Genomic DNA, 57671 nt, shown 5'->3' on the forward strand with positions numbered 1-57671 from the left:
AGTTCTGACCCCTGACGGTACAGAACATGTTTACCATCAGGCTCGTTGGGACAGTGTCAGCAACCAATGGGTAACCACAAAAATAGCTGACGCAGGTGATGGTCTGCATACTGCTGCCTATTCTGCAAACCAATCGCGGTTTCCTTCACATTCTTTTTCTTCAGGAGGTCTTAACTTTGCTGCCAACGACTTATCAACAGTTTATTTATCTAAAAGAAGTGAGCAAGGTGTTTTCGAGATCTACAAATATACCACCTCAGATTCAGGAAGCACGTGGCAAGAGGCAGAAACTTTAACTTCAGGAACAAGTTCCAGCCAAGTGAACATACGTCCAAGGCGAGTAAAAAATCTGCCTGAAAACGCTCCTTTAGATATCGTCTGGATGCAGGGCGAGTACTCAAGTCCCGTAGATTTTGACACCAAAATAATGGCAATAGGCAATGCAGTAACTCCAACGGCAATAGCCTTCGAAAATGAAGAGTACAATCTTGTGATAAATGATATTGAAACTTTAAACGTTTACTTCTCTCCAATTTTTGTAGCCAATAAAGAATTTACGTTGGAATCTAGTGATGGGTCTATCGTAGAAATTACTTCAGACAATAAAATTAAAGGTCTCGCTCTAGGTACCGTGACTATAACGGCCATAGCCATAGATGACCCATCGATTACAGCAACTTGTCAAGTAACGGTCTTGGACAGGTTGGTATTTGACCTGTTTAAAGAGCGTATTGTTGCAGACCTCATACAAGAGAAATCAAAAGATGTTAGTCAAAGAGATGCAGATGTTGCTTCTTACTTGGCTCAATTGCAATCAGATGGTGCATTCCCGGATGTCGATTATTCATCAACCGCCAGAACAGACTGGCCTCCACTAGTGCATTTAGACCGTTTAATGGATATGGGGCTGGCCTACACTGATGAGGGAAGCATCTACTATGGAGATACTTCCCTAAAAGCAAAGATGGATACAATGCTTCAATATTGGCAAACCGAGCAACCAAGCTCAAACAATTGGTATTATAACCAAATTGGAGAACCAAAACTAATGGGGCAGTATCTTATCCTAATGGATTATCTAGGGAGTGAAAGAATCCCGCAAGTCTTATTGAACACAGCTATTGCACGCCTAAGCAATAATGGAGGAAACCCTTCGTCTCAAACTGGTGCCAACCGCATTGATGTGGCTTTGCACCATATGTATAGAGCTTGTCTTACCAAAGATTCCGATTTACTGAACGAGGCAATGACCTATATCTATTCGCCTATTGAGCTAACAACAGGAAGTGAAGGGATACAATATGATAATTCTTACACACAACACGGACGCCAGTTGTATACTGGTTCCTATGGAAACGTTTTTCTAACAGGAATTACCAAGGCAAGCATGTATGCTGTAGACACAGAATATGCCATTCCATCTGATAGATTGCAAATTCTAAGTAATTTGGTAAAGGATTCCTATGCAACTATATTTAGAGGTGAATATATGCTTTTCAACCCTTTAGGACGGGCTTCTACCCGACCTAACGCCACAAAAAAGACAGGGGATACAAGTATCTTTGAACGAATGAAAAGTCTTGATCCTGCAAATGCGGCAATTTACGATAATGTAATTTCTCGATTAACAGGAGCCGAAGATCCAAACTATGGCATCACACCTTCGAGCGTTCATTATTACCATTCCGATTATACATTACACAACAAACCAGCCTATACAGTAGATTTACGCATGGTTTCCAATAGAACGGTTCGCAATGAATACCTAAGCGATAACGGAGAGGGCATCAAACAATACTTTTTGTCCGATGGTGCTACTGGAATTTTTGTTGATGGCGATGAGTATTATAATATTTTTCCAGTGTGGGACTGGTCTAAAATCCCTGGTGTTACTTCTCCAGAATACACTTCTATTCCCCAAGCATCAAGTTATCTTCAAAAAGGAACATCAGACTTTGTTGGTGGAGTAACCGATAATTTAAATACCGTTTCAGCTTATCAATATAACGACACTTACAGTGGAATCAATACTTCTGCGAATAAAGCATGGTTCTTTTTTGATAATGAAATTGTTTGTTTAGGAAACAGCATTCAATCCACTTCAGGTCTAAAAGTAAATACAACCGTCAATCAGAACCTTCTTGAGGGGAATATCACCGTGTCTTCCGGTGGTACAAAATCTTCCATAACCTCAGGCGATTATGATTACAGCAACTTAGATTGGGTATATCACGATAAAGTAGCCTATTACTTTCCAGAGCATGGCAACATCAATCTATCGGCGCAGCAAAAAACTGGTTTATGGTCAAGTATAAACACCAATTATGCAAATGAGCCTACGGTTGTAAAAGACGTTTTCACATTAGCCTTTGACCATGGTGTCGATCCTACGGAAGACACCTACGCTTACGTAATTGTTCCAGGAGTTTCAGAGGCAGAAGCAGATTTTTATACGATTTCAGATATTGAAATCTTGGTGAATTCTGATTCTTTACAAGCCGTTTACCATAAAGCACAAAAAAGTTACGGCTTGGTGTTTCATAAAGCCTCGAAATTCGTTCATAATGACTTTGCGATAGAAGCTGATGCAGGTTGTGTAGTGCTGGCCAAAGATGTAGATCAAGCCGAAGCGATCATCTATGTTGCAGATCCACAAAATGGAACAATTCCGATTAATTTGGGTGTAGTAACCTCTGAAGTCAAAGAGCCAAGGTTAATCACTTATAGCGCTTCCAACCCTCATTTAGGGCAGTCCCTAAGATTTAATATTAACCAAGACTCACCGCTTTACCCAGGCAAAGAAACTTTGTTGGATAAGTCAGGCTGGATCATTAAAACTTCAATAGAAGGACCTACGGATACGGTTGTGGGAGGTTCAGAGCCAGAGTATATTATAGATGACAATACACAAACTGCCTTTTTGTTTGTAAAGCCAGGAAGGACTTTTGGAGGAATTACGGCTGATTCGGATTATGAGCCATCCTTTACCATCGACATGCAAACTGAGCAAGATATTAGTTTCTTTGTCTATAGACACCGAACGGACAATAGCCTTAGCATTTTAAGAGCCTCTTCAGTGTCTTTCTATGGTAGTGATTCAGAAGATGGGCCATTCGATCCAATCGTTGAAGATGTGGCAATTGCAACTGATGTTCCTGAGGTTAAAGTGTCATTTCCTGAGGTGAATTACCGTTATATCAAATTAGTAATTACCGGATGGGATGTTAACTCAGGGAGCACCATTCAAGTCTCAGAGTTCAATGTAGGAAACTTGGACAATACCACTCTCGGAATGGAAGATCTTCCAGTTAATTCCAATCCATCAGAGTTCTCGGTATTTGTCTATCCAAACCCTGTGAATTCAGGTGATCATCTAAATTTCAAGATGTCAAGATTTTCGGATGATGTCGTTTTTGAAGTATACGATATTTTAGGAACCTGTCACCAAAAAGCAAAAGGAACAGTAATAAATACTGCAGGATTGTCATCTGGATTGTACTTTTTGAAAGTGTTTGAAAAAATGACAGGCCAAATTGCAACCGTTAAATTTCTTGTGAAATAGTTTGAATTAATAGCAACCACAATTAGGCTTACTCGAAATTTCGGGTAAGCCTTTTTATTTTAAGTCTATTTAGTCTCCTTTCTTAAAAGGCCATATTATGCTGGGAAGAATCTCGTTCTACAAGACTCGCCTGAATAACAATTTTCTCATTGATGAAGTTTTTATTAGAATTAGTGATCTGAGAAATTAAAAGTTCAGCAGCCCGTTTTCCAATATCAAACCCAGGCTGATTGATAGTCGTCAACGACGGCTCAATCACGGCAGATATAGCTTCATTACTAAAACCTACAATGGCAATATCCTCAGGTATTTTATATCCATTTCTTTTGAGCTGTTGCAAGGCACTAATGGCGGCAACATCATTTGCTGAAAAGATACCATCTACCTTATAAGGTAACTCTATAATTTTATTGACATTGTCCACACCGTCTTGTTCCATTAGGCGGGAACTAAAAATCAGTTCTTCACTAAACTCCATATCATGTTTTAGAAGTGCTGCTTTATAGCCTTCACAACGGTTTTTATAGATTTCCAAATGCATGGGCCCAGAAAAATGGGCAATTTTTTCACATCCTTTTATTATAAGATGCTCTGTAGCATCAAAACCAGCTTGGAAATCATCAATAAGGACACTGCTCGTATCGGGTATATCAAGATGCCTGTCAAAAAAAACAAATGGGATCTTTCGCTTTCTTAGGCCTTCAAAATGCTCGTAGTTTTTCGTCTCCATAGATATGGATACCAAAACACCATCTACCCTATTCGCCACTAAGGTATTGATATTATTATGCTCGCGTTCCAATTGTTCCAAGGATTGACAAATAATAACATTATACCCAAGATTATAAGACGTCTCTTCAATTCCCGCAATGGCAGAAGAAAAGAAATGCCTTGAAATACGAGGCACAATAACACCCAGGGTATTGGTTTTATTTTTGCGCAAGTTTGAGGCCAAATCATTCCGCTGATACCCCAATTCATGGGCCTTGGCAATAATTCTGTTTTTAGTTTTTTCAGTTACCCTGGGACTGTCGTTAAGTGCCCGTGAAACGGTAGAACTATCAACATTTAGAATCCGAGCAATATCGTGTATGGTTATTTTATCGGGGCTCATAGCGTAAATGGAACAAAATTTAAGGTAATATAGTGTGTTTTGAAAAATTCTAAATTAATCAAAATTCAACTTATATGATCGCTTTCAATGTCAGAAGCTTCTTTTACTAAAGATAAAACTCCTATAGCAAAGATAAGTATAAAAATACAATCGATTGTATTTTTATTTTGTTACATTTACAATTCTAATTCTTAGAACAACTAAAATTTTATTAATAAATAATACTGAAGTTATGAAAACGACCTATGAAGTAAGATATGCGGCGTCTCCGAATGATGTAAAATCCTACGACACCCAGAAATTACGTGATGAATTCTTGATCGACTCACTAATGAAGCCAGATACAATCCATTTTGTTTATACACATTATGATAGGTACATGGCAGGTAGTGCAGTACCAACAAGCACACCCTTAAAGTTAGAGACTGTTGATGCTCTAAAATCCGAGTTCTTCTTGGAACGAAGAGAATTAGGTATTATCAATGTTGGCGAGCAAGGTACGGTATCGGTTGATGGCACAGACTATGTGTTGAACCATAAAGAAGCCCTCTATATAGGACAAGGCAACAAGGATGTCACTTTTTCAAGTACATCTGCCAATAAACCTGCTAAGTTCTATTTGAACTCCACTCCTGCCCATAAAGCATTCCCTACCAAAAAAATAGGTACTGATGATGTTGAAGTTATTGAATTGGGAGCACCAGAAACTGCCAACGCAAGAACACTAAGAAAGTACATAGTCAATACTGTGGTAGACGTGTGCCAATTACAAATGGGAATGACTACACTAAAACCAGGTAGTTCATGGAACACGATGCCTGCCCACGTACATGACCGACGCATGGAAGTCTATTTCTACTTTGAAGTTCCGGAAGATCAAGCAGTCTGTCATTTTATGGGTCAACCACACGAAACAAGGCATATTTGGATGGCCAATGACCAAGCGGTCATCTCCCCTCCTTGGTCAATTCACTCTGGCTCCGGAACGAGCAGCTATACCTTTATATGGGGGATGGCAGGAGAAAACTTAGACTATGGCGACATGGACCATTGCAAAATAAACGAATTAAGATAAACTCATAAAATACTATATTATGTCAACTAAATTATTTGATTTAACAGGAAAAGTAGCATTGGTAACAGGTGCTGTTCACGGTCTTGGCATGGCTATGGCCAAAGGCCTCGGAAATGCAGGCGCCACCATTGTAGTGAACAACCATTCTGGAGATTCTTTGGAAGCTGCGGTTAAGGAATATAAGAATTCAGGCTTAAACGCTCATGGTTACGTCTTTGACGTGACGGATACGGAAGCGGTCGAAGCCGCCATCACGAAAATTGAAACCGAAGTTGGACCAATTGACATTTTGGTCAACAATGCCGGGATTATCAAAAGAACACCAATTATAGAAATGGAAACTGTCGATTTTGAAGAAGTCATAAAAGTGGATCTTGTGGGCCCATTTATCGTTTCAAAATTCGTTGCCAAAAGTATGATCAACAGAGGTGGAGGAAAAATCATAAACATTTGCTCAATGATGAGTGAGTTGGGCAGAGATTCTGTAAGTGCCTATGCCGCTGCAAAAGGTGGCTTAAAAATGCTGACCAAAAGTATGGCTACAGAATGGGCGCGCTATAATATCCAAACCAACGGCATCGGTCCTGGATATTTTGCGACAAGCCAAACCGCACCAATTCGCGTTGATGGACATCCTTTTAATGATTTCATCATTGGGAGAACTCCTGCCGGGCGTTGGGGAAATCCCGAAGACCTACAAGGAACTGCTATATTCTTAGCCTCCCAAGCCAGTGATTTTGTCAATGGCCATGTCGTTTATGTAGATGGCGGAATTTTGGCGACCATCGGAAAACCTTCTAACGAAAAATAAAAAATGATGTTGCACCTTCGTAAATACGCCTTGTTTATTACTTTATTCGCATTGATGGCTTCATGTGCTGATCAAGAAAAAGCGAAAACATTTACTGTAAAAAACAGTTTGGACATGGATCGCTCTTTCGAAACGGTTGAATTAACCAAAGACTTTTTAAAAGTGGATGATCTTTCTAATGTGGGTATCAAAAATATCGATACCCAGACATTGTTGGTTACACAGACCATTGACACTGATGGAGATGGGATTTTAGACCTCATCATCTTTCAACCGGAAATCAAAGCCAATAGTGAACAATCTTTTGAAATTGTGACTGTTACCGAGGCAGAGCGCCCTGAAGCACCGGAATTGTGCTACTCGCGCTTTGTACCGGAACGTACCGATGATTATGCGTGGGAAAATGACAAAGTCGCTTTTAGGGTCTATGGCCCTGTGGCACAACAAATGATTGAGCAGAATATTCCCGGTGGCACTCTATCCAGCGGTGTTGATGCTTGGTTAAAACGAGTCGAGTATCCAATTATCAACAAGTGGTACCAAAAAGCTACAGACGGTACAGGAAGCTATCATGAAGATACGGGTGAAGGCCTTGACAACTTTCATGTCGGGCCTAGCCGTGGCGTTGGTGGCATTGCCGTAAAAGTGGATACAGCATACTATATTTCAAAAAACTTTACCCAATGGCGTACCATTACTACTGGTCCACTCAGAACAAGTTTTTATTTGGAATACGCTAATTGGGATGCTGCGGGAAATGAAATCACCGAATCCAAAGTAATTAGTTTGGACCTGGGTCAAAATCTCTCAAAGTATGACACCAGTATTAAAGGTGTGGACAAAATTTCGGCTGGATTGACCCTGCACGAAAAAGACGGTGTGGTCAGTGGCGATAAAGATCAGGGATGGGTAAGCTATTGGCAACCTATTGCGGATACTGAAATAGGAACTGCCATTGTTGCACCTAAAAAGTACTTTATCGATTACGAAACGTATGACACCGAAGTTACCGATTTAAGCAATGCTTATGCCCATCTTGAGGTTTTAGATGAAAGAGTCATCTATTATGCCGGTTTTGCTTGGAAAAAATCAGGGCAGTATCCAACAAAGGAATTATGGGAAGCCTATTTGGACCGCTTTTCAAAACAAATAAAAAGTCCAATGACTGTTACTTTAGATTAGTGCTCTTAACTGTCCAATAACCTTAAAGACCCGCACCCAAGAAAAGTTATGGATAGAAACAAGAAAAGAGTAAGACTTTATATCAAGTTCTAATTAAACAATATTCAATAAATGCAAAAAGTAGTCACCTTTGGAGAAATCATGTTACGCCTATCTACGGAGCATCATTTAAGATTTTCCCAAGCCAATTCTTTCATGGCCAATTATGGGGGCGGCGAGTTTAACGTCGCTGTCTCCCTGTCCAACTATGGTGTTCCCACTGAATTCGTAACCAGACTTCCTTATAACGATATTGGGCAATCAGCATTGATGGAAATACGCAAACAAAATGTATCTTCAGAAAACATTGTGTACGGTGGCGAACGTTTGGGAATTTACTTTTTAGAAACTGGTGCAGGAACACGTGGCAGTAAAGTGGTCTACGATCGGAATCATTCGGCTATTTCTAATATTGAGGTTGGTATGATCGATTGGAAAAAGGTCTTTCAAGATACAAGTGTCTTCCATTGGAGCGGCATTACACCGGCTATATCCCAAAATGCAGCTGATGTGTGTTTGGAAGCGGTTAAAGTTGCCAAAGATATGGGAGTTCTAATTACCACTGACTTAAATTATAGATCAAAGCTTTGGCAATACGGTAAGGCACCGAAAGACATTATGCCAGAGCTTTTAAATTATAGCCATGTCATCTTGGGTGATCTTGACACGGCATTTATGATGACCGGAAAGGATAAGCTCAACCTTGATTATAAAAATACAGACAGTTTGCCTCAGTATTATAATTTGTTTTTTGAGCAGTATCCCGATTTGAAATATATGGCTACTAGCATGCGCTATTCCATAAGTGCGTCCCATCAACAGATAGGCGGTGTTTTTTATGATAGAGCGAAAGTGTATACCGCTGCCGTTAGAGAGGTCACTCCGGTAGTTGATCGTGTTGGAAGTGGTGATGCCTTCATGGGAGGCCTTATTTATGGATTGTTGCAAACCCCTTTTGATCCTCAATACACAATCAATTTTGCAGTTGCAGCCTGTTGCCTGAAACATACCATTTCGGGCGATTTTAATTTGGTCACAAAAGAAGAAGTAGAAACGATAGCGAAAGGAGATGCCTCAGGAATCGTTTCTCGATAATTTATATAAAACAGGGTAAAAAATAAATATAATTTATGGCACAGTTTTCAAGAATAGAGGTCGCAAATATCATGAAAGAAACAGGATTGGTGCCCTTATTTTTCAGTCAGGATTTAGAGTTGAGCAAGCAAATTCTTAAAGCCTGCTTCGATGGTGGTGCACGCTTGATGGAGTTTACGGCACGCGGGGATTTTGCCCATGAGATCTTTGGCCAACTGACCAAATATGCCATTAGTGAATTACCAGGAATGGTCATGGGTGTTGGTTCCATAACAGATGCGGCATCTGCCTCTTTATTCATGGCATTGGGCGCCAACTTTATCGTAACGCCCGTATTTCGTAAAGACATTGCTATTGTTTGCAATAGACGTAAAGTCTTATGGTCTCCTGGATGTTGTTCGTTAACAGAAATTGCACAGGCCGAAGAGATGGGCTGTGAAATTGTCAAGCTTTTCCCTGGCGATAGTTTTGGTGCAAAATTCATAAAGAACATCAAAGGTCCGCAACCATGGACCAACATCATGCCTACTGGAGGTGTATCGCCAAATAAAGAAAATCTTAAGGAATGGTTTGATGCCGGAGCGACATGTGTGGGCATGGGTTCTCAACTGATTACTAAGGACATAGTGGATCAACAGGATTTTAAAAAGCTGGAAGAACAAGTCCGTTGGACAATAGAGACCATCAAATCCCTAAGACATTAATTACTATTTGAATATGAAGGAATATATATATACGTTTTTTGCGATTGCTCTGTTTTTTGGACTCGTGTCCTGCCAATCGGTTGAAGAAACCAAAACAATCAAGTTGGCTCACGGTCTGGATGAAACACATCCTGTACACAGAGCTATGGTATTTATGGGCCAGGAACTGGAAAAGAAATCTGAAGGTACTTTAAAAATCGACGTGTATCCAAATCAACAATTAGGTTCAGAGCGTCAATGTCTGGAACTTCTGCAAATTGGAAGTTTGGGAATGACCAAGGTATCCGCCGCCGTTATGGAAAACTTTTCACCAAATATGAAAGTGTTTGGATTACCATATTTGTTCAAGAATCGTGCACAAACCTTTAGGGTTCTAGATGGCCCGATTGGAAAAGAGCTTTTGGATGGTGGTGAAAAATATTGGTTAAAAGGTTTGGGCTATTATGATGCTGGGAGCAGAAGTTTTTATACCGTGAAGTCACCTATTGAGAAACCGGATGATCTGAAAGGATTGAAAATTCGAGTCATGGAAAGTGTCACCGCCATGAATATGATCAAGAGCATGGGAGGCGCGCCAACTCCAATTTCTTCTGGAGAATTATATACGGCGTTACAGCAAGGCGTTGTGGATGGTGCTGAAAACAATCCCCCTACATTTTACTTGACCAGGGAATATGAAGTTTGTAAGTATTTCTCGTTAGATGAACACACCACCATTCCTGACGTCCTTATTATGAGTACGCATCTTTGGAATTCACTTAATGAAGAAGAGCAAGGTTGGGTGCAAGAGGCGGCTGATGCTTCAGTTCAATATCAAAGAAAACTTTGGGCTAATGCTGAAGAGGAAGCTCTTGCGGCAGTGGAAAAAGCTGGTGTCACCATTTCAAGACCTGACAAGACGCCATTTATGGAAAAAGTAACCTCGGTCTATGATTCTTATAGGGACAATACTGAAATATACAGTCTCATTAAGAGAATTCAAGAGACCAATTAGAACAATTTTCAACCCTATAATATAACACAGTAATCATTTTAATAATCGATAATCAAACAATATGGAAATTCGAAGAAAAATAGACCTGTATTTAGGTTATGTTCTTGCCCTTATTATGGGTATTATGGTTATAAACGTTCTTTGGCAGGTGTTTACAAGATTTGTTATGGGATCTCCAAGTTCGTTTACTGATGAGCTTGCCCGATACCTCATGATTTGGGTTGGGGTCCTGGGCGCCGCCTACATTTCCGGAAAAAGAATGCACGTTGCCATAGATATATTACCTAACCGTTTGAGTAAGGAAAAACAAGTGCAGCTCAAGAAGTTTGTGAACTTTATCATCATACTTTTTTGCTTTGGGGCTTTGGTAGTCGGCGGTTTAAGATTGGTCTATATTACCTATATTCTTGACCAGCATTCGCCAGCACTACAAATTCCTTTAGCTCTGGTATATTTAATTATACCTATCAGTGGCATCCTTATTATCTACTATAAAATATCGGACATTTATCTTAAACAATTCTAATGGAGTATCTACCTATCTACGTTCTAATATTTAGTTTTATCGGATTATTGCTCATTGGCGTTCCAGTGGCATGGAGCATTGCCATCTCGTCTTTATTGACCATGATGACCAGTATTTCAATGCTTCCGGCATTGACCACTGTATCCCAGCGCATCGCTACCGGATTGGATAGTTTTGCATTATTGGCCATTCCGTTTTTTGTGCTTTCGGGACAATTAATGAACAGAGGCGGCATTGCGCATCGCCTCATCGATTTTGCGAAAACCCTGGTTGGTGCCTTGCCAGGTGGATTGGCACTTATTAACGTAGTGGCTGCCATGCTGATGGGCGCCATTGCCGGATCAGCGATGGCATCAGCTTCCGCTATGGGCAGTATTTTAGGCCCAGAAATGGAAAAAGAAGGCTATTCCAAAGAATTTGGTGCGGCAGTAAATGTGACTTCATCAACCCTCGGTTTGATTATTCCCCCAAGTAATGTGCTTATTGTTTATTCATTGGCCAGTGGCGGTGTCTCTATTGCCGCTTTATTTTTGGCAGGTTATATTCCTGGAATCTTAACAGGTCTTTTTTTAATGATTGTGGCATCGTTATATGCAAAAAAGAAGAAATATAAATTAGGTGAAAGAAGTTCCTTGAAAGCAGTCGCCAAAACATTTGTAAGAGCTTTTCCAAGTTTGATGCTCTTGGTTGTGGTTATTGGGGGCATTGTGGCTGGTATATTCACAGCAACTGAAGCTTCTGCGATCGCAGTACTCTATACGCTCATTTTAGGGTATTACTACAAAGAGATCAAAACCAAAAAATTACCACAAATTCTTTTGGAGTCTGTTGGTACAACAGCCATCGTCATGTTGTTGATTGGTGCCTCTATGAGCATGTCCTGGGTTATGTCTTATGAGAATATCCCTCAAGACATGAGCAACTTGTTGCTAGGATTGAGTGATAACCCAATTGTGATTTTACTTATCATCAATATCCTATTGTTACTGGTCGGTATATTTATGGACATGACCCCCGCAGTATTGATATTTACCCCCATTTTCTTGCCTATTATCATGAAATTAGGAATGGATCCTGTGCATTTTGGTATTGTGATGATCTTGAATTTATGTATCGGGCTATGTACACCACCCGTTGGTTCCGTACTTTTTGTGGGCGTTGGAATTGCAAATACCACCATCGAAAAAGTATTCAGGCCCCTGCTGCCTCTTTTCCTAGCGATGATTATTGCATTATTATTGGTCACCTATATTCCTGAATTAAGCTTGTGGTTACCAGGTTTATTTGATCTCTAATATTATAAAAACATACAAATTTACTGAGATTGATGCCAATCCTATGGTCAACCATGGCAAAGCAAATCATCTCGTATGGGCAAAATAGATCCTACAAAACAAAATTAACCTTATCAACGCGGGCTATTAATCAATCCCTTTTCTCTTTCTGTTTATCATTCAGCACCCTCTGCAAATCAATCATATCCTTACTTAGTTTCTCCTCCAATACACGCGCATAAACTTGGGTTGTGGTCACTTTGGTATGGCCAAGCAATTTAGAAACCGTCTCAATAGGAACACCGTTGCTCAAGGTAACGGTTGTGGCAAAGGTATGGCGAGCCATATGAAAGGTGAGATTTTTTATAATCCCCACTTCAGAGGCAATTTCCTTAAGATACAGATTCATTTTCTCATTGCTAATTACGGGAAACAAGGTTTGGGTGTTGGCGGCCATAGGATGGTCGTGGTATTTCTCCAAGAGGTATTTCGCCTTGTCAAGCAAAGGCACTTTTATTTTGGTTTTCGTCTTTTGGCGATGCGTGACAATCCAATTATTACCATCCATACCTTCTAAGACATGTTTTGGCTTAAGCGTTCTGATATCTGCATAACTGATCCCGGTGTAACAGCTGAAAAGAAAAATATCCCTTACTCTTTCAAGGCGACCAACTGGAAACTCGTAGGTTTCAAGATTCGAAAGTTCATTTGCCGACAAAAAATCACGTTCCTTCTTTTCATAACTCATTTTCCAGCGTCTGAACGGATCGTTGTCCAACCATTCCAGATGATAGGCAAGGGTAACCATCTTACGGAGTCTTTGGATGTGCTTCATGACCGTATTATGTCCCATTTCCCTATCGTGGCCCTTTGGGTAATAAGCGCGTAGAAAACGCTCGAAATCACAAATAAACTTATAGTTGAGTTGCTTTAAGAAAATATCTGTGGTTTTTCGATCCTTTTTAAGAAATTTTTTAATGTACCCCACAGTAACCGCATAATTCCTGATCGATCCAGCGGCGTGCGTGTTTTCTATTTTCCTTGAATGGTAGTCAATAAGTTCAAGTAACGTGTGGGAGTTCTCATCTTCGCCAAGAAATATGGTCTTGATTTTCTTTGCTGTTATCAGCTCACCTTGAAATTTTAGGTCCTGATATATCTGAAAGAGCAGTACCCGTGTTTCCTCAAGGTAATGATTGATCTGTTTGGCTTCGGAAGAATGGCCCAAAACCTTCTTGTTCTTACCGTCCCACAAATCGAGGGGGACCTTTCTCTTTAAACTGATTTCTACTCTTTTCTGATTGACCGTTACCCGGGCATAAAGTAATGCACTGTTGTTTTTCGCTTTCTTGGGGTTCGCCCAGAAGCGGATGCTAAATGTTTTTGAAGTACGCATAGTTGTCGTCTTTAAATGAAACAATCCTTTAAGACGAAAGTCAAATCAACTATACCAAGTAAATTTAGTTATTTTTCTTTAAAAGAGACCCGAGGTCTCTTTTAAAAAAAAGGTCCCCTTTTAGCCACCATTTTAATTCGAACCATATAAATTCAAATGAACCCATAAAAACCTAAAAACCAAGCAATTCCTAAAACTTGCTTGGTTTTGACATCCTTTGAAGATGCTAAAAGTGACCTCGACAGGATTCAAACCTGTAACCTCTTGAGCCGTAATCAAGTGCGCTATTCAGTTGCGCCACGAGGCCTTTGCTTACTTTAATCTACGGCCGTGCTAATCATCTTTTTGAAATTGCTTCAGATTACCGCAAGGCCTTATAAAGTGGGTGCAAATATAACACTTTTATTAAATTAGTACCAAACAATTTATTTCAAATTTAAAAATGTTTACTTTCTAATTATTATAGACGAATAATTTTCATTCAGTTCCTCCTTCAATTTGACCAAACAATCTCCAAAACCTTCTTTCAGGAAACGATTAAAGACATTTTAAAAAATGGAATTTTGATGGATGTTGATTTAGCCAGGAGATATCTAATATTTTTTGAGGTACAATCCTTACAAATCTGAAGAAGTACACTTACATTTGCAAAAAAATTAATTTAATGGAATATATATTACAACCTTGGCCTTGGTATGTTTCAGGCCCACTACTTGCCATCATCATGTTTACACTTGTTTATTTCGGCAAGACTTTTGGCATGTCCTCTAATTTGAGGACACTTTGCGCAATTGCTGGGGCTGGGAAAAAATCTGACTTTTTTGACTTCGATTGGAAGTCTCAAAAATGGAATCTGGTTGTCGTTTTAGGGGCAGTCATTGGCGGTGTTATAGCCCATTTTTTATTGTCCAACCCAGTCGATATCGATTTAAATCCCGTAACTGTTGAAAGCCTAACGGAATTAGGTTTCGAAAACGCAGGGAAAAGCTTGCTCCCTGCTGAATTGTTTAATTGGGAAGCTGCTTTCAGCCCAAAGGGGCTGTCCATCTTAATTATTGGGGGTCTCTTGATAGGTTTTGGTACCCGCTATGCTGGTGGATGTACCTCCGGACATGCCATTACCGGATTAAGTAGCTTACAACTGCCCTCCTTAATTGCTGTGGTTGGTTTCTTTCTTGGTGGATTGATTATGATCCATTTATTATTCCCTATAATTTTTAGCTAATTAGAGGTGTCATTTAACAATTCTTAAATTTTTTGAAAAGGATAATTTAGGAACTGCACCTGACTTTCAATAAAAATAAATTTATACAGATGAAATTTTTAAAATTTTTAATCGTCGGAATTATCTTCGGAATCATTTTAGTGAAATCAGAAGCGGTATCATGGTATCGCATTTACGAAATGTTCCGATTTGAATCGTTCCACATGTATGGCATTATCGGTAGTGCAATTGCCACAGGGGTTATCTTACTTCTGGTCAGCAAAAAGTTAAGGCTCAAAAATATTGAAGGCGACTTAATGAGCGTCCCTGATAAAGAGAAGGGTTTTACACGCTATATTTTAGGCGGTACGCTATTTGGTTTGGGATGGGCGCTCTCTGGAGCTTGTCCAGGACCAATGTACATCTTGGTGGGTACTGGAGTGTTTACCATGCTGATTCCAATTTTAGCAGCCATTTTTGGCACATATCTTTATGGCGTTGTGAAAGACAAACTTCCACATTAATTGGTGGAAGGCAATTAAAGATTTCCTTTAATCTGCAATCAAAATTTTGGCTGCCTAATTATTGTTTCAGTTAGTGGGATTTGGATTATATAAAATTCGAAATGGGAAAATATCTCAAATTAGTATTGAATGGCCCATTGAATTTATATTTTTTTGGAACAAATGCCTATCCAAAAAATGCGATAGTATTGATGTAAAAAACACAATAGGGTTCTATTTAGGCATCATAGCTAACAGATTACTTCAGATTCGGAAATATTTCGGCATGGCGCAGAAGCGCAAAGAGAAAGTTATAAGGTGTTTTGATTATACTATTTCTGCACTTAAACCTGCCTCCAAAAGCATGGTGCAACGTGGTTTAAGATCCTCATAAGATCCTGTTTTGACAGTACATTTTCCTTTATAATGCACTAATATGGAACATTGTTCAGCTTGTTCGGGAGTATGGTCACACGCATAAATAAGAGTATCAATGACGTGATCAAAAGTATTGACATCATCATTATACAATACGATCTCGTTCAGATTCTGCTCAAGCGTATCAACGAGAAGGTCTTCTTGAATTTTCTCTTTAGTACTCATTTTATTAGTCTTCAGTTTGCAGCACTCAGTCTGCGCAATTTAATATTTTCATTAGTTATCCTCTCTCTATCCTCTATCCTCTATCCTCTATCCTCTATCCTCTATCCTCTATCCTCTATCCTCTATCCTCTATCCTCTATCCTCTATCCTCTAACAAATTTACAAATTTTAAAGCAACCCAATTATTTCTTTCCAAACTTTCAACGAAAGTCAATCCCTGTTTATTGCATTCTTCCTGAATAGCTGGAATATCGTGATTGTAAAACCCGCTCAAAAAGATGGTTCCATTTGGCTTTAGGCAATTCACATAAGAAGACATATCATTCAATAATATATTTCGGTTGATGTTGGCAATGATGGTATCATATTTTTGATTTTGCAACAAACTGGCATCACCTTCCAAAACTGTAATGTGCTTACAATTATTACGTTCCACATTTTCCAAACTGTTTAAATAACACCAATTATCATAATCAATGGCATCAACAGGCTTTGCACCTTTCATCTCTGCAAGAATAGCCAATACACCTGTCCCACAACCCATATCCAACACCGCTTTATCCTTGAAATCGTTTTTTAATATATGCTGAATCATCATGTGAGTGGTTTCATGATGCCCAGTACCAAAACTCATTTTCGGCTCAATAACAATGTCGTATTTGGTGTCTGGTTTTTCATGAAATGGTGCACGAACGGAACACAAATCATCCACAACAATAGGATTGAAATTCTTTTCCCATTCTTCGTTCCAATTGACCTGTTCTATTTCCTCAAATGTAAAAGAAAACGCGAATTCATCTGATTTCAAGATCTGGATATCCTTCAAGATATCTTCATTCCATTCATCTTTTTGAATGTATGCCGTAACGCCTTCATCAGTTTCCACAAAACTTTCAAAACCGGCATACCCCAATTCAGCAATGAGGATTTCTGTTCCCGGCTGCAATGGTTCTACTTTAAATTGATAACCTATATAAATGGTATTGGACATGTTCGATTTCTAATTACTGTATTACAACTTGGAACTCAAAAATGGGTTCTATATAATTAAAATGAATTTACGATGGCAAAAAAATCGTCGGCATTAAGCGCAGCACCTCCTATCAATCCACCATCAACGTCTGGTTTAGAGAAAATTTCTTTGGCGTTTGATGGTTTACAACTTCCACCATAAAGAATCGATACACTATTAGCCAAGTCCTTACTGTATTTGCTCGCCAATGTTTGTCTAATAAAAGCGTGCATATCTTGGGCTTGCTCCGGACTCGCAGTTTCTCCAGTTCCAATGGCCCATACAGGCTCATAAGCCAATACAATATTTTTAAAAGCTGACGCTTCTAAATGAAATAAAGCATTTTTGATCTGATTTTCAACAATGTGCTCATGATTTCCAGATTTTCTATCCTTGAGCTCCTCTCCAAAGCAGAAAATAACACGCATTTCATTTTTTAAGGCAGCATCCACCTTTTTAGCCAATAACTCATCGGTTTCATTAAAATAAGCGCGACGCTCACTATGTCCTAAAATAACAGTTTTAACACCAAGACTTTTTATCATTGTTGCACTGACCTCACCTGTGTAAGCACCAGATTCTGCGAAATGCATATTTTGTGCAATCACCTCAATGGTACTGTCTTTTAATGAGTTGAAGGCCTGCCAGAGATTTGTGAATGATGGGGCAATCATAACCTCGGCATCGCTTATCTTGTTTTGCTGTTTAAGTTCTCTAATCAATGTTTCCGTTTCCGATAAATCATTGTTCATTTTCCAATTTCCTGCTACTATATTTTTTCTCATATTCGATCTTAAATCCTTTCAAAAAAGAACTTGCATTTTTAGTTAATAATTAGTTTTATAATTTTAAATCCTCGATATCGTTCCAATGTTTCTTTTGCATGACGGTTCCTTTGTTTAAAATAACCACGCCTGGATTTGAACGCACTATGGTTTTCAATACTTTTTCGTCACATAAATAAAATTCAAAATCGAGATTGTAAACAGACTTGATATTTTGCTTGGTGGCTTCATCAGAGGTGGTCATCCCAATAACGGTGTATCCCTTTTTGAGTGCTTCATCAGACAGGGATTTCAACTTAGCCATACCATCCTTTTCTGCCGATTTTAAGTCATAAGCCACAATCATCAACAATTTATCCTTTTCCAAGAAATAAGAAGTCAAATCCTCATCCTCTGATTCTATTGAAAAATCCTGTATTTTAGGAAGATCAGCTGCTTGAATTTCTCTGGTTTCTACACCTATGATCTCATCGTACTCCGCCGGTCCCTGCCCGCGGTCAGTCAATGTTTTTTCTTCACCATTAATTGTATAGGTCCATTCATAATCTATAATGGCTCTTTTGGCATCGGGGGCAAGCATCATGTTTTCCTGTAGATTATCCCCTATTTTATACGCTCTAAAATCGATGAGCGGCAAATGCATAAGCACATAATACGCAAATGAAAGCGAGGCAAGAAAACCTGCGAGCGCTACAATAGTCACACCAAGTTTACTGAAGATTGGTTTAATATGTTTTACTCCCAAAAAGAGAATTAATATAAAGACCAATAAAACAATGTCCTTGGTAAAACTTTGCCATGGTGTCATTGGCATGGCATCTCCAAAACATCCACAATCCTTCACTTTATCAAAATAGGCAGAGTAAAAAGTCAAGAAAGTAAAAAAGATAATCATGAGCAACAAGCTCCATACTGTGAATTTAGGTTTATATCCAATGAGCAGAAAGATGCCCAGTACTACTTCAAAAACTACTACTATAACGGCAATTCCCAAGGCATAAGGCTCCAAAAAAGGAAGGTTTAATACGTCCGTTCCAAAATATTCTTGAAGTTTATAAGAAAAGCCCAAAGGGTCATTTAATTTAACAAAACCTGATATGATAAAAAGAATACCTACAAATATTCTACTGATGCCTACTAAATATTTCATAAAATTCCAAAGTTAAAAATTCCAAACTCCAATCAGAGCTTGTAAATACTACTATACTTATAATTTTTCGTTTAAATGAATCAATGCAAAGACCGAATAATTGATCATATCCTGATAATTGGCATCAATACCTTCACTTACCAATGTTTTTCCTGCATTATCCTCTATTTGTTTCACTCTTAAGAGTTTTTGCAAGATAAGGTCAGTCAAACTGCTTACCCTCATATCTCGCCATGCTTCGCCATAGTCATGATTCTTATTCATCATCAGTTCCTTGGTCAAGGCTATTTTTTCATCGTAAAGTTTGGTGGCCACTTCCACGGACATATCAGGTTGATCCGCCACGCCTTTATCCAACTGAATCAAGGCCATCGTGCAATAATTGATAATGCCAATAAACTCACTCTCTTCCCCTTCATCCACCTTGCGCTCAAGATTTTGTTGTAAACCTCGGATGCGCTGTGCTTTTATAAAAATTTGATCGGTTAAGGATGGAAGTCTCAAAATGCGCCATGCACTTCCATAGTCGGACATCTTATTAACAAAGAGATTTCTGCATTTTTCAATAACAGCATCGTATTGTTTTGAGGTATCTTGCATATAAAATTCGTAATTTTGCGTAAATTTCGCCTAAATAGTTCAGAGTTCAAAGTTCAGGGTTCAAAGTTTTACAGATATGAAATTATATTTTAATGAATAACTATAGATTTGACTCTTTACCCCTTACATCCTTGAAATTCAAACTTAGAAATTAGAAATCGATCTCATGACTATAAATTGCAAAGGGCAGCTGATTGACTTGAACATTCCTAAAGTCATGGGAATCTTAAATCTGACTCCGGATTCCTTTTATGATGGTGGCGTTTACAAAAATGACGACGACATCTTAAGGCACGTAGAGAAAATGCTCAACGAAGGTGCTGACTTTATTGATGTTGGCGCCTACAGCTCTAGACCAAATGCCGCTCATATCACAGAGGAAGAAGAATTGCAGCGATTGCTTCCTATTATAAATTTATTGGTTGACGCTTTTCAGGATATTTTGATCTCTGTGGATACGTTCAGGAGTGAAGTAGCCAAACAAGCAATAAACGCTGGAGCTTGCATAATCAATGACATTTCGGCTGGAAAAATGGATGAGAAGATGCTATCCACCATTGCGGAGCTAAAAATTCCTTATATTATGATGCATATGAAGGGTACGCCGCAAAATATGCAGAAGAACACTAGTTATGAGCATTTAGTAAAGGAGATTCTCTTTTACTTTTCCGAACGCATTGCAACGGCCAGAGCTTTAGGTATTGTGGACGTGATTGTAGACCCTGGTTTTGGATTTTCAAAATCAACTGCTCAAAATTACGAGCTGTTAAAACATTTAGAGCTATTTAAAATGTTGGAGAAACCTCTTTTAGTTGGATTTTCGAGAAAATCAATGATCTATAAACCTCTGCGTACTTCGGCTGCTCAAGCCTTGAATGGCACTACGGTCTTAAACACCTTTGCCTTACAAAAAAACGCCTCTATTTTAAGAGTCCATGATGTTAAAGAAGCTAAGGAGTGTATCGAATTGACACAGCAATTAAACTAATGATCCATGAAATATTTATCCCTCCTATTACTTATCTTAACGTTTTCTTGTAGCCACGAAAAAACAGTTTTGCTTCCTGAAATAGAGAATGCTGAGATTACTGAAGTTTTCGATATTTCACCAATCTACATTTTTTATGATGAAACCAAAACGGACAGCCTTGAACTAAATAGAAGTAATGTCATTAGTACTACCAACTGGCTTGTAAATATCGACAAAAGACTCACCTTAGGACAGGTCATTCCAAAAATCATCTTGCTACAGGACAAAAAGCGGAATGCTGATGGTCATAAAAATGAAAACTCAAAAAATTATTTTACCTGCAATGACACTAGTATTCAAAACTTAGGTTTTTTGGAGTTTACTCAAACTATCTATAAGGTAAATTCTATTCTTCCCAATGTATCGTCAGATTATTATAATTCTAAAGAAAAACGGATCATATTGGATTTCAAGACCCCAAATGACATTAAATTGGTGACGCTCTACAATGATTCCATAATTAAAAAATCGACATTAAAGACCCTTAAAAACGATCTTGATGCCTTGCCTAAGGAAAAAGATTTTGATTTAGTGCTGAATATCAATGATCAATTGACCTTTCAGGATTATATTACTTTCAAATCAACACTTTCTAAAGTGGAATCACCTAATGTGACCATAAATGAAAATGAATTCATTTATTAATCATATTTTTTTAATTTTACAAAAACATTTCTGGATTGGACGAGCTTAAATTTTGGGATTTCGGGATTATAGATTTTATCGATGTTTTTCTCGTTGCCATACTTTTATATTATGTTTATAAGCTTATAAAAGGAACTGTTGCCATCAACATCTTCATTGGCATCATCATCATCTATTTTGTATGGAAACTGACGGCATTCCTCAAAATGGGACTTCTGAGTTCAATCTTTAGCGGTTTTATGGATGTTGGAATTATTGCGTTAATTGTAGTTTTCCAACCTGAAATAAGAAAATTTCTGCTGATGGTCGGCTCAACAAATTTTGGAAATAAGCGGAAGTTCCTGAGACATCTAAACTTTCTAAAAACTGAAGGACAAGTACAGACCGATGTGGATGTTATCATTTCTGCATGTAAAAAAATGGCATCTACCCGTACAGGTGCCCTGATCGTCATTGAGCGAAACAACAACCTGGACTTCCTGACAAGTTCTGGTGATGCCATGAATATTGCCGTAACCCTGCCAATCATTGAAAGCATTTTTTTTAAAAACAGTCCCTTGCACGATGGCGCCATCGTCATTGCAAATAACATCATAAAAGCCACACGCGTCATTCTCCCTGTCAGTAGCGAAAGAAGTATCCCACAACGTTTTGGCCTTCGACATAGAGCAGCCGTTGGAATCACTGAAAAAACCGATGCCGTGGCCATTGCTGTCAGTGAAGAAACTGGTCAGATTTCCTATATAAAAAATGGAGAGTTTGTGATGTTCAAGGATAGTGCAGAGCTCGTAGAAATGATCAAAAATGATTTGGCCTAATAAAATGTCAAGCCATCAAAACTTGAAATGTGATTACTCTGTTTTCTTTTGAGAAACAGCCGTCCAGAAAAATTTTTAAAATAGCTTATAAATTAAACTGCTTCATTCTTCAAGAACTGGACTTCATATAAATTTCTGTAGTAGCCATTTTCGTTTTGAAGCAATTCCTTATGAGTTCCTTGCTCCACAATACGACCAGCATCCATAACAATAATGTTATCTGCCTTTTGAATCGTAGCCAAGCGGTGTGCGATGACAATAGATGTTCTATCTTTTGTAATCTTCTCTGTGGCCACCTGCATCAATTGCTCCGAATAGGAATCTACGGAAGAGGTTGCTTCGTCCAAAATCAAAATACTCGGATTGGTCACATAAGCTCTTAAAAAAGAAATCAATTGTCTCTGGCCGGAAGACAGCATCACCCCACGTTCTTTTACATTATAATGATAGCCGTTGGGCAAACTCATAATAAATTCATGAATCCCAATATCTTTGGCCGCTTTTTGAACTTGTGCTTCCGTAATATTCGGGTTGTTGAGCGTAATATTGTTTAAGATCGTATCGGCAAAAAGAAATACATCTTGGAGCACTACAGCAATTTGAGCTCTCAATGAGGTCAAGGTCATTTCCTTTATATCGACCTCATCAATATAAATTTTCCCTTTTTGAATATCATAAAAACGATTCAACAAATTGATGATGGTCGATTTCCCCGCCCCTGTTGCACCTACAATAGCAATGGTCTGTCCTGATTTGACATCGAAAGAAACATCTTTTAAAACTTCTTCGTCATCAATATATGAAAAATGAACCTTCTCAAACTTAATATTGCCCTTAAAGGGTTCAGCCTCAATTTTTCCGGAATCATCAATTTGTGATGTGGTATCCAATACTGAAAAAACACGATTGGCAGCTACAATTCCCATTTGTAGCGTATTAAACCTGTTTGCAATTTGGTTTAAAGGCCTGAACAACATTGGGATCATCATGATAAAGGCAAACAAATCGCCTTGTGAAGCCATATCATCAGAGATAATATTGAGTCCGCCGTACCATACAACCAGCCCTAAAGTCAATGACGATAAAAACTCTGCAATTGGAAAGAATACGGAGTTGTACCATACCGTTTTCAACCAGCCTTTTTTATGGCGTGCGTTTATTTCCTTGAACTTCCGGTATTCTGTTTCTTCACGTGTAAATAATTGTAAGATTTTCATTCCGGTGACGCGTTCTTGAACGAAGGAGTTGAGATTTGATACTTCATTGCGCACATCCTCAAAGGCAATTTTCATGTACTTCTGAAAAATGGTCGTTGCAAAAAGAACGATGGGCAAAGTTGTGAACACCAAAAGACTGAGCTTCCAGTTCATATAAATCATGACACCTCCAACCACTAACATTTTCAAGATATCACTAAAGATCATAAAAAGACCTTCTCCAAAAATATCTGAAATACGCTCCATATCCGTAACCGTCCTCGTAATCAATACTCCTACTGAAGAGTTGTCGAAATATTTCATCCGGAAACTCATGATATGCTTGAACAGCTTCACTCTTATGTCCTTTACCACGGATTGGCCCAACCAACTGGCATTGTAGATAAATAATAATTGACAGATAACTTCCAATAGCAATAGGACAATCATGATGATGATATAAAACATGAAACCATCATATTGTTGAACTTCTATTTGATTGTCGATAGCTTGTTGCAAGACATAAGGTCTTAAAGCCCCAAAAGCTGCCAATCCCGTAACAAAGAATAAAGTCAGTGCAAAAACGAGTTTATAAGGTTTGATATATTGCATCAACCTTTTAAAGAGGTTCACGTCATAAACTTTGGATTTCCTTTTGGCACTCATATTATTTAGTGTTAAAAATCGTATCTGGATATTGAATATTCATTAAAAACAACCCATGTGCAGGAACTGAGAAACCGGCTTCACTCCTATCTTTAGATTGGATAATGCTGTGCAATTGATCAACCTCAAGTTTTCCTAGGCCGATATTGACCATAGTTCCTACAATGGCACGTACCATATTTCTCAAAAAACGATCGGCAGTAACGACAAAGGTCAATTCCGTGCCTTCTATCATCCAGTACGCCTCTTTAATGTCACAAAAGTACGTTTTCACATCTGTATTACTTTTAGAAAAACATTGAAACTCTTTATACTGTAATAATATATGACAAGCTTCATTCATTTTATCCATATCTAAAGGCAAATGAATTTTATAGGCAAAATCATGCGTAAAGACATTTTTGATGTTCGATATTCGATAATGATAGGTTCTGCTAAGCGCATTAAATCGGGCATGTGCTTTATCCTGAACTTCAAAAACCCGATGGACGGCAATGTCATGGGGCAAAAACCAGTTGATCTTATAGATCAACACATCCATATCAAAAGGTTCTTCAAAGTCAAAATGTGCATACATTTGAGCAGCATGAACGCCTGCATCTGTTCGGCCTGCACCCATAACTGTAACTGGAGCCCTCAATAATGTGGTCAATGCGTTCTCCAAAACCTGTTGCACCGATATGGCATTGGGCTGTTTCTGCCAGCCGTGATAGGCTTTTCCATTATATGAAAATTCAATAAAGTATCTCAAGGCGACTTTGATGGATTTGAAAGTTTATTAGAGGTATAGCCTATAGACCCATTGCTCCAACAAACTAAAATTTGAAAATAGGATTATACATTAGTTTACGATAGTTTAATGTCATTATCACTATTTTTGTGAGTTGCAAAGTTAGTTATTTAAGATTGATGATTAAACGATTGTTGATTTAAGAATTCAAAAATACAGAAAACCCTATTTTGAAAAAAATCCTCCTCTTATCGGACACCCACAGTTATATTGATGACGCTATTCTAAAATATGTAAAACAAGCAGATGAAGTATGGCATGCTGGCGATATCGGCGATTTGAAAGTTACGGATACCATCAAAAACCTAAAACCACTTAGAGCTGTTTACGGTAATATTGATGATACCAAAGCCCGTTTGGAATTCCCGGAAAACAACCGATTTATGTGCGAAGAGATAGACGTTTTCATCACCCATATTGGCGGTTATCCCGGGAGATACACACCACGCGTGCGCGAATTGCTTTACCAAAATCCACCCAAACTTTTTATTTGCGGCCATTCGCACATTCTTAAGGTCATGCCCGACAAAAAACTGAATCTGCTCCACATGAATCCAGGCGCCATCGGCAAGCATGGTTTTCAACAAGTACGAACGATGCTGCGCTTTACCATCGACGGTAGCAAAATTGATAATTTGGAGGTGATTGAGTTTAAGAAGTGAGATTGATCAATAGAATAGAACACTGATGACGCAGTTTGAGCAGATTTTCAATGATTTTCATGAAGATATCAGCAAAAATTATAAAAAATCAGTGTCATCAGTGTTCCAACTATAAAATTTCAGAAAATTAAATGATTTTTAAGATGCACTATTGTAGTATAAAAATTCGATTTAGCACTGCGCAACAGTTTCTCTCCTTTGGAGGGATTAAGGGAAGTCTCGTTCAATTCGCCATTGGCTTTCAACAACTATAGATGGTGATAAACAACCTTGAGATACCGCCGAGTGGCGGGATTAGTTCAACCAGCATATCCCAATGCGCCTACGGCTTTATGACAATGTAGATTGTGACTATTAAGGTAGAGATCCCGCCAAGTGGCGGGATTAGTTCAACTTACATTTTTGAATGCGTCCTCTGGACTTTTCAAAAATGAGTTTCACTAAAAAAACCCGAGATCTTCACCTCGGGTTTACGCACTAAAAAAATTAAGATAATAGGTTTATCGCAATCTATCGACAGATTTTACAAGATCTTCATCCTTTTTTATGGCCTTATTGGCTAACACCAAAAACACGATAGAAAAAATAGGAATGAATATCCCAACACCTTTCTCAGAGATTTCACTCTCTCCAGGAGCCATTAGCAATACATAAACAAATAATCCTAATAAAATAAAGTTCAATATGATATTAAGTCGCCCCAAAACAAATTGGAACTTCCTGTTTTTATAATTAAATATAGAAATCAAAGATAAGGCAGCCGATCCAAAAAACATAGCCAAATATAACATATCATCTTTTGCGTACACAGGCACATCTTGTGCATTGGTCCACAAATGGAATACGAATATCAAACCGCAAGAAAAAATGGCTGCTATAAGTAAATAAATGGTCTGAATGCGTTGTAACATGAGATAATCTAAAAAATTAAATCCCAAAATTAACAGTTTCTTTTTGATTCATACAGTAATTTTTAAAATAAAATTGTATTATTGCACTAACGTTATGTTACTCACAGGGTAATAAACTGTTAAATCTTCAAAATTACATTCGGTTTTTTCCTCTTCTTGATCTCTAAAAAATAGATTCGGAACTAATCCAATTTCAATTTTACACTAATATTCATAAACATACATGTTTGAAATTTCGCAATTAAAAGAAAAGAAGCTTTCTGATTTACAGGAAATAGCTCAAAAGTTAAATGTACCTAAGTACCGTTCGCTTAAGAAATTAGATTTAGTTTATCAAATCTTAGATTTACAAGCAGCTAATCCGGATGTGGTGAAAACTGAAATCGCAGCCATCACCGACACTAAGGCAGATCTAAAACCTCAAGCCCCAAAACCATCAACCACACCCAAAAAGAAAAAACGGGAGCGTGTTGAGAAAAAACCAGCTTCAGACAAAGCACAACAAAGAATGGAATTGGCGGAAGACAAGGTCGAAGATAAAAAGCCAGAGACAAAAAAGTCTGACATCAAATCATCGGAACCAAAAGCTGCAGCTCCCAAAGCTCCTGCAACTAAATCCACCACCCCTACAACTGATGCTTCAAGTACCTCCAAAAGAGAAAGCCCTAGTGGTAAGAATGTAGAACACAGGGAGAAAAAACAGCACACGTCAAAAGACAAAGACACATCCAACAAACCTCAAGCCAAAGACAACAGACAACAGCGCTCAAGCGATAGTAACGGAAACAAATCTTCATCTAAAGATCATAACCATAATCGTGATAGCGGCAATCAAGCCTCCTCCAAAGTAAGCAACGGAAATAAAGACAATAGAAACCGATATAGAGAACCTGATTTTGAATTCGATGCAATTATTGAAAGTGAAGGCGTGTTGGACATTATGCAAGATGGATACGGGTTTTTACGCTCATCAGATTATAATTACCTCTCCTCTCCTGACGATATTTATGTCTCCCAATCTCAAATCAGATTATTTGGTCTAAAAACCGGAGATACGGTACTTGGCCATGTCAGACCTCCAAAAGAAGGCGAAAAATACTTTCCTTTAATCAAGGTAAGTAAAATTAACGGTCAAAGACCAGAAGTTGTTAGAGACCGCGTATCTTTTGAGCATCTAACGCCTTTGTTTCCTCAGGAGAAATTCAATATTGCCGAAAGACAAAGTACTATTTCTACTCGAATCATGGATTTATTTTCACCTATCGGAAAAGGACAACGAGGCATGATCGTTTCACAACCAAAAACAGGTAAAACCATGCTATTAAAGGATGTTGCAAATGCTATTGCAGCCAACCATCCTGAGGTGTACCAAATGATCTTGCTAATTGATGAACGTCCAGAAGAGGTTACTGATATGCAACGTAACGTTCGTGGAGAGGTCATTGCATCAACCTTTGACAAGGAAGCACATGAACACGTCAAAATTGCCAATATCGTTTTAGAAAAAGCAAAACGTTTAGTTGAATGCGGTCACGATGTGGTCATCCTTTTAGATTCCATCACCCGTCTGGCAAGAGCTTACAACACCGTACAACCTGCATCTGGCAAGATATTGAGTGGTGGTGTGGATGCCAATGCCCTACACAAACCAAAACGTTTCTTTGGAGCTGCGCGTAATATTGAAAATGGCGGATCACTGACCATCATTGCCACAGCATTAACAGAAACAGGTTCTAAAATGGACGAAGTGATCTTTGAGGAATTTAAAGGTACTGGAAACATGGAATTACAATTGGATAGAAAAATATCCAACCGTCGTATTTTCCCTGCTATCGATTTAACGTCTTCAAGTACCCGTAGAGACGATCTCTTATTGGATGACAACACCATTCAAAGAATGTGGGTGATGCGTAAATACCTTGCCGATATGAATCCAGTAGAAGCAATGGAGTTTATTAACGACAGGTTCAAAAAAACCAAAAACAATGAAGAGTTCTTATTGTCAATGAATGGATAAGAGACCAGTAAAGTAAAATAGATAAAGCCCCAAATTTTCACTTGGGGCTTTATTATTAGTCCTATCGAAATATGTGCATAAAAAAATCCATTCGGTATGAATGGATTTTATATATGATTAAATAAAAGTTACTGTTTCTTACAAAGAAGCAACATGCTTAGCTAAACCAGACTTTAAGTTAGCTGCTTTGTTGTTATGGATAATGTTTTTCTTAGCTAACTTATCAATCATAGCAGAAACGACAGGTAGTAAAGCTTGTGCTTCCTGCGCATTCTCCATTTCACGCAACTTTTTAATAGCGTTACGAGTAGTCCTGTGCTTATACCTGTTGGTTAAACGTTTTGACTCGCTACTTCTGATTCTTTTTAATGCTGACTTATGATTTGCCATTTTATTTCTTTCTTTTTAAAAAATTGTAGCCCGTAGGGGAATCGAACCCCTCTTACCAGGATGAAAACCTGGCGTCCTAACCGATAGACGAACGGGCCATTTGTTTATTAAAGGCGCAAATTAATAACATTTTGTATCAATATGCAAACTTTTCAAATGAACACACAATGTTTCATTGCGGATGCAAAAATACAACTATTTTTAAATGTTGCAACACCTTCGCGATCTTTTTTTTATTATTTTCAATACGCCTTCGCAAATAGCACTCTTCCGCTGGATGTTTTCCCTGTAAACACGCAGCTTCCAGGCTCTTTTTCCTGATTCAGGGGCACACATCTTATAGTTGCCTTGGTAAGCTCCTTGATCTTCTCTTCTGTTTCTGGAGTGCCATCCCAATGTGCTGAGATAAAGCCGGTTTTAGTCTCCAGTACCGTTTTAAACTCCTCAAAGGTATTTACTTCAGTTATGTGCGAATCTCTAAAATCCAATGCCTTTTTAAATAATGTCTCTTGAATTTCAGTAAGCAAATCAGCAATTTTGTCAACTAATCCATCAAGAGCTACGTTTTCTTTTGACAAGGTATCTCTTCGAGCTAACTCCACTGTTTTATTTTCTAAGTCCTTCGGACCAATGGCAATTCTAAGAGGCACGCCTTGTAATTCATATTGAGCAAATTTGGCTCCTGGACGCTGTGTAGTACGATGATCATATTTGCAACTGATGCCTTTTGCCTTAAATTCACCTATTAATTTTGTTGCCACCTTCCCAATTTCCTCCAATTGGTCATCAGTTTTATGAATAGGCACGATCACCACTTGGATAGGCGCCAAATTGGGCGGTAAAACAAGACCTTTATCATCGCTGTGGGTCATAATCAATGCACCGACCAATCGCGTAGAAACACCCCAGGAAGTCGCCCATACATAATCGAGCTTACCCTCATTGTTTGTGAATTTTACATCAAATGCCTTGGCGAAATTTTGCCCTAAGAAATGAGATGTTCCAGCTTGCAAGGCTTTACCATCTTGCATTAATGCCTCGATACAGTAAGTTTCTTCGGCACCCGCAAAACGTTCACTCTCAGTTTTGACTCCCTGAATCACAGGTATTGCCATGAAATTTTCAGCAAAATCAGCATATACCTGGTTCATTAACTTTGCTTCTGACAAAGCTTCAGCCTTAGTTTCATGTGCCGTATGCCCTTCTTGCCATAAAAACTCAGCAGTTCTTAGAAATAAGCGCGTACGCATTTCCCATCGTACCACGTTGGCCCATTGATTGATCAAAATAGGCAAATCTCTATAACTTTGAATCCATCCTTTGTACGTGCTCCAAATAATAGCCTCACTAGTTGGGCGTACCACGAGCTCTTCCTCTAATTTAGCTTCCGGATCCACTCGCAGTTTACCAGGATTATCAGGATCATTTTGCAAGCGATAATGGGTAACCACAGCACACTCTTTCGCAAAACCTTCGGCGTTCTTCTCTTCTGCCTCAAATAGGCTTTTCGGCACAAAAAGAGGAAAATAGGCATTTTGATGTCCCGTTTCCTTGAACATCCTGTCCAATTCTGCCTGCATTTTCTCCCAAATCGCATAGCCGTAGGGCTTAATTACCATACAGCCCCTAACTGCGGAATTCTCTGCTAAATCGGCCTTCACAACCAACTCATTGTACCATTTTGAATAGTCTTCCGCTCTACTTGTAAGATTTTTACTCATTCTCTGGGTTTTGGCACAAAAGTTGTGCTTATGTTAAATAAATAAATAGTTCGACAAAACTAACTATTTTTGTAATGTTCAACAATAAAAACAAATAGATATGCCATTTAAAATTTACATATATCGCAGGTTGCCATTTTTTGTTGCACTAAGCTTACTCTTCCTTTTAGCTTCTTGTGGATCATACCAGTATGCTGGTTATGAAAATGATGGTATATACGGATCCGAAACTCCTCAGTACGAAGTCTACTATGAAGATGCTCCAACTAATAATAACAGTTATTACAAAGAGTTTTTCGGACAGAAATCACAGCAATTTGAGCAAATTGCTCAAAATGATAACGTTATTTTTACCAATATTGACGATTACCAAGGAAGTTATTCTGACGATAATGGTGATATCCAATATGAAGATGGTTATGCAGGATGGGGCCAAGACAGTCAAAATGTAGATATAAACGTGTACTATAACAACAGTTGGTATCCATACAGCAGATACGGTTATTACAGCCCATATCGAGGATGGGGTTATATAGGTTGGGGTTATTCAGGTTTTTATGATCCTTTTTACTCCTACGGCTACTTCCCTGGTTATTATCCTTACTACGGCTATGGTTACTATGGATACAGATATGGTTATAATTATGGTTATGGATACTATCCTTATTACCCTTATTATGGCAATTATTATCGCAACAGTAGAAATGTATCCTACAGTCAAGGTAGACGAGGAAGTGTCTACACAAATTCCAGTCGATCGTCAACTCTAAATAGAAGCAACTCAAATTTGAGCAATTCAAATATTGGAAGACGTAGCACGATTAACTCTTCAAACAGAAGTTCAAGAGATAATTCAGGAAATACGACCATCAATAGAAGAAGTTCAAATAGCGTTAACCGTTCTTCTACGGATACTAGAACAAGAACAAATACGAATAGAAACACTCAACCGGCTATAAGAACCAACACCAACAGAAGAAGTGTTCAGCCTGCCACAAGAACCAATACCAATAGAAACGTTCGGCCAGCAACTCGAACCAGATCTAATAACTCTGGCACGAGAAGGAGTGGTGGCAATACAAGAGGGAGTGGAAACAATATTTCTACACCAAGTTCAAGGAGCAATTCAAATTACAGTGCACCTTCGCGTTCTAACTCTTCACCGGCCCCAGCCGTAAGGAGCTCTAACAGTTCGCCTTCAAGGTCTTCAGCTCCCGCTAGAAGTTCTAGTGGATCATCAAGACGTGGTGGCAGATAAAAAATCAGAAAAATAAAAACTTAAAATATGAAAAAGTTAAATTTACTGTTCATAGCTGCCCTATCTATGTCTAGTATTATGGCTCAAGATATTACTGACGCCGTTAGATATTCACAAGATGAAGTCCAGGGAACTGCAAGATTTAGAAGTATGAGTGGCGCATTTGGAGCACTGGGAGGCGACATGTCTGCGGTAAGTATTAATCCTGCGGGCTCATCAATTTTCACAACAAGCCACGCTTCAATATCCATATCCAATTTAGGAACCAAAAATGATATCAACTATTTTAACGGCTCGAGTTCCTCATCGGATTCTAAATTTGACCTCAATCAAACGGGTGCCGCATTTGTCTTTAACAACACTAATCCTAACTCTCCTTGGAAAAAGTTTTCATTAGGTGTTGCTTACGACAAAATATCAAATTTTGAAAATTCTTGGAACGTTAGAGGCATTAATACCAATTCCAACTCCATTGGAGACTACTTTCTCAGTTACGCCCAAGGGATAAGGCTGGATCAAATGTCAGCCCTTGACAACGAAAGCCTGTCCACTGCGTATTCTGAAATCAACAGATTGTACGGATTTGGCAATCAACAAGCCTTTTTGGGTTATGAGTCTTATATTCTTGAACCAGCCATGGATACCGACGATAATACATTATATTCTTCCAATATTGTCGGAAACAACTTTGACCAAGGTTATCTCTATGCCGCATCGGGTTATAATGGAAAATTCAGTTTTAATGCATCCACACAATACGGGGACAATTTTTATTTTGGACTCAATTTAAATTCTCATTTCATCAATTATGATAAATTCACTGACCTCCATGAAACCAACAGTAACGCTGGTTCTTGGGTAAGGGATGTGAGGTTCCAAAATGCACTTTCTACTATAGGTAGTGGCTTTTCATTTCAATTGGGTGCAATTGCAAAAATAGATGAATCTTTACGCGCTGGATTATCCTATAACTCTCCTACGTGGTACACCATTTCGGAAGAGACCACACAATATTTGGGCACCATACGAGATGAAGGCGGCTCAAATGTATCACAAATCATCGATCCTTACGTAGTCAACGTTTACCCAGATTACAGACTACAAACCCCTAGTAAAATCACAGGTAGTTTAGCCTATATATTTGGAAACCAAGGCTTGTTAAGTTTTGATTATTCTTTAAAAAACTACGGTAACACAAAATTCAAACCGACATCTGATTCATATTTTTCTACCCAGAATGGTATAATCAGCAATAATTTAAAGAATGCTTCCACTTTCAGGGTTGGAGGCGAATATAGAATTCAGCAAGTAAGCCTTAGAGGTGGGTACAGATTTGAGGAAAGCCCATATAAAAATGAATCCTTTTATGGCAATTTAAACGGATACTCTCTTGGTTTGGGCTTCAACTTTGGAAATGTGAAACTAGATGTAGCTTATGACCACGCACAAAGAGACTATAACCAACAGTTATACGCCGTAGGTTTAACAGACGCCGCTCAAATTGATAGCAGAAACTCAAATTTCACCTTGACTTTAGGGTTTAGTCTGTAAAGATTTTATATAACTCTATTGAAAAAAAAGCATTCTCTAAAAAAGAGAGTGCTTTTTCATTTGTCATTGCCTTAAAACCTTAAAAATGGTATTTAATCAGATCAATCTCTAACGAAATTACAGCTTTAATATTCAAGAATATACCAAAGCAATAATGCAGACAACCTAATGTTATGGTTTTATTTTTGTTTATCTTTGCACCTTATTTCATCCGAAATTACTCCTTTTACAGAGTTTGAGACCTTGATCGATTTACAAAACGACTATGAAAACAGATAAAAACATTCAAGATATTGATGCCATTGGTGATGACCATGTGGGCAGCTCAGCAGACACTCCTATACGCAGTGATGCATTTAAACTTACTCCTGACGAGAAAATAGACATTATCAAGGATGATGTGAGACATATCATGGAAACACTAGGTCTCGATCTTAATGACGACAGTCTTAAAGGAACTCCTTTACGTGTTGCTAAAATGTTTGTCAAAGAAATTTTTGGCGGCTTGAGCCCTGATAAAAAACCAAATGCCTCCACCTTTGACAATAAGTATAAGTATGGAGAAATGCTGGTTGAAAAAAACATTACAGTTTACTCCACTTGTGAACACCATTTACTTCCAATAGTAGGCAAGGCACATGTGGCATATATCAGCAATGGCACCGTGATAGGACTTTCTAAAATGAACAGGATTGTTGACTATTATGCCAAGCGACCTCAAGTTCAGGAACGCCTTACCATTCAAATTGTGAAAGAATTGCAGCAGGCACTTTGCACTGAGGATGTCGCCTGTGTCATTGATGCCAAACATTTATGTGTCAATTCACGCGGCATTAGAGATGTGGCGAGTAGCACCGTAACTTCAGAGTTTGGTGGTGTGTTTAAAAATCAAGCCACCCGACGTGAATTTTTAGATTATATCAAATTAGACACCGATTTTTAATTGTAACAAAACATAAGAGACCGATGCCACTTTATAAAGACAATCACATCAAAATATACAACTCCCTATCAGGAGAAAAAGAGACCTTTACACCGTTAAGTGAGGGCTATGTAGGCATGTACGTCTGTGGACCTACCGTATATAGTAATGTGCATTTGGGAAACGTCAGGACATTTATGTCTTTTGATGTGATTTTCAGATATCTCAGGCATTTAGGGTACAAAGTCCGATATGTAAGAAATATTACAGATGCTGGGCATTTGGAAAATGATGCCGACGTTGGTGAAGATCGCATCGCCAAAAGAGCCCGATTGGAAGAGATTGAACCTATGGAGGTTGTACAGCGCTATACTGTTGATTTCCATAATATACTCAATAAATTCAATTTTTTACCGCCAAGCATTGAACCAACGGCTACAGGACATATCATCGAACAAATTGAAATTATCAAGGTGATTCTTGATAAAGGTTTGGCCTATGAGATCAATGGGTCTGTTTATTTTGACGTTATAAAGTATAATGAAACCAAGCCTTACGGAATTTTAAGCAAAAGAAACCTTGAAGATCTAATGCACAATTCCCGAGATCTTGATGGACAAAGTGATAAGAAAAACCCACAGGACTTTGCTCTTTGGAAAAAAGCCGAACCACAACATATTATGCGCTGGCCATCGCCATGGAGCGATGGTTTCCCAGGTTGGCATTTAGAATGTACCGCAATGAGTACGAAATATTTGGGCGAACAATTCGATATTCATGGTGGTGGAATGGATTTGAAATTCCCGCATCACGAATGTGAAATTGCCCAAGCCGAAGCCTGTAATGATAAAGCACCAGTCAATTATTGGATGCATGCCAACATGTTGATCATGAATGGTAAGAAAATGGCAAAATCTACAGGGAATTTTATTTTGCCTACGGAAATTTTCACAGGAGACAATCCACACATCACTAAAGCGTTTTCGCCAAGTGTTGCAAGGTTTTTTATGCTGCAGGCACATTATAGAAGCATTTTGGATTTTACCAATAACGGACTTTTAGCAAGCGAGAAAGGTTTTATTCGGTTGATGGATGCCATCAATTCCTTAGACGAATTGACCCCTTCAATGACTTCAACCTTCAATATTGGAGAATGGCGACAAAAATGCTATGATGCAATGAATGACGATTTCAATACGCCTATACTCATTGCGAATTTATTCGAAGCTGTTAAATTTATCAATCAAATAAAGGAAGGGACGGCTACGATAACACAAGATGACTTAACGCTCTTAAAAAATACGGTACACAGCTTCGCATATGATGTCTTGGGATTAGTCAACGACACAGCAACGGAAAGTGGTACGGAAAAGCTCTCAGGTGCCGTAGAACTCTTGATTCAATTAAGACAGGAAGCCAGAGCAAATAAGGATTTTGCGACCTCTGACAAGATCCGCGACGAGCTCGCTGCTGCAGGCATACAATTGAATGATGGAAAGGAAGGCACAACCTTCACTATTAATTAAACAACTTTTCCTATATTCTTTCTATATATAAGGAGTAATTCACTGTAATGAAGAACCTATTGATATATCCGTTTTTGTTGCTGATTAAGGTATATCAAACCTTTATTTCACCGTTAACCCCAGCAAGTTGCAGATTTCAACCTACGTGCTCTTCATACGCAAAAGAGGCCCTCGAAAAACATGGCCTTTTTAGGGGTGGCTGGCTGGCAATAAAACGAATTTTCAGTTGCCACCCTTGGGGAAAATCCGGCTATGACCCTGTGCCTGATCGTAAAGACAAATAAAAGCACGTACTTTTCAATCGTCGTACGATTGATAAATTACCAAAGTTCCATCACCTGAAAAAATTTGATCATCTTACAGAGCGGATATCTCTACGATAAGGATTTGCTTATTATTACCAATGCCAATTGACCTGTTTTATTAAAGCTTTCGTTAAATTCAACCGCATTACTGCTTATTACTTTTCAAAATATTATATTTACCCTTCTAATTAAATCTTACTTCATGCACGCACTTAAAATTGTCTGGGACCCTTCAAAAGGTATCGATATTCTTGGTTTTACATTACACTTTTATAGCGTGATGTGGATTGTAGCCTTCATTTTGGGTTTTTTAATCATGAAACGAATTTATAAAAATGAAAACCAATCTGAAGAATCCTTAGACTCCTTATTTATCTATTCGGTTATTGGGATTATGCTTGGAGCTCGTTTGGGCCATGTACTTTTTTATCAACGTGAATTGATCTCAGAAGATTTCTTCAGCATATTTTTACCTTTTAAGTTTAAGGGAGGATTTGAAATCACCGGATTTCAAGGTTTGGCAAGTCATGGCGCTGCCATTGGGATGATCATTTCAATGTACCTCTATAATAAGAAAGTATTGCGCAAATCAGTTCTATGGATCTTAGACCGCGTTGTCGTCCCTGTGGCTGCAGGCGCTGTTTTTGTTAGACTTGGCAATTTCATAAATTCTGAAATTGTAGGCAAACCAACTGGCACTGATTTTGGAGTCGTCTTTGTCCAAAATGGTGAAGCTTTCCCAAGACATCCAGCACAACTTTACGAAGCATTCTGTTATGTTTTTGTATTTATTGCCCTGTGGCTCTTTTATTGGAAAACCAAAAAGAGTGAGCAACAAGGCTTTCTTTTTGGCCTCTTTTTGCTCCTGCTTTGGGCTATTCGGTTTTTTGTGGAATTTGTCAAAGAGCCTCAAAGCGACCACGAATATATAGCAACCTCAGCGCTCAATACAGGACAAATGCTAAGTATTCCTTTTATACTCATCGGATTGTATTTTATGTTCTTCTATAAACCAAAAAAACAACTCTCCTAATGAAAAAATCTGCGTTTCAACTTGTGGTGTTACTTACTTTAGGTGTTTCCTGTTTACAGTTTCAAAGTTGTAAAGAGGAACAAAGGGTAATTAAACCAGTGGTCATCGAATTCAAAAAAGAAGCTGAACTCGTGCTAAAAAACGCCAATGACAGCATCATTAAAAAATTAGATATAGAAATTGCCGATGACGAGTACAAAACCCAAACAGGGCTTATGTACCGTGATCAAATGGGAGAACTCCAAGGGATGCTGTTTGTATTCCCAGATGAAGATTTTCGTTCCTTTTACATGAAAAACACCAACATCCCATTGGACATCATTTATATTGATGCCGATAAAAAGATTGTCAGTTTCCAAAAAAACGCCCAGCCAAATAATGAAACCTCTTTGCCTTCCAATGCACCTGCAAAATATGTTCTGGAAATTAACGCAGGTTTAGCGGATGAGTGGCAGTTGGAAGTTGGAGATAAAATGGAGTATATAAAGGTGGAGTAACACTTAAGTCGCCGTTTACAGTCGCAGGCTGCGGTCGTAGTTTACGGAATTGCATTCGTGTAGAATTCAGCAAAACATTTAAACAACCGTCTCAGAACTAAGCATTGCGATTAACATTTAGTCCAATTTTGATACGCCATACTATCTTAAAGAAAGTCATGGAATACTAAATTCAATTAATTCAAGTAACCAATTGGAAGCCTACTTCGTGGTAATCTAATAGCCAGTTCAACCTATCCATTATTGTACCGCTACGTCCATTAGGCCATATCATTAGTCAAATTCATCTTTCGTACATCATTCGATAATAATTAGTAATCCAAATTAGGATTCAGCTGCAGTTCTGACCACTTAAAAGCATAAAAAATGCCGCTCAAGGAGCGGCATTCTTCAATTATAAAGATTTAATATTAAGCTTATATTTTAGAATCTTCATCAATAGCTTCACCTTTATTTTTTAAGGTGTCATACATTATCGGTGTTGCAATAAAGATGGATGAGTAGGTTCCTACCACAATACCAACTATAATAGCAAAGAGTAAGCCTCTTAATGAATCCGCACCTAATAGGAACATCGCCAATAACACCACCAAAGTGGTCAATGAGGTATTCAATGTTCTACTAATCGTGCTGTTGATTGCAAAGTTGATATTACGTCCTCTTGCAAATCCACCACGCTCCATAACGGTTTCTCTAACCCGGTCAAAGATAATCACCGTATCGTTCAACGAGTATCCAATCACTGTCAAGATTGCCGCAATAAAGGCTTGGTCAATTTCCATTGAGAATGGCATAAATGTGTAGGCAAATGAGAAGATACCCAATACAATAATCACATCATGGAATACAGCCGTGACTGCACCAAGAGAGAATTGCCATCTTTTGAATCGCAATAGGATATATAAGAACACAACCACCAACGACCCAATGACCGCCCAGAACGATTCCGTTTTGATATCATCGGCAATGGTTGGACTCACCTTACTTGAGAACATCTGTCCTATCTTCTTATCACCAGAGCCCACTTTAAAGTCTTCAAAAGTCATTCCTTTTGGTAGGTACGGGATCAAGGTTTCAAAAAGTTCCGATTGTACTTTTTCATCCGCTTCAGCCGTGTTGACATCTACCAAATATTTTGTAGATATTTTTAACTGGTGCGAACTTCCAATGGTTTTTACCTCAGCACTTCCAAAAGCCTCTAAAACATCTGCTTTAACTTCTTCTGGATTTACCTCTTGTGCAAAACGCACTTGATAGGTTCTACCTCCAACAAAATCAATTCCCTGATCCAAACCTTTGGTAAACAAAGTAAACAAGCTCAGTACAATAGCTATCACGGATACCACATAAGATACTTTTCTTTTACTGATGAAATTGATGTTCATGTTTTGGAAAAGCCCTTTGGTAACTGCCGTTGTAAACGTTAAGTTCTTACCTTTATCAAGATACCAATCTACCAACAATCTGGTGATGAAAATTGCCGTAAACAACGAAGTCACAATACCAATGATCAAGGTTGTTGCGAAACCTTTTATAGGCCCTGTACCAAATACAAATAAGATAATAGCCGTTAATAACGTAGTGATATTGGCATCCAAAATTGAAGACAAGGCATTACTAAACCCATCCTTTACAGCCTCACGCCTACCTTTGCCCTTGGCCAATTCTTCTTTGATACGTTCAAAAATGATCACGTTCGCATCTACTGACATACCAATGGTCAATACAATACCAGCCAAACCAGGAAGTGTGAGCACAGCTCCCAATCCGGACAAGACACCAAAAATCAATAAGATGTTCATCAATAAAGCAATGTCAGCAAATAAACCACCTCTACCGTAGTAAACGATCATCCAAACCAATACCAATGACAAGGCGATCAAGAATGAAGACGTTCCGCTTTCAATAGCTTCCTGTCCTAAGGATGCACCTACTTCGTCCGCCTGGACGATATCAGCCTTAGCAGGTAATTTACCAGCTCTTAATACGTTGGCCAAATCAATGGCTTCATTAAGCGTAAAAGATCCAGAGATTTCAGAATTTCCACCAGAAATAGGACCTGTTGTCACACCTGGGGCAGAATACACAATGTCATCAAGAACAATTGCAATTTGACTTTGTTGGGTATAAGCCCTACCAGTCATTTCTTCCCAAATTTTGGCCCCCTTACTGTTCATCTGCATGCTCACAGTTGGTTGATTTCTTTGGTTATAAGCCTGACGTGCATCGGTGATAACTGCTCCACTTAATTCAGGAGTGTTATCTCTATTGCCTTTAATGGCATATAAATCAACAAATTCACTGTTTTTAGCTTGGATGCCCCATGCAAATTTTACATAACGCTGATCAGCCGGCAGTAAAGAACGCACTTGAGGCATGTTCAAATACTCCATGACCAGATCCTTATCTTTCGCTTCAAAGGTTGCCACAACTGGACCTCCAGAACCGTAACCTCTTAATAAATCCAAAATAGGGTTTTCACCAACTTCGGTGGAATCGGTATCAATAACACCTGTTAATTCTTTAATTTTACTATCGGCGTCATCAATAGTATCTGTTACAATTTCAGAGTCAGCAACCTCACTTTTAGCATCTTTATTCACTAAAGGCTTTAAAACCTCATTGGCTTGTGCCAAGAATGGAAGAAACTCCTCACCTTTATACACGTCCCAAAATTCCAATTGAGCCGTACTTTGGAGTAGATTTTTGATACGTTCTACATCTTTTGCACCAGGAAGTTCTACGAGAATTCGTCCTGTGTTTCCTAAACGCTGAATGTTTGGCGACGTAACCCCAAACTTGTCAATACGTTTACGCAATACCTCAAATGCAGAAACAATGGATTCATCTACTTTTTGTCTAATGATTGGCTGTACAGCACGATCTGACATATCAAAAGTGATTTCCTCACTTAAAGTTCTATTGGCAAAGATATCTGGAGATGCCAATTTCTGATCGCCCTTTATTTTATCAAAAGCGATAAAAAAGTCATCAACATAAGCATTCTGACTTGTTTTCTGAAGTTCAGATGCATCATCTAAAGCCTTGTTGAAAACAGGATCTTTACTGTTGTTTGCAAGCCCTTTTAAAATATCCTTTACAGAAATTTCAAGAATAACGTTGATCCCACCCTTAAGGTCAAGACCCAAATTCATGGCTTTATCCCTTACCTCATTATAGGTATAGTTCGCAATACCAAGATTAAAGACTTCTTGATTGGCTATAGAATCCAAATAATTGGCTTCATAGTCGGCCCTTAGTTCAGGGTCGTCGGTTTTAAGTGCTGCAATCTCTTCAGCACGATTTTCAATTTGGTTAGCTTTGAATGTAAATGATAGCTGATAAATACTTACCAACCCAAATAACACAGCAAACAGCTTTACTAATCCTTTGTTTTGCATTATTTTAATTTTTTTAAGTCAAATTTTTAATCGCGCAAATATAGAGTTTACACACGATTTGACAATTGTTTTTTATGATTATGTATGATTTTGCCTAAAGCTACGGAAGCTTAATAGGAATGAGATTTGCCTTTTTGAACATCCCATTGTTTGATTTGGTAAAAAAAAGGGAGAATGACAAGCAAACGTAAGCCTTGAATCCCTTATGATATAGGACCTGCCCTGACTTCTGGGATTTTGTGAGATCGGTAATCCTTTATGGCAGTATATCGTTGAAAGCTTAAATTGACTTTTATAATATGATCGTTGACCAGCGGATATAAGTCGTCTGAAAGGATATAAAAATTAGAATTTACGAAACGATAGGGCTTCGATTTTAATTCCAAGGCATATTTACCTCCTAAATCTGAAAAAGAATGTTGACCCGAATGAATTTCGTAAACATCAAGATTATATGCTATAGGCTCCTTGTGGGAAGGGAAATGAAGGGGGATTTCTTGTTCTTCAGAAGAAACAAAGCCTAGGGCAAGGTCTTTCTGCTCAGAAAGCAATTTTTTAATGCCCTCAACATTGGTTTTGCTATAATAACTGATGACCAATCTGCCATCTTCCTCTTCACTTATCTGAATATGGGAAACACCAATGCGTTGCAGTTCTTGTTCAACAATGGAAATGGTATGTGTCGCATCATTTAAAGAAATATTCTCATTGGCAAACTGCACCACAATTTCCTGGTTTGGAAGCGCTGATTGCTGCTGACCTAAAAAGCCACCTAACACAGCAATAAAGATTAGTGCTGCACTGATGAACCATTTTGGTTGGAACTTTATGTCTCTGAAATGTTGCAATGGTTATGTTTTGAACCCATCTGAAGTTTCATAAATTGAAAATTAGGCAGTGGGCATACAATCGGCAAATATATAAAAAAATACTCCCGATAGCAATCGGGAGTATGTATACTGTCTTTAAGTGTTATTTCGATTGAAACATCTTACATTCCCGGAAGATTTTCCGTTTTTGAATAGCCTTCAGGTGGTGTCATACTAAATTTGTCATCAGATACTTTTTCAGCTTTTACCTCAGTAACTTCAATGACCATATTCATCTTCATACCTTGCTGCTCTATGGCCATGCTCATATACATAGGAAAGCCAGAAAAATCCTTTCCAAAAGAAGCTGCTTGTTGAGATATGGCTTTTAGTTTATCCGTGGCGTATATTTCCATTTTTACATCTGCACCATTTTTACTCATGGTCACATTGTATTTTGTGCACTCATAGCCAAGAATAGTCTTGGTTTCATTAGTTTTTTCAATCGACATTTGATCTAAATCTTCGTCCGAAGGAGAAATATCAGATTCCATATATTTCTTACCAATCATGGCATTATCCATAAGGACCAACGATTTTTTGGTATTGCTGTCTGCAATAAACACAGTATTTCCAGTCATTGGATTGCTTAATTCAGAACGCGATTTATCATTCTTGAAATATGTGGTTGTAATCATATCGCCCAACATAGCCAATTGAGCATTCATTTGCTCATTATCACTGGACATGGTTTGCTTTGATATTACAATGCCTTCATCAATCTGTTGTTGAGCGAACATTGTTACACTCAAGGTTAAGGCTACAATAAATAATATGTTTCTCATGTGTTTTGTTTGTTTTTAATTTAGGTGAAATGTGCTACAAGTAACTAAAATAATGCCAACTTTTAACGTTAGACCATAAATACTTTAAGTACGTGCAACTTTTTACAATAAATCATTGGTTTTACGAACGCCTTCAGCACTTTCTTGCATGTGCGCTTTTTCAGCATCATTCAATTCAATTTCAACGATTTTCTCAATACCCTTGCGTCCTAAAATTACAGGAGCACCAATACAGATATCATTCAATCCGTATTCACCTTCCAACAATACTGAACATGGGAACATTTTCTTTTGGTCGCATGCAATCGCCTGAACCAATCCACTAACCGCAGCTCCTGGCGCATACCACGCTGAAGTACCCAGCAATTTAGTCAGAGTAGCACCGCCTACTTTAGTGTCTTCCATGACTTGGCTCAATCTCTCTTCTGATAAAAACTCAGACACTGGCACACTGTTTCGAGTAGCCAAACGGGTTAAAGGCACCATTCCTGTGTCACTGTGGCCACCAATAACCATTCCATCGACATCGCTAATTGGAGCTCCCAAAGCTTCTGCCAATCTGTATTTAAATCGTGCAGAATCCAAAGCACCTCCCATACCAATGATTCTATGTTTTGGAAGGTCTGTAGATTTATGGACCAAATAGGTCATCGTATCCATTGGATTACTGACAACTATAATGATGGTATCTGGAGAATGCTTAATTAAATTGGAAGAGACCTCTTTAACAATCCCTGCGTTGATACCGATCAACTCTTCACGAGTCATCCCAGGCTTACGCGGAATACCCGAAGTTATGACACAAATATCACTTTTCGCAGTTACAGAATAATCGTTAGTGATGCCTGTTATTTTAGTATCAAAACCGATTAATGACGCAGTCTGCATTAAATCCATAGCCTTGCCTTCTGCAAAACCTTCTTTAATATCCAACAAAACAACCTCACTCGCAAAATTTTTGATGGCGATATACTCTGCGCAGCTTGCCCCAACGGCACCTGCTCCTACTACTGTGATTTTCATAATTATATATGGTTTTTAATGTGAAACTTTATGTATTAAATGATTGCAAAATTACAAATAAAATCGCTGTTAATAAAGAAAGCGCAAGATTTCCTCCTACGCTTTTATGGTATTCAATAAACAATTCTCTTTACCTCACACTAAACGCAATACCCAGAGTGGCCGTATTGTACTCCTGAAAGGTATAATCGGCAAATATTTTAAAGATACTTAGGTTCAACCTTGTCCCCAAAGTGGCCCTCATCCCGTTTGCTGCAAATGATAAATTTATAGGATCACTTATAGATTCATCCACAGAGCCCATATAATTTCCGTTGCTATCCTCTATATCATAGGTCAACAGGTAATCTCCTTTCAACTTTACAGTGGTTTTTCCGTTGTTATAGCCTACGCCCCCATAGAACGTAATCAGCTTGAAATCTAAGGACGCCAAGGCCTGCACCGTCCAAGTATTCAATTTAAATTCTGTTTTGCCGTCCCTTACCATTACACCATCGCTGCCATTTTCATCCTGTATATAGTATACCACATTCATATTTGTAAATGCACCCAAAACAGAAATACTCAAGGGCAATCTTTCAAACACTCCCAAGTACTGGGTAAGATCATGTTGTAGGCCAAAACCTAATAAATTCGATTCCACATCGTTGTCAAATTTAATATTGGGCACAAAACGCGCCTTAATATCGGTTTTAAATGGCAGTCCAAATCCTACTTGGACTGTTGGTGCTGGCACGGCATTTAAAGGCAGATCTTCAGCAATGCCTCCTGGCATCGTAAAGCTTCCAACTTTATAGGTGCCATCACCGGTAGGTATTGAAATGTCTATTTTGGTGTCAACACTATTTTCGCTCATTATGGTCTGTAGTCGGGACTCACCATTTGGTAGGCTCACATAAGCATATTCCTCCGAAAGGAATGCAAAAGTTTTAGCTGAGTTGGGCACAATTGAGGCATTGAGACCAATTGTGATGTCAAAACCAAATTTCTTATGGACCTTGGCGGTTGTTGCCCAACCGTCATTCATGCTATACATTAAACCTTTCATACCCGGATTCAAATAATTTTCAGTGAGCAAAGTGGCATCGTCCGCCGCCAAAAGTATAGATTCCAATTCCTGACCTTTAGCAAAATGCACGCTCAAAATGATTATGATGGAAGCGACTAATGTTTTCATGTTTCATAAAATTTAAACATCACAAATTTATGAAAATACTTTTTACAATGTGTTTTATTGTCCCCCATAGGATTTATGGCGATCATCAAATAAAAAAAACACCCAATCAAGGGTGTTCTTTCGGTTGACATATTTAATCAAAACAATTTAAGCATCAATTTTTGCATAAACCGCATTTTTCTCGATAAATTCTCTTCGTGGTGGAACCTCATCGCCCATCAACATTGAGAAAATTCTATCGGCTTCACCGCCATTATCAATTTGAACTTGACGTAAGGTGCGATATTTAGGATTCATTGTCGTATCCCAAAGTTGTTCCGCATTCATTTCTCCAAGACCTTTGTAACGTTGGATACCCACGCTTCCACCAAATTTTTCAGCTATTTCATCACGCTCTTTATCACTCCATGCATATTCTTTACGCTGACCTTTTTTTACCAAATATAAAGGTGGTGTTGCAATATAAATGTGACCGTTTTCAATCAACTCCTTCATATATCTGAAGAAGAAGGTCAATATCAATGTGGCAATGTGACTACCATCAATATCAGCATCACACATAATGACTACTTTGTGGTAACGCAGTTTTGAAAGGTTGAGCGCTTTACTATCTTCTTCCGTCCCTATGGTAACCCCTAAAGCGGTGTAAATATTTTTTATCTCTTCATTTTCAAAGACTCGGTGGGTCATTGCTTTCTCCACATTCAATATCTTACCTCGTAAAGGCAAAATAGCCTGAAAAGTTCTATCACGACCTTGTTTTGCAGTTCCACCTGCCGAATCACCCTCTACTAAAAACACTTCGCACAAACTCGGATCTTGTTCAGAACAATCACTTAGTTTTCCTGGCAATCCACCAATGCTCATGACGGTTTTACGCTGTACCATCTCACGGGCCTTTTGAGCGGCGTGTCTGGCTTGCGCTGCTAAAATCACTTTTTGCACAATGACCTTAGCATCATCCGGATGCTCTTCTAAATAATTGGTCAGCATCTCAGATACCGCTTGACTTACCGAAGCGGACACTTCACGGTTTCCTAATTTGGTCTTAGTTTGTCCCTCAAATTGTGGTTCCTGGACTTTTACTGAAATAATAGCTGTTAGCCCTTCACGGAAATCGTCACCTGCAATCTCAAACTTTAGGTTTTTGAGCAATCCAGAATCGTCAGCATACTTTTTAAGTGTATGGGTCAAACCTCTTCTAAACCCTGACAAATGCGTTCCTCCCTCGTGGGTATTGATATTATTTACATACGAATGCAGGTTTTCAGCATAGCTGGTATTATAAATCATGGCCACCTCAACAGGAACGCCATTTTTCTCACCTTCAAAAGCAATAACCTTACTCACTAATGGTTCACGGTTGCCATCTAAAAATTTGATAAACTCCTTAAGACCTTCTTCTGAATGGAATGTTTCACCTTCAAACGTACCGTCCTCCTTTTTGTGTCGCTTATCCACCAAATGGATGGTAATCCCTTTGTTCAGATAAGCGAGTTCTCTCATCCGGCTTGCAAGCGTATCGTAGCTATATTCTAAAACATGGGTGAAAATTGTAGGATCGGGCTTAAAGGTTACCATCGTACCTCTTTTATCAGTTTCGCCGATCTTCTTCACTGGATACATCGGTTTGCCTTTTTCATATTCTTGCTGCCAGATCTCTCCTTTCCTGTAGACTGTTGCTGTTAAATGTTCAGATAAAGCGTTCACACAACTTACACCAACACCGTGCAGTCCACCTGAAACCTTGTAAGAATCCTTGTCGAACTTTCCACCAGCACCAATCTTGGTCATAACAACTTCCAAGGCTGAAACACCTTCCTTTTTATGTAGATCTACCGGAATACCACGCCCATCATCTTCTGTGGTAATAGAATTATCCTCGTTAATAGTGACGGTAATATTATCACAATGCCCAGCCATGGCCTCATCAATGGAGTTATCTACTACCTCATAAACTAAATGGTGCAGACCTCGCGTACCAGTATCACCAATATACATGGACGGACGCATACGAACATGCTCCATTCCCTCAAGGGCTTGAATACTATCCGCTGAATAATTATCCTTATTAAACTCTTCTTTCATAATGTTATATTACTTATTCTTTATTATTATTTTTTATTAAGAACCCAAACGCCATTTCGATAACTATTCTTAACGGAGAATAATACGAAAGAACATTCAAAACTATATTTTTGCTAATTAATCTTCATAAAAAAAATGATACTCGCGCATCATTTTTGGATACCCACAAAGATACAAAATAAGGAGGCTTTTTGAAAGCATTTTGTCGATTATGTGTCAAATTTATCAACATTTGTTGATTACTTGAAAGTCGCTTAAAACGCCTAAAAAGCATCTTAAATCGAGTTTTGATGGATTTTAACATCTTAGAAAAAAGGTGAAAACAGAAAAATCCCGCTAAGGCGGGATTTTGCGATTATAAAATTTTAAATTTAATTGTTTTTAGGCTTTCACATAAGCATCAGAATGCACTCTGGCCACAGCTCTTCCACTCGGGTCGTTCATGTTTTTAAAACTTTCATCCCATTCCAGAGCTATCTTGGTGCTACACGCCACTGAAGCCTCCTGTGGCACGCTCAACGCCGCGGCATCACTTGGAAAATGTTCCGTAAAGATTGAACGGTAGTAAAACTCTTCCTTACTGGTTGGAGTTTGAATTGGAAACTTGTATTTGGCATTTGCCAATTGCTCGTCGCTCACTTCATTGCTCACCATTACTTTTAAGGTATCAATCCAACTATAGCCCACACCATCACTGAACTGTTCCTTTTGCCTCCAAACCACACTTTCCGGCAACATATCTTCAAATGCCTTTCTGACCACCCACTTTTCCATGCGTTCGCCATTGATCATTTTATCTTGTGGGTTGATGCGCATGGCAACATCCATAAACTCTTTATCCAAAAACGGCACACGGCCTTCAATGCCCCAAGCCGCTAAACTCTTGTTAGCACGTAAACAATCGTACATGTGAAGCTTGCTCAATTTTCTGACGGTTTCTTCATGAAATTCTTTAGCATTTGGCGCTTTGTGAAAATAGAGATAGCCACCAAACAACTCGTCTGCTCCTTCACCAGATAAGACCATTTTAATACCCATTGATTTGATGACACGTGCCATTAAATACATAGGTGTACTGGCACGAATGGTAGTTACGTCATAAGTTTCAAGTTTGTAAATGACGTCTCTAAGCGCATCCAGACCTTCTTGAATGGTGAATTTTATTTCGTGGTGAATCGTCCCGATATGATCCGCTACTTTTCGGGCAGCAGCCAAATCTGGCGAGCCTTCCAAACCTACAGAAAAACTATGTAATTGCGGATACCAAGCAGTCTGCGTATCATCAGATTCTATACGTTTTTCAGCATATTTTTTAGCAACTGCAGAAGTGATGGACGAATCCAAACCTCCTGAAAGCAATACACCATAAGGCACATCACTCATCAATTGCCTATGAACCGCAGCTTCTAAAGCTTCTTTAATAGCTTTAATGCTCGTTTCATTATCTTTTACCGCATCATATTCCGTCCAATCGCGTTTGTACCATTGTACAAATTCCCCATCCTTGCTGGACATATAATGGCCTGGAGGAAATAATTCGATCTTGGTGCAGATACCTTCCAAAGCTTTCAATTCTGAGGCTACATAAAAAGTTCCGTTTTGATCCCAACCTATATATAAAGGAATGATGCCCATATGGTCACGAGCAATGAAGTACTCATCCTTTTCCACATCATAAATGGCAAAACCGAATATCCCATTCATTTCGTCAATAAAATCAAAACCTTTTTCCTTATACAATGCCAAAATAACCTCACAATCACTTTCAGTCTGAAATTTATAGTCCGGAAATTGCTTTCTTAATTCTCTATGGTTATATATTTCGCCATTTGCGGCCAAAATCAACTGTTTATCTTCGCTCAATAAAGGTTGTTTTCCTGAAGCTGGATCAACAATAGCCAAACGCTCATGAACCATAATCGCTTTTTCATTATTATAGATTCCAGCCCAATCTGGTCCGCGGTGACGGATTCTTTTGGACATTTCCAATAATTGAGGTCTTAAATCTTCAGCTTTCTGTTTTAAATCAAAAGCACATACAATTCCACACATGATTCTATCTTTTAATATTTATTATTTTCTATTATAAAACTTAGGCAAATATGGGCCTATCATTTCAAATATGAAACCAATTATAATTAAATGATTACAATTTACAACAAAATACCATGTTATTAAGAAAATATTAAAGCATGATTCTTAAAAATGGTGTGATTTTTGAAGAATTGTAAATGGCGATCAACCCCCAACTTTATAATTATTTTAAGATAAAAAATCTTAAATTTAACCCTAAAATAAAATTCTATGAAAACAGTGATCAAAACATTAGCACTTACGCTGGCATTGGTATTTTCCTATACCGCCAATGCACAAAAATTTCCAGATTTAGACCCAAGTCCAATGGACGCTGCCACCTATCCAAGCAGCTATAAAGTTTCGGATAAGGCCATAAAAATCATTTACAGCCGACCTCAATTAAAGGGGCGTGATTTAGCAAGACTAACGCCAAAGTACGAGGTGTGGCGAACAGGTGCAAATGAGGCTACCGAAATAACCTTTTACAAGCCTGTTATGTTTGGAAATACAAAGGTTAAGGCTGGCACTTATACATTGTTTACAATTCCTGGCGACGACGAATGGACCATTATCTTGAGTTCTGACGTTAACGTTTGGGGCGCCTATACCTATACGAAAGATCACGATGTGGCTCGTATAAATGTTCCAGTATCGCAAAGCAAAGATATTTTGGAAGCGTTTTCAATTACTTTTGAAGAATCTAAATCGGGTGCCGATATGTACATGGGTTGGGGAACCTTAAGAGTAAAAGTTCCTTTTACATTTTAGCCCATCCCTTCCAAACAAAAAAAAGAGTTTAGGTGTCTAAGCTCTTTTTTTTATGGGATATTCAAATATTTATGAGTCTGTAGAGACACTTTCCATTGTGGATTTGCCATGACGTAGTCTACAATTTCGGGTATCACTTTATCGCGTTTGCTCCATTCTGGCTGTAAAAACAAGATACAGTCTTTATTGACTTTCGCTGCCTGTTCTTCCGCAAATCTAAAATCGTCCTTATTATAAACAATCACTTTTAACTCGTTGGCTTTGTCGTAAACCGCTTGAGTAGGGAGTTTTAATTTTTTTGGTGACAAACAAATCCAATCCCATGTTCCCGTTAATTGATAGGCTCCAGAAGTTTCAATATGTATCTGCAAGCCCTTCTCCTTTAATTTAGTAGCTAGGGGATCCATATTCCACATTAAAGGCTCCCCGCCAGTAACAACAATGGTTTTACTATATTTTACTGCATTTTCAACAATTGATTCCGCCATAGTTGGAGGATGCAGTTCTGCATTCCAGCTTTCTTTGACATCACACCAATGGCACCCCACATCACATCCACCAAGTCTTATAAAATAAGCAGCGGTTCCCTTGTGAAAGCCTTCGCCTTGAATGGTATAAAACTCTTCCATCAAAGGCAGCAGAAGACCTTGATCTATCAACTCTTGTTTTTCACTTTTTGTCATAGCGTGCAAAGATACTTGATAATCTTAAAAATTAGGGGCCAATAAACAGAAGTTTTTATTTGGAAGCAATAACCTCAATTTCTATGCTGGCATTGAGTGCCAATCCACTTGCTGCAAAGGTGGTCCGTGCAGGTTTATTTGGAAAATAGTCTTTGTATATCCTATTAAATGCCACAAAGTCATCCATGCTTTTTAACACGACGGTACATTTCACGACCTTATCCAAAGAGGATTGGTGATGTTCCAAAACAGCTTTAATATTCTCAATACACTTCTTAGTTTCAGCCTCAATACCACCTTCAACCAAAGTACGCGTTCCATGGTCCATTCCCAACTGTCCGCTTAAAAACAAAAAGCCATTGCTCTCAACCACATCACTAAACGGTGTATCCTGTTTTTTGGCCTCATGCGATTTATGAAAAATAATTTCATTTGGTGTTTTTTGGCATCCAAAAACCAAGAAGGTGAGTAAAATGATGGAGAAAACAGATTTAAGTTTCATTTTTTATCTTTTAAACTTGAATAAAATTACACTATTTTTATCCAAAATTTAGAATTTATGGCCAGAAAGGATGATTTCCTCAAACATATTCAAGACGGAAACACCAATAAGGGCGAGTTCATTACCTTAGGTGCTGCCATGCTAGATGGTGAGACCATTACCAACGCCCTTGTCAATGTACCTTTAAAGACTTTAAACAGACACGGGCTGATTGCAGGTGCTACTGGAACAGGGAAAACAAAAACCTTGCAAGTGCTGGCAGAAGGGCTATCAGAAAAAGGTATTCCCGTTTTATTAATGGACATCAAGGGAGACTTAAGCGGGTTGGCTGTACCGGGTTCACCGCACGTTAAAATCGATGAGCGTCACGCCAAAATCGGAATTCCGCACGAAGCGAAAGGATTTCCGGTTGAAATCTTAACCTTATCTGAACAAGATGGCGTCCGATTAAGAGCCACGGTTAGTGAATTTGGCCCCGTGCTTTTATCTCGAATTTTGGAATTGACCGAAACTCAGTCCGGAATTGTGTCAGTGATTTTCAAATATTGCGATGATCATAAAATGCCACTTTTGGATATCAAGGATTTTAAAAAGATCTTACAATACTCAACCCAAGAAGGAAAAGAGGCCTTTGAATCAGAGTATGGCCGAATTTCGACCGCCTCTACAGGGGCTATTCTAAGAAAGCTTGTTGCCTTGGAACAGCAAGGTGCCGATTTGTTTTTTGGAGAAACCTCGTTCGAAGTGGACGATTTGCTAAGAGTTGACGACAATGGAAGAGGATACATTAATATCCTTCGATTGACGGACATACAAGACCGTCCAAAATTGTTTTCAACATTCATGTTGACGCTATTGGCGGAAATCTATTCAACTTTTCCGGAAAGAGGTGATACCGACCGACCTGAACTTGTTATATTCATTGAGGAAGCTCATCTCATTTTTAATGAAGCATCAACGGCCCTTTTAAACCAAATTGAAAGTATTATCAAACTCATTCGAAGTAAAGGCGTAGGGATCTATTTTGTCACCCAAAATCCGACTGATGTTCCCGAAGCGGTCTTGAGCCAATTAGGATTAAAAGTTCAGCATGCCTTAAGAGCCTTTACCGCCAAAGACCGAAAAGCCATCAAATTAGCCGCACAAAATTATCCTGATACTATTTATTATGACACTGCAAGCGTTTTAACTTCTTTAGGAACTGGCGAAGCTTTAGTAAGTGCTCTAGATGAAAAGGGACGGCCTACACCATTGGCCGCGACCATGATGCGTGCACCAATGAGCCGGATGGACATTCTGAGCGAAAGTGAATTGGCAGACTTACTGTCCAAGTCAAAATTGATCAAAAAATACAATGAGACCATAGACAGGGACAGTGCTTATGAAATGCTGAACAGAAAGATTGAAAAAGCGCAAGCTGAGGATGAAAAAGAAAAGGTAAAAAAAGAACTGGAAGACTTAAAAAAAGCACAATCCAAACAGCGAACTACTACCACGCGTCGTAGCTCTGCAATGAACCCTATTGTAAAAGTGCTCACCAGTGCTACATTTATCAGAAGTGTTTTTGGCATTCTCTCAAAAGCCATGAAAAAGAAATAAAAAAAACAATCATTAACCAATTATCTACCGATAACGAAAAGTGTTACGGAAATTAAATTCACCATTAAAAATGCATAAAACATTTATTTACATTACCCTATTCTCTCTTTTATTGTCCAGTTGTGGGAAGGACCAAGATCCGTTTTTGATTCAAAAACACAATATCGGAAACTTGACGGATTCAACACAGATCAAAGATTTAAAATCAATTTTTGAGAACGATTCCGTTGCCAACTATATTGGCAAAGACGAGTTTACGAGAAATATCAATACAATCGAAATATTTGACAAAGATGGCACTTCATTGTTAAGTATTTCTCCTCAGATAAGCGCAGACTCAACTTCCGTGGTCAACAGCGTCCGAATCTTAGATTCTCGCTATAAAACTGAAAAAGGTATTTCGATTATGAGCAGTTTCAAGGATATCCAAAATGCCTATGAAATTTCAAAAATTGACAACCTCATCAACTCAATTGTTGTGAGTGTCAAAGAGATTAATGCATCCTTTACCATCGATAAAAAAGAATTGCCATCAAATTTACGCTTTGATAGAAGTATTTCTATTGAGGCTTCGCAGATTCCTGATAATGCTAAAGTGAAATATTTTTTCATACACTGGAACTAAAACCCAAAGACTAAAAGATGAGTTCATTCTTCTCAAAGTTATTAGTTGCGATTGCTCGGAAAAAACTTGAGCATGAACATTCATCTTCAAAAATCAGAGACAGGCAGGCAATTCCTTTAGCACGTCAAATCAAAGTAGAGATTAAGCACTTCATCAAGGATTACACCTATGTCCTTATTGGTGTGTTTTCGGCCGGTTTCGGGTTGAAGGGCTTTTTATTGCCCAACCGTTTTATTGATGGTGGCGCTACAGGTATTTCGCTGCTTTTAGAAAACATCACTCAAATTGACTTGAGTTTTCTATTGATTTTAGTCAACCTCCCATTTCTAATTCTCGCGGCAAAAACATTCAGTGTCAAATTCGCTGTTAGGAGTATTGTCACCATTGCCATTTTAGCCCTTGTTGTGCATTATGTGGACTATCCCACCATTACCGAAGATCGTTTGTTAATTGCTGTGTTTGGTGGTTTCTTTCTCGGATTGGGTATAGGGATGGCCATGCGAGGCGGCAGTGTTATTGATGGTACCGAGGTATTGGCCATTTGGCTCAGCAAGAAATTGTCAATCACCATAGGTGATGTGCTATTATTAATCAATATTATCATCTTCTCGTTTGGTGCCTACATTTTATCTATTGAAATTGCGCTCTATGCAATATTGACATATTTATCTGCGGCAAAGACAGTCGATTTTGTTGTGGATGGCGTTGAAGAATATGTTGGGGTAACGATTATTTCAGAAAAACACCAAGAACTGCGCAAGATGATTGTCGAAAAATTGAGACGTGCCTGCACCATTTATGCAGGAAAAGGCGGTTATGGAAGAAACGGCGAAAGCTATGATAAAGATATTATCTATACCGTCGTAACCAGACTGGAACTCGCAAAATTGCATACAGAAATAGATAAAATTGATGAAAAAGCATTTATTATCATGGGACTTGTAAAAGATATCAGAGGCGGTATGATCAAGAAGAAACCTTTGAAGTGACGGAGAAGTGATGAATGACAGATGACAAGTACAAGACTTTTGATTGACATAAACGATTGAGGATTTAAGATTTGGAACTTACCTGCCCGTCTGGATCTTCCAGCGAAGTCGTAAAACTTTGAATTTAAAACTACTCACGATCAACTAAAAATAAAATTATGGCAAATAAACCTTATAAAATACAAACCTCTCCATTTGTGGTTCCCACAACCGATGGAAAAACCATAAAGGAACATTTTGGAAGGGCAACAGACGGCAACTCCCAATTAAGTATCGCACACATGATAGCACCAGCTGGCTGGAGCGAACCCTTCCAAACCCCTGAATTTGATGAATACACGTTTATCATCAGCGGCAAGAAACAATTTATTATTGAGGATGAGACCATTATTTTATCGGCGGGCGAATCCATAAAAATAGAAAAAAATACACGCATTCAATATTCAAATCCCTACACAGAGCCTTGCGAATACCTCGCTATTTGCCTTCCAGCATTCTCAATGGATCTCGTACACAGAGAACATTAATCCCAAACCTAAATTGTCATGAAGGAAGTTCTTATTAAATTAATTGGTTCGTATTATAATATGCTGAGCTATGTTTCAAAGCCCTATGCCGCAGATAAGGCCATGTACTTATTTACCACCCCACGGGCTGGCCGGATTAACGAGGAACAATCAGATTTTTTACATACCGCTTACCAAGAGGAACTAAAATATAAACACTATCCTATAATGACCTACAGATGGTTGGGAAAAAAGCAAACCATTTTATTGACCCATGGCTGGGAAAGCAATGCCGCGCGATGGAAAAATCTGATATTGGACCTCAAAAAGAGAGGCTTTAATGTCATTGCACTTGATGCTCCTGCACATGGAAAATCAGGAGGCAGGGCATTTGACGCCATGCTATATGCCGAGTTCATTAATGTGGTCGCCCAGCGATTCTCTCCAGATGTCATTATCGGGCATTCTGTCGGCGGAATGGCCTCGGCTTATTTTCAACATAAATATCAATTTGACAAGTTAAAGAAAATCGTTTTATTGGGAGCTCCTTCTGAATTTCAGGATGTCATGAAACGCTATACCGATATGTTGGGTTATAATCATCGGATTGTTTCAGAATTGGAGCAGACCATAATAAAACGTTTTGGCACTCCGTCGGATGCCTTATCAACGGCCAGATTCCTTGCTACGACTGAATCAGAGGGCTTGATCATCCATGACCAAGACGACCATATTATTCCTTACAACGACGCCTTACTGATAAAAAACAGTTTTAAAAACAGTCAGCTCATAACTACCAAGGGTTTAGGTCATTCGTTGATTCACGCCTCCGTTGCTGAACATATTTACGAGTTCATTGATACCTAAAACCACTATCTTTGTATTATGGAAGAAGATCTTAAACGTATCAACAAATTTTTAAGTGAAGTAGGCTACTGCTCACGCAGGGAAGCTGACAAGCTCATTGAAGCTGGCCGAGTGACCATCAACGGAAAAGTACCCGAAATGGGAACAAAAATTTCGAAGAGTGATGTCGTTCATGTCGATGGAAAGCGGATTTCAGACACCAACGAAGGTTTTGTTTATTTAGCCTTCAACAAGCCCGTAGGTATCGTATGTACAACAGATACACGTGTTGAAAAAGATAATATCATTGATTATATCAACTACCACAAACGTATTTTTCCAATTGGACGATTAGACAAACCAAGCGAAGGTTTAATCCTGCTTACGGACGATGGTGATATTGTCAATAAAATATTGAGAGCAGGTTATAACAATGAAAAGGAATATCTTGTTACGGTCAATAAGCCCATTTCACAAACCTTTATCGAGCGAATGTCCAACGGCGTACCCATATTAGACACCATCACCAAAAAATGTGTGGTTGAAAAACTAGGGACCAATGAGTTCAGGATCATTCTAACTCAAGGCCTCAACCGACAAATCCGTAGAATGTGTGAATACTTGGATTATGAAGTGGAAACTTTAAAACGCATTCGGATCATGAACATCAAACTGGATATGCCCGTTGGTTCTTATCGGGAATTGACAGAAGCTGAATTCAAGGAGTTGAATGCGCTTTTGGACAGTTCAGAAAAACGTATGGCGGAAGACAAATCTCCTCCACCTAGAAGAAGCAGAAAATAGTAATATAACTAAAGCACGATGGTATAAGAGACTCGTTGGCATCATTTAAAATACAAATAATGAATTCTATTATTAACCGTGATTATTGAGACACATTATGACCATGACGTAAGGCGTAGTTAAAATTTGCAGAAATAACACTGCCAATAGTAATTCTTGGCACCAATTATTTTAAGAAGACTATATTAAGATTGGTGCACCTCTTTTAAACACTAAAAAACAAATTAAAAAACAGTCATGACTACAGCATTATCACCATTTCACATTGCTATTCCAGTACATAATCTTGAGGAATGCCGAGTGTTCTACAGGGATGTTTTAAACTGTGAAGAAGGCAGAAGTTCGGATCATTGGGTGGATTTCAATTTCTTTGGCCATCAATTGGTCATTCATTACAAATCAAAATCTACAGAAGAGTCGCACTCCAATAGTGTAGACGGTAAAAATGTTCCAGTACCGCATTATGGCGTCGTACTGCCATGGGATTCATTTCAGGATTTCGCCAAGAAACTAACTGAAAAAGGTATTGAATTTGTTATTGAACCCTATATCCGTTTTGAAGGTCAAGTTGGAGAACAGGCTACGATGTTTTTTATGGATCCTTCAGGAAACGCTTTAGAATTTAAGGCCTTTAAGGATATGGGACAATTATTTGCCAAATAAACTGAATTCACTACCCCAATTGAGTAAGGCGCTTTCTTTTTAATCCATAAAGATAAAACGGAAGGTAAATGAGCAGAAAATATGGGATTAAAACAGCTTGGACAATTATGATATACATCGGCCAATCTCCAAGATAATCCAGTAGAGATGCAGATTGTGGTTTTTCATTGAGATAAAAATAGTTGGCGTTCAACAGATCATTAACAACCACTATAGCCAAAAAATAGAGTTGTAAGGCGAAAAATGATTTAAACACACTTTTAAAATTGGGCATCATTTTAAAAACTAGTGTGGCATAACTTATGACCATTAACAGTCCCAAATGGACAACCCAATATCTGACATAATCGAATGTTGGAAAACCAGAGGCAATATCTGGTGTTATTACAGCCTGCAAGGTGCCAGCGATAATCCAAAAAAACAGGATTTCGTACATCCAAAATTTACGATAATATGTAAACACGGGAATTAAAATAGCCAACAAACTACATAGATATAGAGGTAAATCTTTTTGAACATTATAGTTCCCGGAAATTACCTTATGAAGATGAAAGGCAATAACTAATAAGGAAATTCCAATTGCCATAAAATGGATAAACCGATATTGGTTTTTAACACTTAGGTTTCTCTTGGCATATTGTATAACCACGAATCCAAATAGAACCGCAAGAACAATGGGAAGCCAATGTTCCATGCTCCC

Annotated in this window: 53 protein-coding genes and 2 tRNA genes (1 of these 55 cut by a window edge); 31 read left to right on the plus strand and 24 right to left on the minus strand. The window is 38.4% G+C overall.

Annotated features, from left to right (window positions below; genetic code table 11):
* On the plus strand, positions 1-3562 hold a 3562-nt coding region (locus tag G6N06_RS14375; RefSeq protein ID WP_205334782.1), incomplete at its 5' end, for a polysaccharide lyase family 8 super-sandwich domain-containing protein.
* An 82-nt stretch (positions 3563-3644) separates the two neighbouring features.
* On the opposite strand, the gene G6N06_RS14380 is transcribed toward G6N06_RS14375, so the two are convergent.
* The gene (locus G6N06_RS14380) at positions 3645-4676 is read right to left on the minus strand and encodes a LacI family DNA-binding transcriptional regulator (RefSeq protein ID WP_163517490.1); all 1032 of its coding nucleotides are present in this window, start codon (positions 4674-4676) and stop codon (positions 3645-3647) included.
* A gap of 232 nt (positions 4677-4908) precedes the next feature.
* Here G6N06_RS14380 and kduI point away from each other — a divergent pair, with 232 nt between their 5' ends.
* The 8 genes from kduI (at position 4909) to G6N06_RS14420 (ending at position 12397) form a co-directional block, all read left to right on the plus strand.
* Entirely contained in the window at positions 4909-5751 is an 843-nt protein-coding gene (gene kduI / locus G6N06_RS14385) for a 5-dehydro-4-deoxy-D-glucuronate isomerase (protein WP_163517491.1), read from the plus strand.
* A gap of 19 nt (positions 5752-5770) precedes the next feature.
* Positions 5771-6562, plus strand: coding sequence for a gluconate 5-dehydrogenase (locus tag G6N06_RS14390; protein ID WP_163517492.1), 792 nt, complete (start codon positions 5771-5773; stop codon positions 6560-6562).
* A gap of 3 nt (positions 6563-6565) precedes the next feature.
* Positions 6566-7744 carry a BT3233 family polysaccharide utilization protein gene (locus G6N06_RS14395; RefSeq protein ID WP_240338077.1) on the plus strand — a complete coding sequence of 393 codons (1179 nt, stop codon included), beginning with the start codon at positions 6566-6568 and terminating at the stop codon, positions 7742-7744.
* Between the two features lie 111 nt (positions 7745-7855).
* A complete protein-coding gene (locus G6N06_RS14400) occupies positions 7856-8878 on the plus strand; it encodes a sugar kinase (RefSeq protein ID WP_163517493.1) in 1023 nt (340 codons plus the stop codon).
* A gap of 35 nt (positions 8879-8913) precedes the next feature.
* A complete protein-coding gene (locus G6N06_RS14405; RefSeq protein ID WP_163517494.1) occupies positions 8914-9582 on the plus strand; it encodes a bifunctional 4-hydroxy-2-oxoglutarate aldolase/2-dehydro-3-deoxy-phosphogluconate aldolase in 669 nt (222 codons plus the stop codon).
* Between the two features lie 13 nt (positions 9583-9595).
* Positions 9596-10576 (plus strand): TRAP transporter substrate-binding protein, encoded by a 981-nt coding sequence (locus G6N06_RS14410; protein WP_163517495.1) that lies wholly within the window; start codon positions 9596-9598, stop codon positions 10574-10576.
* Between the two features lie 61 nt (positions 10577-10637).
* Positions 10638-11102, plus strand: a complete 465-nt coding sequence (locus G6N06_RS14415; protein WP_163517496.1) for a TRAP transporter small permease — start codon at positions 10638-10640, stop codon at positions 11100-11102.
* Positions 11102-12397, plus strand: coding sequence for a TRAP transporter large permease (locus G6N06_RS14420; RefSeq protein ID WP_163517497.1), 1296 nt, complete (start codon positions 11102-11104; stop codon positions 12395-12397). The genes G6N06_RS14415 and G6N06_RS14420 overlap by 1 nt, the downstream gene beginning before the upstream one ends.
* A gap of 130 nt (positions 12398-12527) precedes the next feature.
* Here the strand turns inward: G6N06_RS14420 and G6N06_RS14425 are convergent, their stop codons facing one another.
* Both G6N06_RS14425 and G6N06_RS14430 read right to left on the minus strand, forming a co-directional pair.
* Positions 12528-13772: a site-specific integrase gene (locus tag G6N06_RS14425; protein WP_163517498.1), complete on the minus strand. Its 1245-nt coding sequence runs from the start codon at positions 13770-13772 to the stop codon at positions 12528-12530.
* A gap of 233 nt (positions 13773-14005) precedes the next feature.
* Positions 14006-14079: transfer RNA gene (locus tag G6N06_RS14430), tRNA-Arg, on the minus strand.
* A 357-nt stretch (positions 14080-14436) separates the two neighbouring features.
* Between G6N06_RS14430 and G6N06_RS14435 the strand changes: the two genes are divergently transcribed.
* Positions 14437-14997: a YeeE/YedE family protein gene (locus G6N06_RS14435; RefSeq protein ID WP_163517499.1), complete on the plus strand. Its 561-nt coding sequence runs from the start codon at positions 14437-14439 to the stop codon at positions 14995-14997.
* An 89-nt stretch (positions 14998-15086) separates the two neighbouring features.
* Positions 15087-15500: a DUF6691 family protein gene (locus G6N06_RS14440; RefSeq protein WP_163517500.1), complete on the plus strand. Its 414-nt coding sequence runs from the start codon at positions 15087-15089 to the stop codon at positions 15498-15500.
* Between the two features lie 306 nt (positions 15501-15806).
* Here the strand turns inward: G6N06_RS14440 and G6N06_RS14445 are convergent, their stop codons facing one another.
* The 5 genes from G6N06_RS14445 to G6N06_RS14465 form a co-directional block, all read right to left on the minus strand.
* Positions 15807-16082 carry an ATP-dependent Clp protease adaptor ClpS gene (locus G6N06_RS14445; protein ID WP_163517501.1) on the minus strand — a complete coding sequence of 92 codons (276 nt, stop codon included), beginning with the start codon at positions 16080-16082 and terminating at the stop codon, positions 15807-15809.
* Between the two features lie 136 nt (positions 16083-16218).
* Entirely contained in the window at positions 16219-17073 is an 855-nt protein-coding gene (prmA, locus tag G6N06_RS14450; RefSeq protein WP_163517502.1) for a 50S ribosomal protein L11 methyltransferase, read from the minus strand.
* A gap of 56 nt (positions 17074-17129) precedes the next feature.
* Positions 17130-17879, minus strand: a complete 750-nt coding sequence (tpiA, locus tag G6N06_RS14455; RefSeq protein ID WP_163517503.1) for a triose-phosphate isomerase — start codon at positions 17877-17879, stop codon at positions 17130-17132.
* A 55-nt stretch (positions 17880-17934) separates the two neighbouring features.
* Positions 17935-19029, minus strand: coding sequence for a BT_3928 family protein (locus G6N06_RS14460; protein WP_163517504.1), 1095 nt, complete (start codon positions 19027-19029; stop codon positions 17935-17937).
* Between the two features lie 57 nt (positions 19030-19086).
* Positions 19087-19629, minus strand: coding sequence for a DUF1599 domain-containing protein (locus tag G6N06_RS14465; RefSeq protein WP_163517505.1), 543 nt, complete (start codon positions 19627-19629; stop codon positions 19087-19089).
* 166 nt (positions 19630-19795) lie between these two features.
* On the opposite strand from G6N06_RS14465, the gene folP reads away from it, so the two are divergent.
* Genes folP through G6N06_RS14480 form a run of 3 tightly spaced genes read left to right on the plus strand, consistent with a single transcriptional unit; the run spans position 19796 to position 22122 of the window.
* Positions 19796-20617, plus strand: coding sequence for a dihydropteroate synthase (gene folP / locus G6N06_RS14470; protein ID WP_163517506.1), 822 nt, complete (start codon positions 19796-19798; stop codon positions 20615-20617).
* A gap of 6 nt (positions 20618-20623) precedes the next feature.
* Positions 20624-21304, plus strand: a complete 681-nt coding sequence (locus G6N06_RS14475; protein WP_163517507.1) for a hypothetical protein — start codon at positions 20624-20626, stop codon at positions 21302-21304.
* 35 nt (positions 21305-21339) lie between these two features.
* The gene (locus tag G6N06_RS14480; RefSeq protein WP_163517508.1) at positions 21340-22122 is read left to right on the plus strand and encodes a diadenylate cyclase; all 783 of its coding nucleotides are present in this window, start codon (positions 21340-21342) and stop codon (positions 22120-22122) included.
* A 92-nt stretch (positions 22123-22214) separates the two neighbouring features.
* Here G6N06_RS14480 and G6N06_RS14485 read toward each other — a convergent pair whose 3' ends face one another.
* Positions 22215-23984, minus strand: coding sequence for an ABC transporter ATP-binding protein (locus tag G6N06_RS14485; RefSeq protein ID WP_163517509.1), 1770 nt, complete (start codon positions 23982-23984; stop codon positions 22215-22217).
* Between the two features lies 1 nt (position 23985).
* Positions 23986-24735, minus strand: a complete 750-nt coding sequence (truA, locus tag G6N06_RS14490; RefSeq protein ID WP_163517510.1) for a tRNA pseudouridine(38-40) synthase TruA — start codon at positions 24733-24735, stop codon at positions 23986-23988.
* Between the two features lie 209 nt (positions 24736-24944).
* On the opposite strand from truA, the gene G6N06_RS14495 reads away from it, so the two are divergent.
* A complete protein-coding gene (locus G6N06_RS14495) occupies positions 24945-25436 on the plus strand; it encodes a metallophosphoesterase family protein (RefSeq protein WP_163517511.1) in 492 nt (163 codons plus the stop codon).
* Positions 25437-25936: 500 nt separating this feature from the next.
* Here G6N06_RS14495 and G6N06_RS14500 read toward each other — a convergent pair whose 3' ends face one another.
* Positions 25937-26347 (minus strand): DUF4293 domain-containing protein, encoded by a 411-nt coding sequence (locus G6N06_RS14500; protein WP_163517605.1) that lies wholly within the window; start codon positions 26345-26347, stop codon positions 25937-25939.
* Between the two features lie 223 nt (positions 26348-26570).
* Here G6N06_RS14500 and rho point away from each other — a divergent pair, with 223 nt between their 5' ends.
* Positions 26571-28364 (plus strand): transcription termination factor Rho, encoded by a 1794-nt coding sequence (rho, locus tag G6N06_RS14505; protein ID WP_163517512.1) that lies wholly within the window; start codon positions 26571-26573, stop codon positions 28362-28364.
* 138 nt (positions 28365-28502) lie between these two features.
* Here rho and rpsT read toward each other — a convergent pair whose 3' ends face one another.
* From rpsT to proS, 3 genes are all read right to left on the minus strand, one after another.
* The gene (rpsT, locus tag G6N06_RS14510; RefSeq protein WP_163517513.1) at positions 28503-28754 is read right to left on the minus strand and encodes a 30S ribosomal protein S20; all 252 of its coding nucleotides are present in this window, start codon (positions 28752-28754) and stop codon (positions 28503-28505) included.
* A 26-nt stretch (positions 28755-28780) separates the two neighbouring features.
* A tRNA-Glu gene (locus tag G6N06_RS14515) sits at positions 28781-28852 on the minus strand.
* 144 nt (positions 28853-28996) lie between these two features.
* Positions 28997-30475 (minus strand): proline--tRNA ligase, encoded by a 1479-nt coding sequence (proS, locus tag G6N06_RS14520; protein WP_163517514.1) that lies wholly within the window; start codon positions 30473-30475, stop codon positions 28997-28999.
* Between the two features lie 100 nt (positions 30476-30575).
* On the opposite strand from proS, the gene G6N06_RS14525 reads away from it, so the two are divergent.
* From G6N06_RS14525 to G6N06_RS14555, 7 genes are all read left to right on the plus strand, one after another.
* A complete protein-coding gene (locus G6N06_RS14525; RefSeq protein ID WP_163517515.1) occupies positions 30576-31733 on the plus strand; it encodes a hypothetical protein in 1158 nt (385 codons plus the stop codon).
* Between the two features lie 27 nt (positions 31734-31760).
* Positions 31761-33284: an OmpP1/FadL family transporter gene (locus G6N06_RS14530; protein WP_163517516.1), complete on the plus strand. Its 1524-nt coding sequence runs from the start codon at positions 31761-31763 to the stop codon at positions 33282-33284.
* A gap of 265 nt (positions 33285-33549) precedes the next feature.
* Positions 33550-34227, plus strand: coding sequence for a GTP cyclohydrolase I FolE (gene folE, locus G6N06_RS14535; protein WP_163517517.1), 678 nt, complete (start codon positions 33550-33552; stop codon positions 34225-34227).
* A 23-nt stretch (positions 34228-34250) separates the two neighbouring features.
* The gene (gene cysS, locus G6N06_RS14540) at positions 34251-35732 is read left to right on the plus strand and encodes a cysteine--tRNA ligase (protein ID WP_163517518.1); all 1482 of its coding nucleotides are present in this window, start codon (positions 34251-34253) and stop codon (positions 35730-35732) included.
* Between the two features lie 47 nt (positions 35733-35779).
* Positions 35780-36016, plus strand: coding sequence for a membrane protein insertion efficiency factor YidD (yidD, locus tag G6N06_RS14545; RefSeq protein ID WP_163517519.1), 237 nt, complete (start codon positions 35780-35782; stop codon positions 36014-36016).
* A 223-nt stretch (positions 36017-36239) separates the two neighbouring features.
* The gene (lgt, locus tag G6N06_RS14550; RefSeq protein WP_163517520.1) at positions 36240-37070 is read left to right on the plus strand and encodes a prolipoprotein diacylglyceryl transferase; all 831 of its coding nucleotides are present in this window, start codon (positions 36240-36242) and stop codon (positions 37068-37070) included.
* Entirely contained in the window at positions 37070-37567 is a 498-nt protein-coding gene (locus tag G6N06_RS14555; protein WP_163517521.1) for a DUF192 domain-containing protein, read from the plus strand. Before lgt ends, G6N06_RS14555 begins: the two co-directional genes overlap by 1 nt.
* Before the next feature lie 416 nt (positions 37568-37983).
* Here G6N06_RS14555 and secDF read toward each other — a convergent pair whose 3' ends face one another.
* The 7 genes from secDF to asnB all read right to left on the minus strand — a co-directional run bounded on the left by secDF (position 37984) and on the right by asnB (position 48962).
* The gene (gene secDF / locus G6N06_RS14560) at positions 37984-40968 is read right to left on the minus strand and encodes a protein translocase subunit SecDF (protein ID WP_163517522.1); all 2985 of its coding nucleotides are present in this window, start codon (positions 40966-40968) and stop codon (positions 37984-37986) included.
* A gap of 203 nt (positions 40969-41171) precedes the next feature.
* Positions 41172-41816 carry a hypothetical protein gene (locus G6N06_RS14565; protein ID WP_163517523.1) on the minus strand — a complete coding sequence of 215 codons (645 nt, stop codon included), beginning with the start codon at positions 41814-41816 and terminating at the stop codon, positions 41172-41174.
* A 143-nt stretch (positions 41817-41959) separates the two neighbouring features.
* Positions 41960-42622, minus strand: coding sequence for a DUF4412 domain-containing protein (locus tag G6N06_RS14570; RefSeq protein WP_163517524.1), 663 nt, complete (start codon positions 42620-42622; stop codon positions 41960-41962).
* A 102-nt stretch (positions 42623-42724) separates the two neighbouring features.
* Positions 42725-43645, minus strand: a complete 921-nt coding sequence (gene mdh / locus G6N06_RS14575; protein WP_163517525.1) for a malate dehydrogenase — start codon at positions 43643-43645, stop codon at positions 42725-42727.
* Between the two features lie 130 nt (positions 43646-43775).
* Positions 43776-44822, minus strand: coding sequence for a DUF6588 family protein (locus G6N06_RS14580; RefSeq protein ID WP_163517526.1), 1047 nt, complete (start codon positions 44820-44822; stop codon positions 43776-43778).
* 147 nt (positions 44823-44969) lie between these two features.
* Positions 44970-46910: a DNA topoisomerase (ATP-hydrolyzing) subunit B gene (gene gyrB, locus G6N06_RS14585; protein ID WP_163517527.1), complete on the minus strand. Its 1941-nt coding sequence runs from the start codon at positions 46908-46910 to the stop codon at positions 44970-44972.
* Between the two features lie 381 nt (positions 46911-47291).
* Positions 47292-48962, minus strand: a complete 1671-nt coding sequence (gene asnB / locus G6N06_RS14590; protein WP_163517528.1) for an asparagine synthase B — start codon at positions 48960-48962, stop codon at positions 47292-47294.
* 252 nt (positions 48963-49214) lie between these two features.
* Between asnB and G6N06_RS14595 the strand changes: the two genes are divergently transcribed.
* Positions 49215-49754: a DUF2911 domain-containing protein gene (locus G6N06_RS14595; RefSeq protein WP_163517529.1), complete on the plus strand. Its 540-nt coding sequence runs from the start codon at positions 49215-49217 to the stop codon at positions 49752-49754.
* A gap of 50 nt (positions 49755-49804) precedes the next feature.
* On the opposite strand, the gene G6N06_RS14600 is transcribed toward G6N06_RS14595, so the two are convergent.
* Together G6N06_RS14600 and G6N06_RS14605 are read right to left on the minus strand one after the other, a co-directional pair.
* Positions 49805-50437 (minus strand): 7-carboxy-7-deazaguanine synthase QueE, encoded by a 633-nt coding sequence (locus G6N06_RS14600; RefSeq protein WP_163517530.1) that lies wholly within the window; start codon positions 50435-50437, stop codon positions 49805-49807.
* 55 nt (positions 50438-50492) lie between these two features.
* Complete coding sequence (locus G6N06_RS14605; RefSeq protein WP_163517531.1) at positions 50493-50939, minus strand: RidA family protein; 447 nt, start codon at positions 50937-50939, stop codon at positions 50493-50495.
* Between the two features lie 57 nt (positions 50940-50996).
* Here G6N06_RS14605 and G6N06_RS14610 point away from each other — a divergent pair, with 57 nt between their 5' ends.
* From G6N06_RS14610 to G6N06_RS14640, 7 genes are all read left to right on the plus strand, one after another.
* Positions 50997-52538: a helicase HerA-like domain-containing protein gene (locus G6N06_RS14610; protein ID WP_163517532.1), complete on the plus strand. Its 1542-nt coding sequence runs from the start codon at positions 50997-50999 to the stop codon at positions 52536-52538.
* A 70-nt stretch (positions 52539-52608) separates the two neighbouring features.
* The gene (locus G6N06_RS14615; protein WP_163517533.1) at positions 52609-53163 is read left to right on the plus strand and encodes a hypothetical protein; all 555 of its coding nucleotides are present in this window, start codon (positions 52609-52611) and stop codon (positions 53161-53163) included.
* A gap of 17 nt (positions 53164-53180) precedes the next feature.
* A complete protein-coding gene (locus tag G6N06_RS14620) occupies positions 53181-54152 on the plus strand; it encodes a YitT family protein (RefSeq protein WP_163517534.1) in 972 nt (323 codons plus the stop codon).
* Between the two features lie 158 nt (positions 54153-54310).
* Positions 54311-54679, plus strand: coding sequence for a cupin domain-containing protein (locus G6N06_RS14625; RefSeq protein ID WP_163517535.1), 369 nt, complete (start codon positions 54311-54313; stop codon positions 54677-54679).
* Positions 54680-54697: 18 nt separating this feature from the next.
* Positions 54698-55525 (plus strand): alpha/beta hydrolase, encoded by an 828-nt coding sequence (locus G6N06_RS14630; protein WP_163517536.1) that lies wholly within the window; start codon positions 54698-54700, stop codon positions 55523-55525.
* An 18-nt stretch (positions 55526-55543) separates the two neighbouring features.
* Positions 55544-56308 (plus strand): 23S rRNA pseudouridine(2604) synthase RluF, encoded by a 765-nt coding sequence (rluF, locus tag G6N06_RS14635; RefSeq protein ID WP_163517537.1) that lies wholly within the window; start codon positions 55544-55546, stop codon positions 56306-56308.
* A 237-nt stretch (positions 56309-56545) separates the two neighbouring features.
* Entirely contained in the window at positions 56546-56971 is a 426-nt protein-coding gene (locus G6N06_RS14640; protein WP_163517538.1) for a VOC family protein, read from the plus strand.
* A gap of 10 nt (positions 56972-56981) precedes the next feature.
* Here the strand turns inward: G6N06_RS14640 and G6N06_RS14645 are convergent, their stop codons facing one another.
* Positions 56982-57671: the 3' portion of a YwaF family protein gene (locus G6N06_RS14645; RefSeq protein WP_240338078.1), read on the minus strand. 54 nt of this gene lie beyond the right edge of the window; the window shows 690 of its 744 coding nt (coding positions 55-744); the start codon falls outside the window, past its right edge — the gene reads right to left on this strand; it ends in the stop codon at positions 56982-56984.

The sequence above is a fragment of the Gelidibacter japonicus genome, from assembly GCF_010725055.1.
GTDB classification, from domain to species: domain Bacteria; phylum Bacteroidota; class Bacteroidia; order Flavobacteriales; family Flavobacteriaceae; genus Gelidibacter; species Gelidibacter japonicus.

What these genes read in the sequence shown, in the direction of transcription:
- G6N06_RS14390 (WP_163517492.1), top strand. Translation starts at nt 5,771, where the DNA reads ATGTCAACTAAATTATTTGATTTAACAGGAAAAGTAGCATTGGTAACA.
- G6N06_RS14610 (WP_163517532.1), top strand. Translation starts at nt 50,997, where the DNA reads ATGGCCAGAAAGGATGATTTCCTCAAACATATTCAAGACGGAAACACC.
- folE (WP_163517517.1), top strand. Translation starts at nt 33,550, where the DNA reads ATGAAAACAGATAAAAACATTCAAGATATTGATGCCATTGGTGATGAC.
- G6N06_RS14440 (WP_163517500.1), top strand. Translation starts at nt 15,087, where the DNA reads ATGAAATTTTTAAAATTTTTAATCGTCGGAATTATCTTCGGAATCATT.
- cysS (WP_163517518.1), top strand. Translation starts at nt 34,251, where the DNA reads ATGCCACTTTATAAAGACAATCACATCAAAATATACAACTCCCTATCA.
- kduI (WP_163517491.1), top strand. Translation starts at nt 4,909, where the DNA reads ATGAAAACGACCTATGAAGTAAGATATGCGGCGTCTCCGAATGATGTA.
- secDF (WP_163517522.1), bottom strand. Translation starts at nt 40,968, where the DNA reads ATGCAAAACAAAGGATTAGTAAAGCTGTTTGCTGTGTTATTTGGGTTG.
- mdh (WP_163517525.1), bottom strand. Translation starts at nt 43,645, where the DNA reads ATGAAAATCACAGTAGTAGGAGCAGGTGCCGTTGGGGCAAGCTGCGCA.
- proS (WP_163517514.1), bottom strand. Translation starts at nt 30,475, where the DNA reads ATGAGTAAAAATCTTACAAGTAGAGCGGAAGACTATTCAAAATGGTAC.
- G6N06_RS14400 (WP_163517493.1), top strand. Translation starts at nt 7,856, where the DNA reads ATGCAAAAAGTAGTCACCTTTGGAGAAATCATGTTACGCCTATCTACG.
- G6N06_RS14615 (WP_163517533.1), top strand. Translation starts at nt 52,609, where the DNA reads ATGCATAAAACATTTATTTACATTACCCTATTCTCTCTTTTATTGTCC.
- rho (WP_163517512.1), top strand. Translation starts at nt 26,571, where the DNA reads ATGTTTGAAATTTCGCAATTAAAAGAAAAGAAGCTTTCTGATTTACAG.
- rluF (WP_163517537.1), top strand. Translation starts at nt 55,544, where the DNA reads ATGGAAGAAGATCTTAAACGTATCAACAAATTTTTAAGTGAAGTAGGC.
- G6N06_RS14620 (WP_163517534.1), top strand. Translation starts at nt 53,181, where the DNA reads ATGAGTTCATTCTTCTCAAAGTTATTAGTTGCGATTGCTCGGAAAAAA.
- G6N06_RS14380 (WP_163517490.1), bottom strand. Translation starts at nt 4,676, where the DNA reads ATGAGCCCCGATAAAATAACCATACACGATATTGCTCGGATTCTAAAT.
- G6N06_RS14435 (WP_163517499.1), top strand. Translation starts at nt 14,437, where the DNA reads ATGGAATATATATTACAACCTTGGCCTTGGTATGTTTCAGGCCCACTA.
- G6N06_RS14500 (WP_163517605.1), bottom strand. Translation starts at nt 26,347, where the DNA reads ATGTTACAACGCATTCAGACCATTTATTTACTTATAGCAGCCATTTTT.
- folP (WP_163517506.1), top strand. Translation starts at nt 19,796, where the DNA reads ATGACTATAAATTGCAAAGGGCAGCTGATTGACTTGAACATTCCTAAA.
- G6N06_RS14405 (WP_163517494.1), top strand. Translation starts at nt 8,914, where the DNA reads ATGGCACAGTTTTCAAGAATAGAGGTCGCAAATATCATGAAAGAAACA.
- G6N06_RS14530 (WP_163517516.1), top strand. Translation starts at nt 31,761, where the DNA reads ATGAAAAAGTTAAATTTACTGTTCATAGCTGCCCTATCTATGTCTAGT.
- G6N06_RS14580 (WP_163517526.1), bottom strand. Translation starts at nt 44,822, where the DNA reads ATGAAAACATTAGTCGCTTCCATCATAATCATTTTGAGCGTGCATTTT.
- G6N06_RS14445 (WP_163517501.1), bottom strand. Translation starts at nt 16,082, where the DNA reads ATGAGTACTAAAGAGAAAATTCAAGAAGACCTTCTCGTTGATACGCTT.
- G6N06_RS14555 (WP_163517521.1), top strand. Translation starts at nt 37,070, where the DNA reads ATGAAAAAATCTGCGTTTCAACTTGTGGTGTTACTTACTTTAGGTGTT.
- G6N06_RS14600 (WP_163517530.1), bottom strand. Translation starts at nt 50,437, where the DNA reads ATGACAAAAAGTGAAAAACAAGAGTTGATAGATCAAGGTCTTCTGCTG.
- G6N06_RS14605 (WP_163517531.1), bottom strand. Translation starts at nt 50,939, where the DNA reads ATGAAACTTAAATCTGTTTTCTCCATCATTTTACTCACCTTCTTGGTT.
- G6N06_RS14525 (WP_163517515.1), top strand. Translation starts at nt 30,576, where the DNA reads ATGCCATTTAAAATTTACATATATCGCAGGTTGCCATTTTTTGTTGCA.
- G6N06_RS14625 (WP_163517535.1), top strand. Translation starts at nt 54,311, where the DNA reads ATGGCAAATAAACCTTATAAAATACAAACCTCTCCATTTGTGGTTCCC.
- G6N06_RS14595 (WP_163517529.1), top strand. Translation starts at nt 49,215, where the DNA reads ATGAAAACAGTGATCAAAACATTAGCACTTACGCTGGCATTGGTATTT.
- tpiA (WP_163517503.1), bottom strand. Translation starts at nt 17,879, where the DNA reads ATGAGAAAAAATATAGTAGCAGGAAATTGGAAAATGAACAATGATTTA.
- G6N06_RS14570 (WP_163517524.1), bottom strand. Translation starts at nt 42,622, where the DNA reads ATGAGAAACATATTATTTATTGTAGCCTTAACCTTGAGTGTAACAATG.
- G6N06_RS14465 (WP_163517505.1), bottom strand. Translation starts at nt 19,629, where the DNA reads ATGCAAGATACCTCAAAACAATACGATGCTGTTATTGAAAAATGCAGA.
- prmA (WP_163517502.1), bottom strand. Translation starts at nt 17,073, where the DNA reads ATGTCCAATACCATTTATATAGGTTATCAATTTAAAGTAGAACCATTG.
- G6N06_RS14415 (WP_163517496.1), top strand. Translation starts at nt 10,638, where the DNA reads ATGGAAATTCGAAGAAAAATAGACCTGTATTTAGGTTATGTTCTTGCC.
- gyrB (WP_163517527.1), bottom strand. Translation starts at nt 46,910, where the DNA reads ATGAAAGAAGAGTTTAATAAGGATAATTATTCAGCGGATAGTATTCAA.
- G6N06_RS14640 (WP_163517538.1), top strand. Translation starts at nt 56,546, where the DNA reads ATGACTACAGCATTATCACCATTTCACATTGCTATTCCAGTACATAAT.
- lgt (WP_163517520.1), top strand. Translation starts at nt 36,240, where the DNA reads ATGCACGCACTTAAAATTGTCTGGGACCCTTCAAAAGGTATCGATATT.
- G6N06_RS14485 (WP_163517509.1), bottom strand. Translation starts at nt 23,984, where the DNA reads ATGAGTGCCAAAAGGAAATCCAAAGTTTATGACGTGAACCTCTTTAAA.
- asnB (WP_163517528.1), bottom strand. Translation starts at nt 48,962, where the DNA reads ATGTGTGGAATTGTATGTGCTTTTGATTTAAAACAGAAAGCTGAAGAT.
- rpsT (WP_163517513.1), bottom strand. Translation starts at nt 28,754, where the DNA reads ATGGCAAATCATAAGTCAGCATTAAAAAGAATCAGAAGTAGCGAGTCA.
- G6N06_RS14460 (WP_163517504.1), bottom strand. Translation starts at nt 19,029, where the DNA reads ATGAAATATTTAGTAGGCATCAGTAGAATATTTGTAGGTATTCTTTTT.
- G6N06_RS14630 (WP_163517536.1), top strand. Translation starts at nt 54,698, where the DNA reads ATGAAGGAAGTTCTTATTAAATTAATTGGTTCGTATTATAATATGCTG.
- G6N06_RS14395 (WP_240338077.1), top strand. Translation starts at nt 6,566, where the DNA reads ATGATGTTGCACCTTCGTAAATACGCCTTGTTTATTACTTTATTCGCA.
- G6N06_RS14410 (WP_163517495.1), top strand. Translation starts at nt 9,596, where the DNA reads ATGAAGGAATATATATATACGTTTTTTGCGATTGCTCTGTTTTTTGGA.
- yidD (WP_163517519.1), top strand. Translation starts at nt 35,780, where the DNA reads ATGAAGAACCTATTGATATATCCGTTTTTGTTGCTGATTAAGGTATAT.
- G6N06_RS14425 (WP_163517498.1), bottom strand. Translation starts at nt 13,772, where the DNA reads ATGCGTACTTCAAAAACATTTAGCATCCGCTTCTGGGCGAACCCCAAG.
- G6N06_RS14475 (WP_163517507.1), top strand. Translation starts at nt 20,624, where the DNA reads ATGAAATATTTATCCCTCCTATTACTTATCTTAACGTTTTCTTGTAGC.
- G6N06_RS14420 (WP_163517497.1), top strand. Translation starts at nt 11,102, where the DNA reads ATGGAGTATCTACCTATCTACGTTCTAATATTTAGTTTTATCGGATTA.